The sequence below is a fragment of the Pedobacter sp. BAL39 genome (assembly GCF_000170795.1).
Taxonomy (GTDB): Bacteria; Bacteroidota; Bacteroidia; order Sphingobacteriales; family Sphingobacteriaceae; genus Pedobacter.
Window position 1 is genome coordinate 57,672 of the sequence record NZ_ABCM01000008.1, and the last position, 57,671, is coordinate 115,342.

Here is a 57,671-nt window from a genome sequence, read left to right on the forward strand (position 1 = left end):
TGTTTTCATCCACCAGGCCAACGGCAAAATGGACCACGCCATCATGAAGCGGGTTTTTAAACTCTATCAAATCGACAATGTTCCCGAAAAACTGGTACCCATGTCCATTGGATGGCTCGGCAATAGCTCTGTGGCAACCGTGCCCACACTGCTCGACTTAGTCAGAAAAAATCAGGTGGAAGGCTATAAAATCAGCGAAGGTGATTACGCGGTATTTGCTTCTGTGGGTGCAGGTATGCACATCAACGCCTTCATTTACCGTTTTTAGCCTATTTCAAGCGATTTAAGCCCGTTTTAGCTTGCGTCTCAATACTACTCTCATAATCGTGATTTTTCATCTGAATGGCGACATTGTAGGCCTGCCGTGCTTTGGCGACCAGCTTATTCTTCTCGTAAATCTTTCCCATCTGCAGGGCTGCATTGGCGGCATAAAAATATTTTAATGATTTACCTTCTGTTATGGCCATGCTGTAATTGGTCAGTGCGGTAGCGTCCTTTCCAAGTTCGTCATTGACACGCCCCAGCCGGTAATGATACTCCGTACGGTCCCGCCCGCCGTTATAGGTATTAGCGGTTCCTCCCAGCTCCTCAAGGGCGCGGTTATAGTAACCTCCGTCAAATAACAACCTCGCACTTAGCAGATGAACGTCAGGGGCCTGCTCTGCCGCCTCGTTCAAGGCCTGTTTGTCCTTTTCCTGATAAGTATAGCCCTGCGATTTAACTTTCGCCATAAACGTATTATAAGCCGACCTGTCGCCCTTTAACAGAGCGCACCAACCCAACCTCAGGTAAGCATCTTTAATGTAGTTTACTCCTTTATTCTGATCCAGAAAACGGTTAAAATAGGTAACTGCTGTATAATCAAGTTTGTTCAGCCTTGCGCTACCCATCAACAAATCCAGGTACGGAAAAGACTGGTAGGATGAACCGGAAGGTCGATTTGCCAGAATACGTATGGCCTCGTCATTGTGCCCGTTCTTAGCGCTGACCATCGCCTGCAGGTAACTCTTCAGCAAGCTGGTGTCTGCAATGCGCGCGGTATACTTCATCGTTTTCTGATAAGCAGCAGCGCTATGGGCGATGTCGTTCAGTACATAAGCGTAATAAAATACCACTTCTTCGTAAAAGGGTTCATAAGTGGATTTGGGAAGGCTTTCCGACAGGTTGTTCAGCATGGCCATTCCACTGTCCAGGCTTCCTTTAATCCCGAAAGTAGCCAGCGTACTTTTCAGCATCCCGTCGGGCAGGTTACCAAGAAAGGCATTGATTACTCCCAGCCCTTTTCCATTAAGCGGAAAAGCAGGAAACTTTTTCTTGTTGTCATTCAACAGACTGTTCGCCCGTTTGATCTCCCTGGCAGCTGTAAAATATTCACCGTACCGCCCGCGGATCAGAGCCCATTGCAGGTTGATTTCCGCCTGTGCATATAGATAATAAGGCGAGCCCTTGTCAGCACGCTCAATACGGCTCAACCTTCCCGATTTCCGGCCCTCCATCTCTTCGAAATCTGCTTTGCTATCTGTAGTCAGCAGATGAAAATAATCTACATAATTCTCCAGTAAAGGCACAATTGCATTGTTCGGATTGGCTTTCTTCTCATTTGCAATCAGTAGCCGCGCACTGTTCAGTTTCAGTTCAAAGATCTGCTGATAAGCCTTCAGACAATTGGCATTAAAATCAAAATTAGCAAAAAGAGATAAAGGACATAAGAGCAGAAAAAAAATAGAAAACTTAAAAACTGAAGGTACAGACATCTTTGATAAAGGTATTAATAAACCATAACGCGATCAGCCGGCAAATGTTTTGCTGAAAAAAAAGCCATAAAAAAAGGTCAGCATGAACTGACCTCTATATATGCATTTACCGGATATTAAGCCGGAACAACTTCCTGTGTTAAAGCCTCATCTACAAGGATTCTTCCGCAGTGCTCGCAAACAATAATTTTCTTGCGCTGACGAATGTCCAGCTGACGCTGAGGAGGAATCTGGTTGAAACAACCTGAGCAGGAATCACGATCAATCGTTACTACCGCAAGTCCGTTATTTGCATTTCCCCTCAACCTTTTGTAGGCTACCAAAAGACGGTCTTCGATTTGAGTTTCTGCTTTCTCTGCCTTCTTAGACAAAGATTGCTCGTCCTTCTCGGTCTCCGCTGTGATGGTTTGCAACTCCCCTTTCTTGATATCAAGGTCTTTTCTTCTTGATTCTAAATCGGCAAGTGCTTTTTCATATACTTCGTTTTTTGTAACGATGTCAAATCCAAATTCCCTGATTTTTTTCTCACTAACCTGGATATCGAGCGTCTGAATCTCCACCTCTTTCGTCAAGGCATCATATTCACGGTTATTTTTAACATCTTTTAACTGGGTCTCATATTTCTTGATCAGGTTCTGAGCTTCCTTGATCATATTTTTACGCGTTACAATGGCATCTTCAGTATCATCCAATTCGCCTTTGAATTTTTGTATACGTGTTTCCAGACCTGCAACCTCATCTTCAAGATCGGCTACCTCCATTGGCAACTCACCACGAATCTGGCGAATTTTGTCAATCTTAGTATGCAGGGTTTGTAATTCGTATAAAGCTTTTAGCTTTTGCTCTACAGTTTGTTCCATTAAATGAAATAATTTATGGGGTTTGTGTTATGCTCCGTTAAACGGATTGCAAAGTTAGGAAATTTTTCTTGAATAATATCTATCAACAAATCAGATGTAAATTGTTCACTTTCAAAGTGTCCGATATCAGCGATGACTATTTTTTCATCGGCATCAAAAAACTCGTGGTATTTGAAATCAGCGGTTACAAATGCATCTGCACCAGCGGCAATCGCCTCCTTCAATAAAAAGCTCCCTGAACCTCCACAAACAGCCACCCTTCTGATGGGCTTTGTCAAAAGTTTCGTATGCCTGATCACCACCGCGTCCATCCTGTCTTTTACCAGACGCAGGAAGTCACGCCCCTGCAGACCTTCTTCCAGCCATCCGATCATACCCGCACCAACCGTGTCGAGCTTATTCTCCAGGGGATAAATGTCGTAGGCAACTTCTTCATATGGGTGATTCTCCAGTAAAGCCAGCAACACCCTCCGTTCATCCTGTCCCTTGAAAATGGTCTCGATACGCTCCTCCTGCTCATGGTGTCTTAACCCGCTCTCTCCGACAAAAGGATGGGTCTCCTCATTGCCATTAAAGGTGCCGGTACCATTGGCGCTGAAACTGCACTCACTATAATTCCCAATATGCCCGGCTCCTGCCGAAAATAATGCATTTCTTACCTGCTCTGCCTGTGCAGCCGGACAAAAAGTCACCAGCTTCTTCAGCAATGACTTCTTCGGACTTAAAATCCTTGGGCTCTTCAATCCTAACCTCCTTGCAATCATCCCGTTCACCCCATGCTGAACATGGTCCAGGTTGGTATGGATGGCATACAACGCAATCTGATGCCGGATGGCCTTCAAAATTACCCGCTCTACATAATTCTTACCATTGATTTTTTTCAGTCCCTTAAAAACTATGGGGTGATGGGTGATGATCAGGTTGCATTGCTGGGCTATCGCCTCGTCAACGATCGCTTCTGTACAATCCAACGCCACCAGTGCAGCGTGGATCTCCTGTTCTGGCTGCCCGATCAGCAACCCTGAATTGTCATAATCTTCCTGATACTCAGGCGGGGCAAATGTTTCGAGATGTTTAATTAAAATGGATAACCTCATCTGGTAAAATTACAGTTTTTAACAAATGTTACTGCATTCCACCCATTTTTACCATCTGCAGACTCTCAAATACCATCCGTTGATTGTATTCAAAAGCAAGGGTCTTATGGTTTACCATATCGATAATGGTTCCGATGAAACACAAACCGGCAGTGAAAAAATACAAGATCCCCATTCCAATCTGGTTCAAAAGAAAACGTGGCAAACCCGGAACAAAAAAGGCGAGGATACAATACAAGATCATATCATCAGGATTTCTCCTTTTACTTCCGTAAATCATCAGAAATCCCCTCAGCTGTTGTTCACTAAATCCAGTAGTTGCACTCTGCAGGTACTGAAATTCCTGGGGTGTGATCCCAGGTAACGACATAAACGGTGAATCAAACATATCTTTCCTCCTTGTATTTTAAATTTCTCTTTTTATCAATAAACTGATCTGTCAATGCTAAGATGCGGTGTCCGATGATCATCAGTGCCGGAATGCCAAACCAATGCAACTCCAGGCTCTCCCGTATGTTGCCATGAAAAATCTGGGTGATAGACCTGCCGATCCCACATCCCGGGCACCAGCTGATCCCCATATTCGCCAGCGGACAAAGACTAAAATGATTCAGATGGTCGTGACCTACAGGTTCATCCATGGCCAGCAGCACCAACGCCGCAATCCAGAATATGAGCTCAAAGGGTAACTGACGCAGCGTTTTCATTTTTCCTTTTTTTCTTTTAGAGCGATTAGTACATACTTTGTTACATTTTTGCGCCCCATAAATCTTATATTTGTATAGTGAATATCCGCGACCTCATTAACAGATACAAAACTGACGAGCGCATTGCAGCATTGGCAAAAGCACTCAACTCAGGTAAAGGTAATAAACTTCAGCTAAAAGGTTTGGTCGGCGCAGCTGATGCCACCATTGCAGTAGCTACATATTTTCTGCTCCATAAGCCTCAACTTTTCATCCTTCCCGATAGGGAAGAGGCAGCCTATTTTCAGGCCGACCTGGAGAGCATCCTGGATAAAGAAATCCTCCTTTTTCCATCCTCGTTCCGTAAGGGTTTCGACTTCACCCAGGTGGATACGGCCAATGTGCTGGCAAGGGCAGAGGTGCTCAATGAACTGAACCACAATGCAGAATATGGTAAAATTGTGGTCACCTATCCGGAAGCGCTTTCTGAAAAGGTGATCAACAGGAGCATGCTGGAAAAAAATACGCTGGAAATCGCAGTAAACACCAAACTGGGCATCGACTTCATCAATGAATTTCTGATCGATTACGATTTTGAACGCACAGATTTTGTCTATGAACCCGGCCAGTTTTCCATAAGGGGAGGGATCGTTGATATCTTCTCTTTCTCACATGACCTTCCTTACCGCATTGAATTTTTTGGTGACATCGTAGAAAGTATCCGCACCTTTCAAATCGACAATCAGCTGTCTGTAGAAGAAGTGAAAACCCTGACCATTATCCCTAATGTGCAATCTAAATACCTCACAGAAAACAACATCAACCTGCTGGACTATATAGAAAAAGATACCCAGCTCTGGTTTAAGGATGTGGAATTTACCCTTGATGTCATCAAAGCCGGTTACAAAAAGGCAGCGGAACTATGGAAGGCACTTCCTGCAAAAGAAAAACAGGAAAACCAGGACTGGATAGATCCTAAATTCGGATTTACAGATGATAAATTGTTAGCGGATATGCTCCAGGATTTTCCACTCGTAGAGTTTGGCAAACAGTTTTTCTATAAAACGGAACATGTTTTTTCTTTTGATACCAAACCACAACCTTCTTTCAATAAAGACTTCAACCTGCTCATCCATAACCTTAAGGAAAATGAAAAGCAGGGCATCCATAATTTTATATTCAGCTCCTCCCCAAAGCAAACGGAACGCTTGTATGCCATCCTGGAAGACATCGACAAATCAGCAAAATTTACCCCGGTAAACATTCCGCTGAGGGAGGGCTTTATCGACCCACAGCAAAAACTCGCCTTTTATACGGACCACCAGATTTTTGACCGTTTCTATAAATACAAGCTGAAAAGGGGCTACCAACGCAGTCAGTCCATCACCCTCAAAGAACTCCGCGACCTTAAACCGGGAGACTTTGTCACTCATATTGACCATGGTATCGGCAAATATGCAGGACTCGAAAAGGTGGAAGTAAACGGCAAAACACAGGAAATGATCCGCCTCGTATATGCCGACAATGACCTGCTCTATGTCAACATCAACTCCCTCAACCGCATTGCCAAATACAGCGGCAAGGAGGGAACGGCACCAAAAATGAATAAACTGGGCACCGAGGCCTGGGATAAGCTCAAAAAAAACACTAAAAAAAAAGTTAAAGACATAGCCAGGGACCTGATCAAGCTTTATGCTCTTCGCAAAGCACAGGTAGGAACGGCTTTTGACCCGGATGGTTACCTCGAAACAGAGCTGGAAGCTTCCTTCATTTATGAGGATACTCCTGATCAGGAAAAAGCCACCAGTGATGTTAAAAAGGATATGGAGGCCCCACATCCTATGGATAGGCTCGTCTGTGGTGATGTAGGTTTCGGAAAAACTGAAATTGCCATCCGTGCTGCTTTCAAGGCCGTGGCCAATGGTAAACAAGCTGCTGTACTCGTGCCTACTACCATTCTTGCACTTCAGCATTTTAAAACGTTCTCCGGCCGTCTGAAGGATTTTCCATGCAATGTGGACTACATCAACCGCTTTAAAACAAATAAACAGATTAAAGATACACTGGCCCTCCTGGCCGAAGGTAAAGTAGACATCATCATCGGCACGCACCGCCTGCTGAGTAAAGATGTCAAATTCAAGGACCTCGGTATCATGATTATTGATGAAGAGCAGAAGTTCGGGGTGACTTCCAAAGAAAAACTTCGCGTACTTCGTGCCAATGTAGATACGCTAACGCTAACGGCAACACCAATTCCGAGAACGTTACACTTCTCACTGATGGGGGCAAGGGACCTCTCTATCATGAGTACCCCACCGCCAAACAGACAAGCCGTCAATACGGAACTTCATGTCTTCAATGATAAACTGATCCAGGAAGCGGTACAATATGAACTGGATAGGGGTGGCCAGGTGTTTTTTATCCATAACCGGGTGAATGACCTCCCTCAGCTTGGTGGACTGATCCAGACGCTGGTGCCTAAAGCCAGGATCGGAATTGCCCACGGACAGCTCGACGGCGATGCACTGGAAGATGTTATGCTCGACTTTATCAATGGTGAAAAGGATGTCCTCGTAGCCACAACCATAATTGAAGCTGGGCTGGACATTCCAAATGCAAATACCATTATCATCAATCATGCGCACATGTTCGGCCTGAGCGATCTGCACCAGATGCGCGGACGTGTCGGCCGTTCCAATAAAAAGGCGTTCTGTTACCTACTCAGTCCTCCGCTCTCTACGCTGACCTCCGAAGCCAGAAAGAGACTAAGTGCCATTGAAGAATTTTCAGACCTCGGCAGCGGTTTCAATATCGCCATGAGGGACCTCGATATCCGTGGCAGCGGAAACCTGCTTGGTGCTGAACAAAGCGGATTTATTGCTGAAATCGGATTCGAAATGTACCACAAAATCCTCGATGAAGCCATTCAGGAACTTAAAGATGATGAATTTAAAGAGCTCTTTAAAAATGAGCCCGCACGTCCGTTTGTGACCTTTACACAGGTGGATACTGACCTTGAACTCTTTATTCCGGACGACTATGTCACCAACATCACAGAACGTTACAACCTCTATACCTCCTTGTCCAAACTGGAAAATGAAACGGAATTGAAAGCCTTTGAAAAGGCACTCAAAGATCGTTTTGGCCCGGTTCCGGCACCGGTAAAAACCATGCTTAATGTCCTCCGACTGCAATGGGTGGCGAAAAAGCTCGGCTTTGAAAAACTGAACTTCAAAAAAGGGGTGCTCCGGGGTTATTTCATTGCCGACAAACAATCGGCGTTTTTTGATTCTACCACCTTCAACCAGATCCTGCATTTCGCACAGATGCATCCCCGGATCTGTAACCTTAAGGAAGTAAAAAACTCCCTGCGCATCGCTTTTGAAAACCTCAATAATGTCGATGAAGCAGTAGAAATGCTCGAAATGGTAGCCAAAAATTAAATGAATATATGAATCCTCAACTATTGAACGATCTGGTCACCATGCAGATGCCCTTTGGAAAATACAAGGGACGCATCATCTGCGACCTCCCGGAATCTTACCTGATCTGGTTCCATAAAGAAGGATTCCCACCCGGTAAACTTGGTGAAATGATTGCTACACTTTACGAAATCAAACTCAACGGCCTAGAGTACCTGTTGCAGCCCCTGAGAAAAAAATAACAGCAGCCAAAAGGCTAAGCAGGTAGTAAAACAAAAAGGATCAGTTTATTTAGAACTGATCCTTTTTATCTAAATAAGCACTTCTAACGCAAGATCAGGTATAAATAAGCATAGACAATAGGAGCAGAGAGGAAAAGTCCGTCAAAACGATCTAAAAAGCCTCCATGACCTGGAAGAATGCTTCCTGAGTCTTTCACATCGAGACTTCTCTTCAGCATGGATTCTACCAGATCGCCCATCGTGCCAAATGAAGCGATCAACACGGCCATACCGGCCCATACCACCGCATTCATTTCCTTAAAAAACAAGGACAGGATCACCGCAACAACCACACTGGTAAACATACCGCCAAGAAAACCTTCCCAGGACTTTTTTGGAGAATGACGCTCAAATAGCTTCGTTTTCCCTAATCTTGATCCAAAAAGATAAGCGCCAGTATCACTCGCCCACAACATCAGAAAGAAAGCCAGGGGTAAATGAAAGTTATACTCATTAAAATCAGCAAGGAAACCCAGCGAAAAGAAAAAGCAAAAGGGCACCGTAATGTACATAAAGCCCACGAATGTATAGGAGATATTGGCAAATGGCAGTTTATTCCGCTTATACAGCTCTCCGATAAATACAGAGAAAATCAATGGCACCAGCAACAACAGGAATTTAGTGTCAAACTGCAAAAAATGATAACCGGCAATGATGGAATAGATCACTGTGGCGGTGACCATTGCAATGTTACGGTGCGGGCGTATCCCAGCCGTTCTGATCATGGTCATGAACTCCATAAGCGCAGCCAAACTCAATATCAGGTAAAATACGGTGAAGACGTAGGCACCCAGAAACATGGATCCCAACATCACTATTGTAAAAAAAAAGGCAGTTATCGCTCTGGTTTTCATTATATTTTAATTGTTTTTTATCTTTTCATCCTCATTATTCATTGGAAAGCAATTATATCTTCTCCTCCCCGTGTTTTCTTCCTGACTCCGAATTTTTACAATGGCAGACTTTAGAAAACGAAATAACGTGAGCGTTAATATTGCGCTGATCAGATATCCATACCATGGGGTATCCATTGTTTTTTCTGTCATAGACATAGGCATTCCCTTCATCTGCATGTACCATACCACCGTAACCTGGTAGCCATTGTTCAGAAAATGCGCAAATATCGTGTACCACAGGCTACCCGTCCAGTAATAAAGATACCCAAATCCGGCACCGAGCAACATCCTGGGTAAAAAACCATAAAACTGCATATGTATAGCGCTGAAAATAATCGCACACAACCATATCGTTAAATGCGGATGGCCGGTTATTCTTAAAAATGTGCGTTGTAATGCCCCCCTGAAAAGCATCTCCTCGGCTATTGCAGGTAACAGGGCAATCATGCCCATGTTCAGCAGGTAATCCCAAAAAGTACTCATTTTGAGAAAAGCCATGGTGGCCTCCATCGCATTTTTCTCAGATTCTTTCATCCAGTTTTCCAGTTCTTTCAGAAAGGACGGCAACACCATCTCCTGGTTCAGGGAAGTAATCCACTCCATGGCAGGCATTGCACAAATACTGATAACCACCACTAAACCCAGAATTGCCGGATGTGGTTTGTTAAAACCATAAAAACGATTCATTCCCTTTCGCTCTGCAATTGCCAGCAAAACCGCCGGACATAAAAATAATCCCAGCTGCTGCGCAGTGACGGATACCCTTAGGATAAACATATTTTCAGCCCCGGAAAGGAGCTCCTGAAAATTCATCAGTCCCTCCAGTCCATACTTGATCCACAACAGCACCACGGTCAGCAATGAAAATACAACCATACCAAGCAAGGCATAGAAAATCAACATAAGTAACTGTAAATAAGGCTTATTTTCTGGTCTGTTAGACGAAATGAAATCCATTATTTTTAATATTTGTACCTTTGTACTTTGAATTTTGGCTTGAAGATAGAAAAATGTCTGTAAAGATAGGAAATATTGACCTGGGAGAGTTCCCACTACTGCTTGCACCGATGGAAGATGTGAGCGATCCCCCATTCCGTTTTGTATGTAAACAAAGCGGCGTAGACATGATGTATACCGAATTTATCTCTTCCGAGGGACTAATACGTGACGCCGCAAAAAGCAGGGCCAAACTTGATATATTCGAGTATGAACGCCCCATCGGCATCCAGATCTTCGGAAGTGAGATCGACCACATGCGCGAAGCAACAGAAATTGCCAGCATGGCTGGACCAGACCTTATGGACATCAATTACGGATGCCCGGTAAAACAGGTGGCTTGCCGCGGCGCAGGTTCTGCTTTACTTCAGGACATCGACAAAATGGTCGAAATGACAAAGGCAGTGGTCAACGCAACGCACCTTCCTGTAACCGTAAAAACCCGCCTAGGCTGGGACGACAACACCAAAAATGTCGAAGAAGTGGCTGAAAGATTACAGGACATTGGCATACAAGGGCTTACCATTCACGGCAGGACCCGTGCACAAATGTACAAAGGGGAGGCAGACTGGACATTAATTCGTGAAATAAAAAGAAATCCCAGAATCAAAATTCCTATATTTGGTAACGGTGACGTGGACAGCATTCAAAAAGCGGCTGACTGGCGACTGGAATATGAGGTCGATGGCATCATGATCGGCAGAGCTGCCATTGGTTACCCCTGGATCTTCAGGGAAATCAAACATTTCTTCAAAACCGGCCAGACACTCCCCGGACCAACAATTGAAGAACGTGTAGCGGTCTGCAGAACCCATCTTGAAAAATCAATCGCCTGGAAAGGCCCTAAAGTTGGTGTTTTTGAGATGAGAAGGCATTATTCCAACTACTTTAAAGGACTACCTGACTTTAAAAGCTACAGGATGTCCCTGGTAAAGGAAGATAATATTGAAACCATTTATAACATCCTGGACGAAGTGGCAGACAAATATCAGTACATTCAGCTTAATGGCGAAATGGCTTGATTTTTGAAAAAGACTTACTAAATTTTTAAAAAATGGTTACAGCGATCACACAAGGCATAAAAATCTCCGTAGAAACTGGTTATCAGGATCATAACTCCAACCCTGAAAACGACCATTTCATGTTTGCTTACCGCATTAATATTGAAAATTTGTCAGACTATTCCATCCAGCTCATGAGAAGGCAATGGTTTATTTTTGACTCCAATGGAACCCAGAAAGAAGTAGAAGGTGAAGGGGTAGTGGGTCTCCAGCCTGTCATCCAACCTGGTGAAAGTCATGCTTACATCTCCGGATGTCACCTCAACAGCGACATGGGCAGTATGAGCGGTACCTACCTGATGCAGCGACTTGCTGATGGGACTGAATTTACTGTTGACATTCCTGAATTCAACCTGATCGTTCCCTACAGGCTAAATTAATAAGCGAAACTTTATTTGTAAGATGCTAAATTACCTTCGTCCGAATAACATGGACGCATAGTAAAACAGGTTGGCAAGCGCACCCAAAGCAGCAACTACATAAGTCATTGCCGCCCACCACAATGCATCTTTTGCCTGTTCGTTTTCGTCTGCAGTATGCATAATTGAATTGTTGTTCTTCAACCATGCCAAGGCCCTGCGACTGGCGTCGAGCTCCACAGGAAGCGAAATGATGCTAAAAATGGTAATCAGTGCCAGGCCCAGTACACCAATAGTAAGCACTACAGAACTCCCGGTGAAACTGATCAGCAGAATCCCGATAATAAGCACCCATTGCAGTAAATTTGAAGATATACTTACTAACGGAACCATATTAGTCCGCAGTTCCAGCCAATGATATGACCTTGCTTGCTGTACGGCATGTCCACATTCATGTGCGGCAACTGCTGCTGCTGCAACACTTCTTCCATGATACACATCCGTACTCAAATTGACAGTTTTATCTTCCGGATTGTAATGGTCTGATAACTGCCCCTCAGTACTCATTACTGTTACATCGTAAATCCCATTGTCGTGCAGCATCTGCTCTGCAACTTCTCTTCCCGAATATCCCGAACTCAGCTGCATTTCGGCGTATTTTGAAAACTTTTTCCTAAACCGCCACTGCACAAACATACTGATTACCAGTACGGGGATAATGATCATTAAAAAAATTCCCATCGCCCATTTCTATGTTTCCGGAATGTGGAAAACAAAAAGCGTTCCCAAATCATACCCTTAAAATCCAAAAACAAAAATTTCAAAGGAAAAAAGCCTTCATCGTATCAAAAACACCTTTGATAATGAGTAATTTAATTTAGCATCATTTTAAAAATACAGATGGGCCGCAACTAAAAACAGGGCAATAACGGCATGTTGCTGTTGTAAAGTAGGGATATGGTTTGCAAGTTCATTTTTATTTTTAGACTTTTGATAAAAATATTAGCATGGAAATATCGGTAATGGCCTTATTGATCATAATTTTAGTAACATTAATCTATCTGTTGATCCGAAAACAACCTAACCAGCAGCAGCCGCTGCTCGAACTGAAAGAAGCGGAACATCAGAAATCACTGGCCTGGTTTAAAGAAGATAAACAACGCCTGGAAGATGAACTCAACGACCTGCGAAATAGTTTCATCCAGGAGCGTGGTAAAGTGATCAAAGCGGAAGAAATGCTCCATGCGCAACGTCAGCGCCAGGCAGAACAAGAACTTTATATTGCTGAACTTCAGCAGCGCTTTAAAGTAGAATTTGAAAACATCGCCAATAAAGTGCTCGAGGAAAAAACAGCTAAATTTACAGAACAGAACCGCAGTAATATGGATACCATCCTCCATCCACTGAAAGAAAATATCAGGGCCTTTGAAGAAAAAGTGGAAAAAGTCTACAAGGCAGAATCTGATGAACGTAACGTGCTTAAAGGGGTCATCACCCAGCTGATGACCCAAAGCAAGCAGATCCAGGAGGAAGCCAATAACCTCAGCCGGGCACTTAAAGGTGATACAAAAAAACAAGGCAACTGGGGTGAAGTGATCCTGGAACGGGTGCTCGAACGCTCGGGACTGGTGAAAGACCGGGAGTACCGCATACAAACCAGTCTGACCGCCTCAGGGGGTACTAGAATGCAGCCGGATGTCATCATCGACCTTCCAGATGATAAACACCTGATCGTTGATGCTAAGGTCTCTTTAGTGGCTTATGAGCGATTTGTCAACGCTGCAACAGATGAGGAAAGGGAAACCCATGTCAAACAACATCTTTTATCCATCAAAACGCACATCCAGGGATTGTCCGGAAAAAATTACCAGGAGCTTTACCAGATCAACTCCCCGGATTTTGTCCTGCTTTTTATCCCCATCGAATCTTCATTTGGTATTGCCGTGCAGCAGGATGCTGAACTTTTCAATTATGCCTGGGAAAGAAAAGTAGTTATGGTCAGCCCTTCCACTTTACTGGCTACCCTTAGAACCATCTCCAGCCTTTGGAAGCAGGAAAGACAAAACCGCAATGTGCTCGAAATTGCACGCCTCAGCGGCAGCATGTATGATAAGTTTGTAGGTTTCCTCCAGGATATGGAGAGTATCGGCAGAAACATTCGCCAAAGTCAGGATGCTTACGATAAAGCCCTGAACAAGCTTTCTACAGGTGCTGGAAACCTTTCCAGTACTTCCGAAAAAATCAAAAAATTAGGTGCCAAAGCGACAAAGCAAATTGACACCAGATTTTTAGATTCCGGCATTGAGGACGTTTAAACTACGACATTGAAAATGCCGGGTTATAACTTAAAAGCGGTCCAGCCCTGTGCCTTTAGCTCATGCACCACACTTGATTTAGACACCATTTTACAGCCTGAATTTTTATCGGTGATGTGGCCGATCACACTGATGTCCACGTCATTTTTCAATTTTGAATAATCCGATTGTTTGATGGTAAACAGCAGCTCATAATCTTCACCACCGTTTAATGCACATACAGTAGGATCCAGGCCCAGCTCCCTTGCAGTTTCATAAGTCATCGGGTCAATAGGAATCTTCTCTTCATACAGGGTACATCCTTTTTCCGATTGCTGACAAAGGTGCATAATCTCGGAAGCAAGGCCGTCAGATACATCAATCATCGAAGTAGGGAGGATGTCCATCTGTGCCAGTAAATCGACAATGTCTCTTCTTCCTTCTGGCTTCAGCTGGCGCTCAATGATATAATCTTTTCCTTCCAGATCCGGCTGGATATTCGGGTTTTCAAGGAAAATCTGCTTTTCTCTTTCCAGGATCTGCAGGCCCACATAAGCACCGCCCAGATCGCCGGAAACGCAAAGTAAATCACCCTCCTGAGCGCCGTTGCGGTACACGACATCTTTGTGTTCCGCATGTCCTATACTGGTCACACTGATCACCAGACCCTGTTTGCTGGATGAAGTATCTCCCCCAATCAGGTCAATATTAAACTTGTCGCAGGCCAGCGAAATCCCTTTATAAATTTCTTCAACTGCTTCCAGCGGAAATTTGCTCGACAAGCCCAACGAAACTGTAATCTGTGTCGCAATACCATTCATCGCGTAAATGTCGCTTAGATTTACTTGTACGGCCTTATAACCCAAATGCATCAGTGGTACATAAGCCAGATCAAAATGAATCCCCTCCAGCAATAAATCGGTAGAAACCAACACAGCTTTATCCTTGAAATCAAGTACTGCAGCATCATCACCTACCCCTTTTTTACTGCTCTCATGCCTGATCTTGAAATTCTCCGTCAGGTGTTTTATCAATCCAAATTCACCCAGTTCAGACAGGGTAGTGCGTTCTTTATTTTCAAACATAATTTTTCCTTTTTTACTAAATGGAGCATGCTGCTATCTGCCCCTACAATCCCATTTTCGCAGAAATTTCCAGCATTCTGGCAATCGGTTTGCGTGCCTCAATGATAATATCTTCTGGCACAGTAACTTCCGGATAACCATTTTTCAAACACAAATACAATTTCTCCAGTGTATTTCTTTTCATATACGGGCAATCGTTGCAGGCACAGTTGTTGTTGGGTGGTGCAGGAATAAAAGTCTTGTCAGGATTGGCCTTTTCCATTTGGTGGATGATGCCACTCTCTGTTGCCACAATAAACTCCTGGGCATCGTTTTCCATCGAATATTTCAATAATCCTGTGGTCGATCCGATATAATCGGCCATCTGCAGCACCGATTCCTCGCACTCCGGATGCGCAATAAATTTAGCTTTTGGATGGCGTTCCCTCAATTTGGTAATCTTCTCTCTGGAGAAAATTTCGTGTACCATGCAGGCACCATTCCACAAAACGAGGTCTCTTCCGGTCTTTTTAGCGACCCATGCCCCCAGGTTCTTGTCCGGGCCAAAGATAATTTTCTGCTCTTTAGGCAAGCTCTCCACAATCTGTACGGCATTGGTAGAAGTACATACAATGTCACTTAAAGCCTTTAGCTCTGCGGTACAGTTCACATAGGTAATGACCACATGATCGGGATATTTTTCTTTAAATTTCCTGAAAAGATGCGGCGGACAGCTGTCTGCCAGTGAACAGCCGGCTTTAAAATCAGGCAACAATACCTTTTTCTCCGGCGAAAGAATCTTCGCCGTCTCGGCCATGAAATGCACCCCTGCAAATACAATCACATCAGCCTCCGTTTTTGCAGCCTCCTGAGATAATCCCAAACTATCACCTATATAATCTGCAATATCTTGAATATCAGGATCTTGATAATAATGTGCAAGTATAATTGCATTTTTCTCTTTTTTTAATCTTTCGATTTCCTCGAAAAGATCAAGTGTAGGATCTATCTTTTCATCCACAAAACCTTTTCTGTTCAATTCTTCTAAGGTATCCATCTTGTCATTAAATATATTTTGTTCGTAAGAGTTTTCCAATGCTTATCCACATCTGTTAAACTCCCGGCTTAATCTCATTTTTTTTTGAGAACCTGGTGTAAAGGTACGCAGGTTTCCACACATCAATAAAATATAATTATTTAATATAAATAGACTTCTATTGTTTATTAGTGTGTTGATATTGTTTGTAAAAAACTTTTTTTAAGGCTAATATTTGAGTTATCCCAAAGTTACTAACAATTAAATGCATTTTTTTTTATTAATATCTGCTGATTTACAGCGTTCTATTTTTTTCTTTTAAAACTTATCAATAACAGAATGTGTATTCTTCATCTGTGTGTAAAAAGTTGATAACCCCGGGATCCGGGCTGAAAAATAAGGCAAAATATTAGAGCAAATTCTGTTTTTACCTTAGCTTTAAACATTCAAAAATATTTGTTCTATTTATATAGACAAGAAATTAACAATTATACCAACGTTGTTAACAAAGTAACGGAAATAGCTTAAATTCAATGAGAAAAGTAGATTTTTTAGTAATCGGATCGGGAATTGCCGGTCTGAGTTTTGCCCTAAAAGCAGCTCAGCATGGTAAGGTCCTGATTGTGACAAAATCCAATGAAGATGAATCAAATACCAAATACGCACAGGGTGGGGTTGCGGTTGTTGTGGATAAAGATGATTCCTTCGAAAAACACATCGAGGATACACTCGTCGCCGGAGATGGCCTGTGTGACAATAAGATAGTGGAAATTGTGGTGACTGAAGGGCCTCAGCGGATTCAGGAAATTATTGATTACGGGATTAATTTTGATAAAAATCAGACTGGTGTTTATGACCTTGCAAAAGAAGGAGGACACTCAGAACACCGTGTTTTACACTATAAAGACATCACAGGATACGAAATTGAAAGTGTCCTGCTTAAGCAGATTCATGAGAATGAAAACATCGAGATATTAACACATTACTTCTGCCTGGAGTTAATTACTCAGCATCACCTGGGACAACATGTGGATAAGAGTTCTGAAGATATCAACTGTTACGGTATATATGCCTTTAACACAGAACGTAATGATGTGGAAAAGATATTAGCGAGTGTGACTATCCTTGCTTCGGGTGGGGCGGGGCATGTGTATTCGAGCACTACAAATCCTGTGATTGCCACAGGTGATGGCATGGCAATGGTATACCGTGCAAAAGGTAAATTAAGGAATATGGAGTTCATCCAGTTCCATCCTACGGCCTTATACAATCCTGGTGAATATCCTGCATTTCTGATTTCTGAAGCTGTCCGTGGCTTCGGGGGTGTGCTCCGTAGAAAAAATGGAGAGGAATTTATGTATGAATATGATAAAAGAGGCTCTCTTGCACCCCGGGATATTGTCGCCAGAGCCATAGATTCCGAGATGAAAAAGTCGGGCGAAGACTTCGTTTATCTGGATATCAGACACCGTAAAAAAGCCGATATCCTGGCCCATTTTCCAAATATCTACGCGAAGTGCCTCTCTATAGGGATAGATATGACCAAGGACCTGATCCCGGTAACACCAGCTGCGCATTACATGTGTGGTGGTATCCTCGTGGATGAGTATGGAAGATCCTCTATTAAAAATCTCTATGCCTGTGGAGAATGTTCGTCTACAGGTTTGCATGGTGCCAACAGATTGGCTTCCAATTCCTTGCTGGAAGCTCCGGTGTTTGCGCACCGCATTTATGAGGATGCAGTTGCCAACTTCAGAAACAATCTGATCCCTGAGCATATTCCTGATTGGGATGCTAAAGGTGTAAGCCAAATTGATGAGGATATCCTGGTGACACACAACCTGCGCGAGACGCAGAAATTAATGAGCGATTACGTGGGAATTGTGCGGTCAGACTTTCGTTTGGATCGTGCCATGCGCCGTCTTTCTTTGCTGAATGGTGAGACGGAGGACTTTTATAAGGCCAGTAAGGTATCTGTACAGTTATGCGAACTCAGAAATATCATACAGGTAGCTTATGTGATCATTAAATCCGCAAAAGCCAGAAAGGAAAGCAGGGGACTTCATTTTACTACGGATTATCCTACTCATAGTCAGCAACTCACAGACACAATTTTTTAATTATGGCAGTAATACTTCCAGTAAAAGATAAACAGCCGGTATGGGCTGAAAACTGTTTTATAGCGCCAAATGCAACGATCGTAGGTGATGTAGTGATGGGTAAAAACTGCTCTGTATGGTTTAATGCGGTGATACGTGGGGATGTCAATTCCATCACGATTGGTAACGACAGCAACATACAGGATGGTGCGGTCATCCACGCTACGTATCTGAAAGCGGCTACGGTGATTGGTAACCGTGTATCGGTAGGCCACAATGCTATTGTTCATGGTTGCACCCTCAAAGATCATATTCTGATAGGCATGGGTGCTATTGTGATGGACAATGTGGTGGTCGAAGAATATACCATCATAGCTGCCGGATCGGTAGTATTGGAGAACACACATTGCGATGGTGGCTATATTTATGCCGGCACACCCGCAAAAAAAATAAAGGCCATTACTGAAGAACAACGGGCTTTATTGAATAAACTGCCTGACAACTACATCATGTATTCAGACTGGTTCAGGTAACGTTTGATGATTATTTTCATCCGAAGATCATTTATTCCTTAGGAATATCGATGATTTCATTTCTCTCCCAGAGAGCTCTGATAGAGAGCTCTTTGGGCTCATTCCATATTTTCTCTGGCTGAACTCCTGCAGCTACATTACCGGTATCCCATTTGCCATTCTTGTTGGTGTCGTAAGTGATCCTGACAAAGTATTTGCCTGCTTTGTAATTCGCAAAGGTAGCACTGGTATCATTGCGGATAACGAGTGTGTTCACTACGTTTTTATTGCCATCAATGACCTCCAGAATGTAGCTTTTATTGGCCTCTGGCGTCTTGATTTTCACTGCCAGCGTGCCATAATCATCCTTGCTTCCCAGCTGGAAATTCTTCGTAAATTCTTTGTTCTTCGTATCAAATATTGCGGTGAATGCGGCTGCTTCGAACTTAATGATGTAAGGCTTTTTTACTTTCCAGGGATACCTGATGTAATAAGATAGAAAGTCGGTGCTGTCTTTTGTCAACGTAAAATTCGTTCGTTTTACGGAGTCCTCGAGGAATGTAATCTTACTGATATCTGACTTTTCAACCGGGAAATTGAAGGTCAGTCTGAATGGTTTATTGGGGTTCAATGACTCTCCCTCAATGTTGTCAGTGGCCGTCAGCGTCCTGGTATAAGTTTCCTTTTTTCCTCTGGTAAAGGTCACAGCCTGAAGGGACTTACCCTCATTCACGATGGCTACTTTTGTAGAATCAAAGCTGAGATCCATCAGCCATACCTTTACAGAATCGTTGTTTTTAGTGAACTTGACCTTCTTTGTGGCATCCAGCGCAGGAAGGTCCTGAACCACAATTTCAGGCTTTTTAAGCTTCTGGTTGAAAGACATACTGATACTACCGTCGGCATTTAGTCGTTTGTCGAGTACCCTGAACTGACTGGCATCTTCCTTGAAAATCTTGAGGTGAATGCTATCTATATTTTTGTCAAGCAAAATAGAATCTTTCAGAAAGGCTATTTCATCTGTACTCTGCTGGTAGATTTTGTCGCCGCCTTTCTCCTTTAAACCATATATTTTGTAAACACCTTTCCTTAAGTTGTTCATACTGAAGTTTCCACTGCTGTCGGTAGTCGTGTATATCGATGGTTTTCCTTTTCCAAAAATAGTATCTCTTTCTATCGGAAGTATGAAAGCAACTGCATCGATTTCTGGTTCTCCTGTGATGGCATTTGTAATTTTACCGCGGATGCTCAGCGAGTCCAGTTTTGGACCCGTGGCAAATACATAAGTAAAATTCTTCACGGTATTGCTCTCATTGATATCGGCCAGTGCTTTACCAAAGTTCAGAGTATAGGTAGTATTTTTTTCCAGTGAATCGGGAAATGATATTTCAAGGATTTTCTTTTTTACTTTTAATACGGGCTGACTAGGCATTTCTGGTGATACTGAAAATTCCTTGAATTCATTTTGGATTTTTACGAACTCGTCAAATTCAATGTTCACTTTTTTGGCTACAAAATTTGTCGTCAGATTTTCGGGCGTCATCTTGAGTACCTTGGGCGGAGTAGTGTCTCTCGGACCTCCCTGGGGTTGCTGGATGCTCGCACAGCCAAAGAGGAGTGAAGCCGCCAACAGGAGTAGGTTAAAATTACTCGATTTCGATACAATGCTATTTTTAGCCATTTATAAGCCTTGTGTTTAAATTTATACTCTTTTTAATAGATATCATTAAAACTTTTTAAAAGTTGTTCAAATCGCATTTAAACAAGCCTTTTTAAAACTTCTGTTTTTAATTATAACTATCTGTTTATCAGTTTATTAATTTTATTTGACCAGTTTTTTGCCTTATTTGCTGATGTGGACCATTAATACGGAGATGTCTGAGGGAGAAACTCCCGAAATTCTGGAGGCCTGTCCTAAAGTCCGTGGTTTAATCTTCAAAAGTTTTTCCCTGGCTTCTTTTGATAAAGATACCAATTGCGAATAATCAAAATCAGGATTGATGTCTTTGTCTTCCATTTTTTGCATCTTATTTACAATTTCCTGTTCCTTCTCAAAATAGCTCTCATATTTGATTTTGATCTCTGCCTGCTCGATGGTCTCCTGATCAAACTGCTCGAGGTAATGATCAAATGGTTTGCTCATTGTTCGAAGGTCATTGATATTTACTTGCGGCCTTCCAAGAAGACTGACAATTTTTACATTTTGATTTAGAGCAGTTGTTCCCAGTTCTGCAAGTTTATCATTTGCTTCCGACATATCAATGCCTTGTTTTTTGCTGAAGGTTACAATTGCATCTGAATTACTTATTTTTTGTTTCACCAGATCCAGGCGTTCATCACTAATCAATCCAAGTTGATGGCCAATAGGGGAGAGCCTAATGTCAGCATTGTCCTGTCTCAATAGCAAACGGTGTTCTGCACGTGAAGTAAACATTCGATAAGGTTCTTCTGTACCTTTGGTAACCAGGTCGTCAATCAATACACCTATATAAGACTCTGATCTTTTCATAATGAGTTCATGCAGGTCATTTACCTTTTGATGAGCGTTAATTCCAGCTATAAAACCCTGACTAGCAGCCTCTTCGTATCCAGTGGTGCCATTTATTTGGCCTGCGAAGAAGAGATTATTGATTAATTTTGTTTCCAGCGTCAGACCGAGTTGGGTAGGTGGAAAATAATCATATTCTATGGCATAACCCGGTCTGAACATCTTGGCATTTTCAAATCCAGGGATTTGAGTGAGTGCTCTATACTGTACATCTTCTGGTAAAGATGTAGAGAAACCATTGACATAAATCTCACAGGTATTCCATCCTTCAGGCTCAACAAAGATTTGGTGACGCTCGCGTTCCGCAAAACGGTTGATTTTATCTTCTATGGAAGGGCAGTACCTGGGGCCTAAGCCTTTGATTCTACCTGTAAACATGGGTGATTTTTCGAAGCCTTCTTTCAAAGTCTCGTGCACATCTGCATTAGTATAGGTGATCCAGCAGCACCTTTGTTCTGTTGGTCTGGCTACATTGGTGTAAGAAAAACGTCCTGGATTTTCATCTCCCCATTGCTCTTCCATGAGTGAATAATTCAAAGATCTTCCGTCAACTCGAGGTGGGGTACCTGTTTTCATACGGCCCGCTTCGAAGCCAAGGGTAGTCAATTGTTCCGTAATTCCAGTTGCTGCGCGTTCCGCAGTACGGCCTCCTCCGAATTTTTTCTCTCCAATATGAATGAGTCCATTGAGGAAAGTACCGTTTGTGAGTACCACAGATTTGCCGCTAATTTCAATTCCGAGTGATGTTTTTACACCCGTTACAGTGTTGTTTTTTATGACTAAACTGCTTACCATATCCTGCCAAAAGTCTACATTTGGCGTCCGTTCAAGTGCCAGTCTCCACTCTTCTGCGAAGCGTTTTCTATCGTTCTGCGCACGCGGGCTCCACATGGCAGGACCTTTGGAAAGGTTGAGCATTCTGAACTGTAAGGTGGTCTTGTCGCTGATGATTCCGGAGTATCCACCCATGGCATCAATCTCCCTTACGATCTGTCCTTTTGCCACTCCACCCATGGCTGGGTTGCAACTCATTTGAGCAATGGTTTCCATGTTCATCGTGATGAGTAGTACCGAGGATCCCAGGTTTGCAGCAGCAGCGGCAGCCTCACATCCGGCATGTCCGGCACCAACAACTATGACATCATATTCTTTAAACATTGTGTTGTTTTTTAGGTATTCTTAATATATGTTCCACGTGAAACGACCTCTTTTCAACGCTGTGTAATGATCGCTGTTCCACGTGGAACGTTTGTGTAATTTTACAAAATAGTGTGTTAGAAACGCTTATTTGAAGTCGTTTATTTAACGTTTAAAAAGGTTTTCGGCGAAAACGATTGCTGTTTCTTTTACAAAAATAAAAAGAAATTGCAGATTTTATTACTTTAGTTATTTCCATTTCTTTAGTGATCTACCGTATTCTGAGTCTGGACAGTTTATTTGAATAATGGTTTGTTTTGAAAGATAGGAGCTATCTATATCTTCAGAAGGACAGCTTTTTTAACTGTGAACATAACTGCTTTTGTCTTTTATTGCGCCACTTTTTTGTTAAAAAACTCTTTTCATTTAATTGATGTATCCTATGTCAAACCGTTGAACTCTCTTATATTGTGTCGTGATGGATTCATTTATGATTTTTCGAAATTTTGTAGTTTCGATGTGCCAAATACTGAATGAATGTTCCTCTCGTTTATAAATCTTTTAGAAGGAACTTTTCCAATTTTATTATTTCCATTGATGGTTATGTATGTCCCGGAGCAACCATTTGTAGTCATCAATGCGTTCTCATTTTCTAGCTATTTCCATCACCACCGATTGGCGATATAATGTGTTTTTTCGGGTTGTAGCCAAACTGGAATTTCTAATCATTGCCGAACTATTGTTCAAACCTACTTTTATCTTGTCCGGCCCAGTTCAGTGTCTTCATATTTCATTTGAAATGAGGCCTCAAATTTTAAATAACCAGAATCTCTCAGATTCTGGTTAAAACGTGTTTTAAATAATTTGTCCAGGAAACAACGATCAAAACTATCCTTGTTTTTCAGATAGCTCCAGCCAGCGTTCTGTTACCTGTTCAAGGTCTGCATTTAAATCTTCAATTTTTTTAGAGACCTCCTGGATTTTCATGTAATCGGTACTGTTTACTACGAGTAGGGCAGAGGTAAGTTCTGCAACTTCTGTCTCAAGTTCAGCAATTCTGGTTTCTGAATCTTCGAGTTCTTTCTGTTCTTTGAAACTCAGCTTTTTTGCGACAGTATTTGTTTTATCCGCAGGCATTTCTTTTGATTTGCTGGTTTTCTCTTTAGGCGTCTCCAGACTGATCCTGTATTCTGAGTAATTTCCATTGTAAATCGCAACCTCACCATTACCTTCCATGATGAAAAGCTGCTCACTCATTTTATCCAGCAGGTAGCGGTCGTGGGAAACAAGGATCAATACACCCGGGAAGTTTTCCAAAAATTCTTCCAGTACATTCAGCGTGTCAATATCCAGGTCATTGGTAGGCTCATCCAGGATCAGGAAATTTGGGTTCTGCATCAGGACCTTCATCAGGTGCAGGCGTTTCTTTTCGCCGCCACTGAGTTTCTCCACCATACCATGTTGTTTTTTCGGAGGAAAGAGGAACAAGGTCAGCAGCTGTGAGGCAGAGATGGTTGAACCATCTGCCATCTTGATGTATTCAGCATCTGATTTTACAATGTCAATCACGCGCTCCTTTTCATTGAAGGCAAGACCTCCCTGTTTGTAGTATCCGTAAACGGTAGTGTCTCCTTTAGCTACAATACCTCCTTCAGGAATAAGGTTGCCCGTCATGATGTTCAGCAGGGTAGACTTTCCAGTACCATTTTTTCCGGCCAGTCCGATGCGGTCTGCACGTTTGAAAGTGTATGAGAAATCATTGATGATCTGCTTTTCATCAAAAGATTGGGAAATATGGTCCAGTTCAAGGATCTTTCCTCCCTGTCTTGACATTTTTACGTTTAATGTAACAATTTGATTGTCAGATCGTTGTTTGGTTTTATTCTCCAAATCATAGAACGCATCTATGCGCGACTGGGATTTTGTAGTCCTGGCTGCTGGCATTCTCCTCATCCATTCCAGCTCTTTCTTCAGCAGGTTCTTATTTTTCTGAAAGGTACTTTCATCTGCAGCTTCACGTTCTGATTTCTTCTCCAGGAAGTAAGCATAGTTGCCATTGTAGTTGAATATTTTCCCACGGTCAAGTTCTACGATCGTATTACATACATTGTCCAGGAAATACCTGTCGTGTGTAACTAATAATATAGTTTTATTACCAGTGGTCAGCAGCTTTTCCAGCCACTCGATGGTATCAATATCTAAATGGTTGGTAGGCTCATCAAGAACATAAATCTCAGGATCCTCTATAAGCAATTTAGCGAGGGCCAGACGCTTCTTCTGTCCTCCAGATAGGGTTGATATCTTCTGCTGCAAATGAGTGATCCCCATGCGGCTTAAAATCGTTTTTATCTCATGCTCGTATTCCCAGGCATTGTGCTCACTCAGTTCTTCGTAAAGACGGTTCAGTTTTTTTTCATCAGGATTGGGGTCTTCAATCAGCTCCTCATATTCCTTGATGAGCTGCTGCTGTTTGTTTTCCAGCGAAAAGATAAAGTCACTGATGGAATAACCATCCGGAAAGGAGGGCTCCTGGTCCAGAAATCCGATTTTTACAGATTTATTTTTTACGATTTTTCCTTCCAGAGGCGAAAAACGTTCCGCAAGAAGTTTCAGTAGGGTGCTTTTACCGGCTCCATTAATACCTACCAACGCAACGCGCTGCCCGGTCTGTATTCCCAGGGTAAGGTTTTTAAATAGCCATTCATTGTGATAAGCATGGCCTAAGTTTTCGGCTGCAATTAGTGTGCTCAAAGTTTGTGTTTAACGATTTTTTAGATAAGAAATTACCACAAAAGTAAGTAATAATTCTTGGTAATATCGTCAATGATGTTGAACATGAGCCTTTTCCGCAGGCCCTTATCGCTGTTGCTCCTGTTCCTGGAGCTGTCTGCCCTTCGGTTTGACGCCGAATTTGGTTCCGGTAAGGATGATTACGGCAACAAAACAGAGGGTAAGGGACATAAAGTAGTTTCGGGTGCTGGAAGTGGTTAATTTCATGAGGTATGTACGGGTTTTAAGATAGCATACTCATAAGACGGTTGAAATACCAAAACGTTTCAGGTAACCTATCTTTTCTTTCACAGCGGCAGCAAAGCTTCTTTACCGTTCAGGGAGTGCTTTTCAGAAATTCAAAGCATGCGGTTCTACAGCGAAAGCAGGGCCAGGTACTGGTCCTCCTTCTGAGTCATCAGCGTCTTTGCTGCTTTTCCTTTGTCCTTGTAACCGAGGAGGTGCAGTGTACCGTGGATCATTACCCTGCAGAGTTCCTGCTGCGTGGTATGCCCGAAATTCTTCGCGTTTTCCTGTATCCGTTCAATGCTGATAAAAATATCCCCGGCAATCATTTTAAGCGCTTCTGAGTGATCAAAAGTAATCACATCAGTATAAGTATCATGATTGAGGTATTCCTGGTTTATACGCAGTAAATATTCGTCTGAGCACAAAATGAAGTTCAACTCCTGTAGTTCATGGCCCTCATTGCTGATGGTGGCTTTGATCCAGTCTTTGATGATGGTCTTTTTTTTCAGGGTATAAGTGGTTTCTTCCGTAAAGAAATGAATCGCAGGTTTGCTCATGAAAGTCAGTTATCGGGGCGAATTTAGCAATTTAAAATAGGTCGAGATTTTATTTTTATAATAAAGGTTCATTCCCGGAGGCAGCTTCCGGAGCCATTCTGTCTCTGTTTCCTGTTGTTTTTTAAACTTTTCCAGCATCTTGGGGTAGGATGGCGGAAACTCCCGGCCTGCTTTACTTTCCCTTTTTGAACTCTCGTCCTGCTCCCGCTGTGCATTATCCGCCTCGAGCAATTTGGTCGCCAGTTGCCGCTGCCGGTTCATGGTTTCCTGCTCCAGACGTTTGTTGACCAGGTCAGTTTCCGTGGCTTTCATATCCTTGATCATCTGGTTGAGGTTGCCAAGGCTTCCCTTGCCATCCTTGTTTTCCTCCCTGTTGAGCTGTTGCAGGGCTTCCCGGATCATCTGCTGCTGTTGTGCCATTTTCGCAAATTCCTGCGACATTTGTCCCTTCGGCACCTGGCCTTTATTGCCGTTTTTCTGTAGCTGGTCCTTTGCTTTCTGCATGTTTTCATTCAGCTGCTGCTGCATTTGCTGCAGCTGTTTCATGCTTTGTTTTTTCTTTCCTTTGCCACCGCTGCTGTTTTTCATCATGTTCTGCAGCTGGTCAAGTGCTTCATTCAGCATCAGCGACAAGTTATTGATGGAGGTCATGGTAAACTGCTGGTTCCTGCCTGCCGCAGGGGTATTCCTTTCTCCCAGATTTTCAAGGCTTTTGTCCATGTTGAAGTTGATCTTTTCCATTTCTTCATTCACGGCCTGTTCAATCTGTGGAACCCTCCTGCTTAAGGAAAGTAAGCTGTCGGCAATGGTTTTCATGTTGTCTTTGATGTTCCGCTGTTCCTGTACATTTGCCGTGTACTGAGGGTCAGTGCTGCTCAGACGTTTTAAGTTCAGCATCACCTTTTCCTGTTCAAAAGAGGTCTTCAGCAGGTTTTCAAGCAGCTGACGCAACTCCTGGACATTCAGGTTGTTCTCCATCTGCTCAGATTGCTGCTGCATCTCTTCCATTTTCTTTGCCATCTGCTCCAGCTGACCGGCTGCTTTTTTCTGGTGCTCAGCGGCTTTCTGCAGGTTGTTCTTTTCCAGGCTTTCCTCGCTTTGTTCCTGTTGTGATTTGATGTCTGCGCTTTCTTTTTCAGGCATGCTGAAATCATTAGGATGCTCCAGCTGCTCATTTTTTTCTTTCAGCTGCTGCAGTTCCTTGCGGATCTGCTCAAACTCGGCCGCATTTTCCCGCTGTTGTTTCTTCAATTCTTCTTTGGGCGCATTCCTGTCTGCGGTTTTCTGTTCAGCAGCGGTACTCTTTTTGCTCAATGCCTCCTGTTTTTTGGCAAGCTCCTTCAGCTGGTCAATGTTCTGCTGTAAATTCTGTTCATATTCCAGTTGTTTGTAGAGCTCCAGGATGCGGTCCAATTCCTTCTTGAGCGACTTATTATCGACCTGCATCTTAGAAAGCTCATCATGGGTCTGCTCTTTGTTGTTCTGGTCCATCATCTGTTGCAGCTTTTCCAGCAAGGCTTTCGTTTTGTCGTCCAGCACATGATTAAACAACTCATCAATCTGGCGTTGTTTCTCCTTAAGCTCCTCTGTCAGTGTATTGTTTTCCGCTTTATCCGAGGTCTGCTGCTGGTTGAGCTGCTGAATTTCCTTTACCGCTGCTTCCAGTTGTTTCCGTTTGTCCAGGAGCTGTTCCACCTGTTTTTTATCGTCAAAGGTCAGCTGCTTCTTGTCGAGCAGCGTTTCACCTAGTTTTTTGCTTTCTTTTTCTACGGTTCCGGCTAGTTTAATGGCTTTAGCCATCTGCTGCTTAAGTGTCTGGCTGCCTTCGTCAAGTTTTTTGGCCACCTCACGGATGCTGGGTACCTCATGGTATTTAATGGCCGATCGGGTTGCTTTAGCACCATTCACACCGTCATTATCCAGCACTTCAAAGTAATATTCCAGCGACTGTCCCGGTAATGCATCCACATTGGCAATGTTCCAGAAATAGAAAAAAGACTGCTCCAGCTGCGTTTTTTTTACCGGGATGGACTGACTTACCCGGCGCAGGACTTTTCCGTTCTCAGAGACCGTAAAATGAAATTTCAGTCCGCTGAAACCATGGTCATCACTGATGTTTCCTGAAAAATACAGCGCTTTGCTGCTCAGCGAATCCGCGCGTTCAGCGACATTGATAACGGGATGTTCATCGGCAATTACCCCAATCTGGTGTAGTAGCGAGTCTTTGCTGGTGATGAAGCTGTTGCCTGGTACCACCAGATAGGAGGTTGATTTCAGCAGACGTCTGCTAAAGGAGAACAGGTTGTCCCTGGCCTGGAGGTTAAATGTCTCCTTACCCAGCGTAAAGGTCATCTTTTCGCTATTTTGGGTTTTCAGCGACCAGTTGACGGTAGTGCCCTCCGGGATCAGCAGATCTCCGGAATTTTGGATGTGTTCCTCTTTTTTGTTCAGGTAGGCGGGATACTGCAGCCGCACCGCAATGCCCGTCACCGAGGGGCGTGGTTTTACGGAGATCAGGTAGGCAGGGGAGCTGAACCCCCCTGCAGAAAATTGGATCTCCTTGTTCTTCTGAAGGTTTTTGAAGGTATAATGAAAAGTGCTGATGTTTTCCTTTTCCAGTTTGTAGGTATTTAAGCCGTCAGAGACATATACTTCCTGAGGTAGCTCATTGCCTGTCAGGCGGATGGTCAAACGAAGGTCTTCTCCTTGTGAAACCAGTAACTTCTGCTGCTGCAGCTCGAAACGAAATGGTGCTTTAGGAAGCACCTGCTGGTCATAACGCACAAAGCTGCTCGTACCCTCGCGAAGGATGGCTGGTGCAATGATGGCGATGAGCAGGATCACGGTGAAGGGGGCAATCAGGTATTTGATGTATTTTTTATTGTCCTCCAGCCGGATGGCATTGCTGAAAGGTACTGGTTTCAGCTCCGTGATTTTCTGGTCTATTCCCGCAAGGATCAGCAGGTTGTTGTCCGGATGCTGGTCGGCAAGCGCCTTCAGCTGGAGTGTATTCAGTAACTTATCTTTTACATGAAAAAAATGATTGCCGATCAGTGCAGATGCCTGCTCGATGCTGAGGGTCTTGTTGAGCCTGAAGTAAGAGAGTGCCGGCAGTACCATCTGCCACAGGATGAGGATCAGGGCGAAGATGACGTAGGAGAAAAAGACAACAGTCTTGAATACGGTACCCGGTTGGGTGTAATAGATCCCTACAAACAGGGTGAGGTACAGGGCCAGCAGCAGTGCAGCAGTATAGATGCTGCCGCGCAGCAGTTTGTTGAGGTAAAACTTCTGCGTGAACTCATTGATTTTTGATAGTAAAAGGTCGTAATTACTGCCCATGAAAGATTGATCGTCTGGTATACGTTAACGTCATTTTCAATAAATATACATGATGAGGCGAAGAATTTACAACAGGGGGGAAATAAAAAAGCATCGCGGATGTCCGCGATGCTGTACAATTATGTTTTTAATAATCTAGATTACTTTAACATTAATCGCATTCAACCCTTTTTTACCGCTTTCAACATCGTATTCAACTTTGTCGTTTTCACGAATTTCATCGATAAGGCCTGTTGAATGTACAAAGATTTCACTATCTCCGTTAGCTGGAATGATGAATCCGAAACCTTTAGTTACATTAAAAAATTTTACTGTTCCTTCTTGCATTGTATTATTTATTAATAAATTAAGTGGGCAATATACATATTTTATTTATAAAAGCCAAACACATCATTTTTTGACAAATTTAAATCTTAATAAATCTATTTATTGCCCTTTACGCCTGAAATAAGCAGGTTTATTTCTGAAGCATGGGGGATCCCAAGGGTGCTTCCTGGGGTAATTTTTAGCAGATTCTGCAGGTAAACATTGATGATCGCCTCAAGGGTCTTTTTCCTTGCGGCGATATTTTCGGGCTGCACATTGCCATAACTTCCCAGGATCAGTTTTCCGTCCGCATCGGCAAATACAGAAAATTCATAGCCGAAGTTGTCGTAAGCACGTGTAATCCAGATCCGGTACCTTGGATACAGGTAATCGTAGGCTTCCGTTTTTCCGTTCAGCTTGTCTACGGAACTGAGTTTCTCCACGCGGATCATATTGCTTAAAGCGGCAAACTTTACCGGTTGGCGTGCTGCAAGGAGGCTGTCCCTGTTCGTCGGATTCCTGTTGGCCTTTGCAGCCAACTGCCGGATGTAGGCCGTATCGGCTGCAGTAGGTTTCTGCAGCTGCGCAGCGGTAGTTTTCAATACCTTTCTGATGTAATCATCGGAATAATAAGTGATGTTTACATCCGACCGGATGTCTTTTGAAATTTCCTTTTTGACTAGATTGAGGCGCTGCATCTGCAGGCTGTCTTTGCTGATGGTCTTGATACGGAACCACTCTTTGGCAAAATTGTACACATCACCATGATCGTAATGCAGGTGAAAACCCTGCATTTTAAGTTTCTGGGGGCTCCAGGCAAGAATGGAATCATTGGAATGAAACTGGATGACCCAGGTAGGCTCCTGCTGAAAGCCCATCTCATTGAACGACAACCCGGAGCTGAAACGACGCTTGACCTCAAAGTATTTGATGCCCCTGACAGAGTCAAAAGATAATTTTCTTGTGCTTGTTCTTCTCTCTTCTTTGTTTTTATCTTCCGCACCACAGCCCGTCAGGAGCATGGCGATGCCAAAAAATAATAAAATCTTGTTTCTGATCATAGATGCTTTCCCCGCAAATGCTGAAAAAATAGGATTTAACCTCTCCAAATTTTGTAATTGGCTGCAAATTAATGCAAAGGTATGAGAATAGACAAAGACTTATATCCTTTGTTTGAGTTTTAACAACATCGTTAGCCGCTGCCCTGACCGGATGACGGTCACCAGCAGCAGTTTTCTGTGCCCGTTCCGGAAGATTTCATTCAGCTCCGTAAGGCTATACCTGGAGACGGAACTGAAGTCGATGGAAACGATCTCATCATCTTTGAGCAGCATGGCTTCATCCGCAGGAGAATCGGGCTCAATTCTTCCGATGATGAAATGGTTCAGGTCGGGGCCCTCCGCGGTAATCTCCATACCGGCCATATCATGCTGAAAGGGGCGCCGGAAAGTATGGTTTTTCTTCAGATAAACGGCGCTGTCGCCGTAATCATAAGTGGTGTTGAACCTGCTGAGCACGTCGGCGCCCAGATTGCCACTTCTGTCTCGGATGAGTATTTTGTTCACCACATCATGAAAATCAGGGAAGGAGCTCAGTACGTTATTCAGCGTATAATTCCCAATCTGAAGACTTGCCGCACGGCCCATACGACCGTCAATGACGCCGCTGAGGCCTACACCCAGGTTGGCGGCGATGGTCTTTTCAGGAGCGGGGAAGGGTTCGTCGCCAAGTTTTTCCAGGGATATCGCATGGCTGGCGCCATTGTCTATCAGCACTGAGATGGGTAGTGCCGGTTGGCCATCGAAACGGATGCTCACCTTCGCATAAGGCTTGTCGCCAATAATGTTCAGCGGGATACGCGTACCCTTTATTTTCCTCCGGTAGAGGGGATCATAAAAGATGATCCGTCTGGAGGTGTAGCGGATCTCCACGATGAAACTCTTAAAAAAATGATAGCCCATCAGTCCGTGTATGTGTGTTCCCAGGTAGGAGGAGAGGTTAAAGAGGTCCTCTTTCAATATGGCCGTGGGAATCTGCGGATACTCGGCATCGCCCACAGTGGCTGTGAGCTGATTGGACACAAAAGCTTCTACCGGTTCTCCTTTTCCAAGTCCGGCAATCTTGATGCTGCGCAGGTTTTTAAGCTGCAGGCTGTCAATCAGGCTTGGGTCTGTGATGATCATCGGCCCGACGCCGGTATCCAGGATGAATCGGAAAGGGCCTTTTCCGTCGATGTAAACGGGGATGACAATGAGGTTTTTCAGCATGCTGAAAGCAATGCGCTGAACCATTCTGTGGTCTTTGAAGCGGAACTGCTGTCCATAGAGCGGCCTTATCCCCATCGTGATGCCCAGAAAGATCATCAGGAATTTGAGAACCGGCATTTTAATCCTGCTCGTCAGCCCATTCATTAAACTAATTTAATAAATTAGCAGGTAGTATGCATCAAGGGCCCAACAAAATAAAATCTTCGCTGAGCAGCTTCGGAAAAACCACATTGGCGGTATTGTTCTGTGCACAGCTCCTTTCTGGTTGTTCGGCCGACCGGCGTCTGGCTTCCACATTGAAAAAGACCTTTAAAAGATCGCCGGTACTCCGGCAATATCAGGCGGGTTTCGCCTTATATGACCCTGAAAATGACCGGATGATTTTCGAAAAGGACGCCGAAAAATACTTCATCCCGGCTTCCAATACCAAGCTGTTTACGTTTTATGCAGGCCTTAAGATCCTTCCTGAGCGGGTTCCTGCACTGCGGTATGTGGTCAGGAATGACTCCCTGATTTTCTGGGGTACTGGTGATCCCTCTTTTCTGCAGAGCAGGCTTAAAGGAAAAAAAGCTTTTGACTTCCTCAAACAAAGCCAGCTGCAGCTTTTTTACGCACCCGGCAGGTATACCGGTCAGGTGTATGGGAAAGGCTGGGCCTGGGACGATTATAACGATTATTATCAGGCAGAAATCAACGATTTCCCTATCCAGGACAACCTGGTTAGCCTGAGCGAAAAATCAAGTCTCCTGCAGGTCAGTCCCGGGTTTTTCAGGGATTGCCTGTTTAAAGATGCCGATACTGCAGGCCCTTTCAGGGTGGTCAGGGATTTCAATACCAACGCATTTCACTACCATGACCGGCCTGTACCGCAGGGGTACCATGAACAGGTGCCCTATAAGCTTAGTCTGGCAACGACCCTCAGCCTGCTGGCCGATACACTTGGCAGGGGAGTATCTCTCCTGGAGCTGAAGATGCCCGCGGATGCGCAGACCATTGAGGATGTACCCCGGGACAGCCTGCTCAGGGAAATGATGCTACCCAGTGATAACTTTATCGCCGAACAGCTGATCCTACTGTATGCCAACCAGACAGGTATAGAGATGAATACCGATACCACCATCAACTACATTCTCAAGACTTACCTCAGCGACCTTCCCGACCGGCCATCATGGGTGGATGGCTCCGGTTTGTCCAGGATGAACCTGTTCACGCCCAGGGACATCACCTTTCTGCTGAACAAGATTTATAAAACAGTAAATAACCCCGAGCGCCTGTACGCCATGCTTCCGGCAGGAGGCAAAACCGGAACGCTCAAAAATGCATACCCGGCCACGGAAAAGCCCTTTGTTTTTGGAAAAACGGGGAGTTTCTCCAATAACCACAATCAAAGTGGTTATGTGTTAACAAAAAAAGGAAAAACCTATCTGTTTTCTTTCATGAACAACAGCTATACGCTGCCTACAGCCGCCGTCAGGCAGGAAATGGTGCGCATCATCACTGAGATCCATGAGAAATTTTAAAGGCGCTCAAAGGGGATGTCCATTAGGTTGTAATTGCGCCAGGTATTGAAATCAAAATGCCACCATTCGTTGGTCAATACGGTGAAGCCATGCGCCTGCATGACTCTGATGAGCAGGTCGCGGTTGGTAGCGATAGCGGCTGGTAGCGGGCTGTAAGTGGGCGAAGCCTTTGCCGAAAAACTATCGTAGGGGGTAGGCATGGACAGCTCCCTTCCTGTTTTGAGGTTGATGATGGTCAGGTCGATGGCACAGCCGCGGTTGTGTCTCGATCCCTTTTTTGGATTGGCTACAAAATTCTTATTTTTTGCCTTCAGGTAAAGGGTTTTTGTCGCGCTGTACGGTCGGTAGGCATCATATATTTTAAGTCCGTAACCTTTCTTTTTTAACTCCTGCTGAACTTTCTTCAGCTGCATCGCTACCGGTTTCCGCGCAAAGGCACGGGCCTGTTTATAAACAGCCAGTTTCATGAAGTTATTGGTGGTCGCATACCTGATGTCCAGAACAAGTGAAGGAATCTCCTTTTTCAGGTCCACCAAACGAAGGTCGGGCTGTTTTTTCAGCGACCGAAGGTACTCCTGCTCGTTGCTGACGACCTTCAGCACTGCCGGAGCGGCGGAAGGTTTCGTCTCCTTTTTCAGTGCCTCCTGTGCAAAGATCAGGGGAAACTGAAAAAGGAACCACAAGAGCATCAGTGATCTTTTCATTATTTTACTGGTTGGATACCATCAGCAATTCGATGTCCTTGTGGGGTAGATTGTACATGGCTGCAATGTCCTTATTGGTGAGGTGTCCCTGGTAGATGTAAAGCGCCTCCCTGATGCCGGGTTTGTTCCATACCATGTTCATCAGTCCGCCCATTTCGCCGATGTCCAGCAGAATTGGTGCGAAAATATTGGTCAGGGCATATGAAGCAGTCCTTGGAACCCTGGAGGCTATATTTGGAACGCAGTAATGGATCACGTCATATTTTCTGAAAACAGGGTTGGTGTGGTTGGTGACCTGCGAGGTTTCAAAACAGCCTCCCTGGTCGATGCTGACATCAATAAGGACTGAATGTGGTTTCATCCTGCTGACGGTTTCTTCCATCACCACACAGGGGCTCCGGCCGTGCGTAGCGCGAATGGCACCGATCACCACATCACAGGTGGTGATGGCCTTCGCCAAAACGATCGGCTGCATCACCGAAGTGAAGACCCGGCTTCCTAAATTGTTTTGAAGCCTTCTGAGACGATATATGGAGCTGTCGAACACTTTTACTTCTGCACCCAGAGATAATGCCGTACGCGCGGCGTATTCTCCGACCGTTCCGGCACCAAGGATGACAATTTCCGTGGGAGGGACACCGGTGAAGCCGCCCAGCATCAAGCCCTTCCCACCGGTCGCATTGCTCAGGTATTCTGCGGCGATAAAAATTGAGGTGGCCCCCACAATTTCACTCATCGCCCGCACCACACTCAAGATGCCACCTTCGTCACGCAGGTTTTCAAAACACAAGGCATTGATTTTTTTATGGAGCAGGGCTTTCAGGTAGTCTTCCTTCAGGCTGCCCATCTGCAGTGCGGAAATCAATGTTTGCCCTTTATGCATCATGGCGATTTCGTCGAATGTCGGCGGCGCAATTTTCACGAGCACATCCGCATCGAAAATATCCTTCTTATGAAAAGAAATGATGGCCCCCTGTTCGCTATAGTCGTTATCGGAAAAGTTCGCCCCCACGCCGGCACCACTTTCTATGACCACCTTATGTCCATTGTTCACCAGCAGCGCCACAGACAGCGGTGTCAGTGCAATTCTGTTTTCCTGGAAGGAGATCTCTTTGGGGATGCCGATATACAGACTGTTATTTTTCTGATTCGTTTCTGACATTGTCTCTTTAGGCTGTATCAGTCCTTTCTGAGCAATGGAGGCCATACCATGTAATACTGTAGCCATTTTAGTTGTTAAAATTTGGTTCTGAAATTACGGAAAATAGCTGAATATAAGTCATTTTAACTTTAAATTTTAGAGAATGTCAAGGTTCTCCGGGTTTCACCAACTACGGCGATTTCTATCTTGATATACTGGTCAGGAAGCAGTTCTGCTACTTTCTCCGGCCATTCAATCAGGCAGTAATCACCGGAATAAAAATACTCTTCATAACCGATGTCATAAGCTTCCTGCAGGTTTTTAATCCGGTAGAAATCGAAATGGTAAACCACCGTGCCTGAGGCATCATATTCATTGACAATGGAGAAGGTAGGGCTGGAGACAACTTCGGTGACACCCAGCGCCCGGCCAAGGGATTTGATAAAGGTGGTTTTCCCGGCACCCATTTCCCCCTCAAAAATGAATATACGTGTTGTTCCGGCAAAGTTAATCAGTTCTTTAGCGGCCTCATCCAATGCGGCAGGGCTGCTGACTTCAATTTTCATCTGGTTATAATTATTTTTATCGGCAATGAAACATTCAGAAGCCCCTGATGGTTTCATCAGTTCTTCTGCTTTTACAAATTTATACAATCAGTCCGGCAAGCGCATCGGTGTTGCGTAAAATTATCCGTTTTTCTTACGTAAAGTGTCTATGCTGAACCTGTTGTAGCTGATCAATGCCAATAATACCGCAAAAAAAGCACTGTGGATGAGTTGTGAGGGAACCGCTTCCCAGTTTTCGATTATGCCAGTACCAAAAAGGAGCATCAGCATGACAACTCCGCCAAGTACCAGTCCAAAACGGGTAAATAAGCCAAGGACTAAGAGGATACCCACAAGAAACTCGAGAAATGGAAGGGCATAACTGAAAGGCCTCACGATAACCTCGGGTAACATAGAGGATTGGAATTGACCGGTCATCCAGGCGCTGAATTTGTCGATCTTAGGGAGACGCACGAGCCCATGCGTGAACATGGAAATCCCAATGGATGCCCTGGCGATCAGGTAAGCAAGTTCATTGTTGTTCATCCTCTAAATTTAGGAATTTAATCTTAAATCTATTTTTGAAAATAATGATTCTCATCATTGTTTGTAGGTTAAATGGCTACAAATCGCGGACGAACTGCGTAAATTGCATCCGGTACGCTTTACCTTTTTGCATCCTGAATGTATACCTGTTATCTTGTACAAAAATTAGCGGATCGTTGTCTTCTTATACGTCTCTTAAGCGTCCCTTAAGCATCCCCTAAGCGTCCAGTCATTGCTTTTGACGCTTAAGGAATGCTTAAGTATGGTTTAAACCGGGCCAGGTAAGCAAAGGATAGATGGCGATTAGAATTGTTCACCATTAAATTCAATAAAGTATGGCAATATTAAAAAATGGAATTCTGGGGGGATCCTCGGGAAAAGTAGGTCCGATTGTGACCTATGTCTCAAAGGGAAAGCATATCATGCGCTCTTACAGAAAAAAAAGAAAGAAAAGTTCTGTCGGGGAGCTGGCATCCAGGGAGGCGACGAGATTGATTACGCCTGTATTACTGAGCGTTAAGCGCTTCATCAAGGTTGGCTTTCAATTGGAGGCCGCTCTTAAGAACACAAATTATTACAACGAGGCTTACCGGTATAACCGTAAGGCCATTGTTGCAGGAAGTTACCCGGATCAGTATCTGGATCTCAGTAACCTGCAGGTCACAGCAGGGGAAAAGCCAATTGCAAAGGATGTTCATGCAAGCTTAAATGGGGAATATCTGGAATTTCGCTGGAACATGGATGCGGAAAAAACAGAAACAAAAGATATCGACCAATTGATTTTGGTAGCGTATTGTGACACTCCCAGGGTGGTGATTGGAGTGGTCGGCGGACAGCTCCGTAAGCAAGGTTTTGGAAGACTGGAGGTCGTCCGGTTTCAGCGGACAACCTGCGTATTTCATACTTTCATGGCTTTCATCTCTGAAGACCGCAATTCAGTTTCGAATACGATGTATGCAGGCCAGGTGATCGTAGCACCTGATAATGGATGATCCTGGCCTGCATAAAAGTTTATTTTGAACTGTAGGTCACCACGGGGATGATCATTTCCTCCAGAGAGATGCCCCCGTGCTGAAAGGTCTCATTGTAGTAGTTGACGAACTGGTTGTAGTTGTTCTGGTACACAAAATAACGGTCTTCCTTGGCAAAGATATAGTTGGAACTGATGTTGATCTTCGGCAGTTGTGCCTCATGCGGATTTTTGATCAGGAATACCTCCTTCGCGTTGTAATTCAGGTTACGGCCCTGTTTGTAGCGCAGGTTGGTGTTGGTGTTCCTGTCGCCGATCACCTTGCTCGGGTGTTTTACACGGATGGTACCATGGTCGGTAGTGATGATCAGCCGGACCTTCTTCTGGGAGATTTTCTTCAGGAGATCCATCAGCGGAGAGTGCTCAAACCACGAAAGGGTAAGTGAACGGTAAGCCGCATCATCGTTGGCCAGCTCACGGATCATCTGCATGTCTGTCCTGGCGTGCGACAGCATGTCTACAAAGTTGTATACAATGGCATTGAAGTCGTTTTTCAGCAGGTTATGGATCTGGTCGTTCAGGGCCTTGCCATCATCAATGGTAAGGATCTTATTGTAGCTGAACTTACAGTCTTTACGCAGGCTGCGCTTGATCTGGTCGGCCAGAAAAGCACCTTCATGCAGGTTTTTACCGCCTTCGTCGTCGTCATTCTGCCATAAGCCAGGAAAGCGGTTTTCCATCTCCAGCGGCATAAGACCGGCAAAAATAGAGTTCCGCGCATACTGCGTGGCCGTCGGCAGGATGCTGGAATAGGTATCCTCCTCGTCCAGCCTGAAATATTCAGAGATCAGCGGGTTGATGATGCGCCATTGGTCGTACCGAAGGTTATCAATAAGGATAAAAAATACTGGCGTATTGTCGTTGATCAGTGGAAAAGCCTTTTTCTTCAGCAGCTCGTTTGAAAGCAGCGGCGCTTTTTCCTTTCCATTTACCCATCCCAGGTAATTGTCTTCAATGAACTTTGAAAACTGCATGTTCGCTTCCGATTTCTGCATGGTCAGAATCTCGTGCATCTGCGGATCATCGAGTTTTTCCAGCTCCAGCTCCCAGAAAACGAGTTTTTTATAGACTTCCACCCATTCTTCATAACTGAGCTTGTCGTTGAGTGTCATGCCCAGGCGCCTGAAATCCTGCTGGTAGGCCATGGATGTTTTCTCGCTCACCAGCCGTTTGTTGTCGATGATCTTTTTTATGGTCAGCAGCACCTGTTTTGGGTTCACCGGTTTGATGAGGTAATCGTCAATCTTGGAACCAATGGCATCCTCCATCAGGTTTTCTTCTTCGCTCTTGGTGATCAGGACCACGGGAACATCATTCCTGATGTTCTTGATGGCGCTCAGTGTCTCCAGACCGCTCATTCCCGGCATGTTTTCATCCAGAAATACGAGGTCGAAATGTTCCTTCTCGAAAGCTTCCAGCGCGTCATTGCCATTCGTGTAAGTAGTTACATGATAGCCTTTTTCGTTTAACAGTAATATATGTGGTTTTAATAAGTTGATCTCATCGTCGGCCCATAGAATCTTGGTTTCCTGCATTCTTATGTTGTATAATATAAATTTAAATGATGTAAAAGGATTTTAGCTTTCCTAGTATCGATAAAAATAGCAATTTTTGTACCGTATAAATTATTTTTAAGGATTGAACAAAAAGAAAATCATAAATGATCCGGTCTACGGATTCATTAATATACCCTCTGAACTGATCTTTGACCTGATTTCCCATCCCTATTTTCAGCGGCTGAGGTACATCAAACAGCTCGGAATGACCCACCTTGTCTACCCCGGCGCGCTGCATACCAGGTTTCACCATGCCCTTGGTGCCATGCACCTGATGAGCCTTGCCATAGAAGTGCTGAAGGGTAAAGGCCACGAAATCAATAAGGACGAAGAAGAAGCTGCCACGATTGCCATCCTGCTGCACGACATTGGCCATGGCCCTTTTTCACATGCACTGGAACATACCCTCGTCAATGGCATCCGCCATGAAGACATCTCCATGATGATCATGGAGAAGCTGAACCAGGAATTTGACGGGAAGCTGACCCAGGCGATCAACATCTTTAAGGGCAGTTACCATAAAAACTTTCTCGCGCAGCTGGTGTCCAGTCAGCTGGACCTTGACCGCATGGACTACCTGAACCGCGACAGCTTTTTTACGGGTGTGAGTGAGGGGGTCATCAGCTCCGACAGGATCATCAAGATGTTCAACGTGTTGGACGATCAGCTGGTGATTGAGGAAAAAGGGATTTACTCGATTGAAAAATTTTTAATTGCCAGAAGGCTCATGTACTGGCAGGTATACTTGCATAAAACCGTGGTATCCGGAGAACAGTTGCTGGTGAAGATCCTCAACCGCGCGAAGGAGCTTTCTGCCCATGGCGTACAGCTGTTTGCGACACCTGCACTGCAGCATTTCCTGCAACATGAGGTGACCGAGCAGGCCTTTTTCAGCTGTGATGACCACTTGCAGCAGTTTGTGAAGCTGGATGATCAGGATATCTTTACCGCGGTAAAGGTATGGCGCGACCATCCCGACCGGGTGCTGTCGCTCTTGTGTACCATGTTTGCCAGCAGGAACCTTTACAAGGTGGAAATTGGAAGTGAACGCCCCGACGCGGCCCGTGTACAGCGGATCCTCGAAAATACAGGTGATGTGCTCGAGCTGGATGAACACGAACGCGGATATTTCGTCTTTACGGATGTGATCAGGAACAGGGCCTACGAAAGCGGCTCCGGAAACATCAATGTGCTGATGAAAAATAATACCATTGTCGACATCGCCAGTGCTTCAGATTTATCCAATCTGGCCTCACTGGATAAAACCGTCACCAAATACATACTGTGCTATCCCAGAATAATTTAGCATTTTTTAACAAAATATTTAAGTTTTTATCTCGTTTTTAGATTCTAACTATTTTAGTAGGCGGCAAATAACCTGAGGCGTTATTTGTTCATATCAATTTAACATTTAACTTTGTAAAATGCAATTTACTGCCAAGCAGATAAGCGAATTTATAAATGGCACCATAGTAGGCGATGAAAACGCCAAAGTAACAGAACTTTCCAAAATAGAAAATGGTACTGTTGGGTCTTTATGTTTTTTGTCTAATCCCAAATATGAAAACTACTTATATTCTACTCAGGCGTCAGTAGTGATCGTTGGCAGTGAATTTATTCCTGCACAACCGGTTGCCAGTACCCTGATTAAGGTAGATGATCCCTATAGTGCCTTTTCTGTTCTTCTGGAGAAGTACAATGAGTTCATGAACCAGATGAATGTACAGTCGGGTATAGAGCAACCCAGCTTTATCCATCCCAGCGCCAAAATTGGTAAAAATGTATATATCGGTGCCTTCAGTTACATCTCTGAAGGTGTGGAAATTGGTGATGACACCAAAATCCAGACCCAGGTTTTTATCGGAACGGATACCAAGATCGGCAGCAACTGCCAGTTTTTTCCTGGCGTGAAGATCTATAACCGCTGTGTGCTTGGCAATAATGTCGTGATCCATGCCAACACGGTGATCGGTAGTGATGGCTTCGGTTTCGCTCCACAGGCAGACCGCAGTTATTCGAAGATTGCACAGATCGGCAATGTGGTGATTGAAGACGATGTCGAAATCGGGGCGAATACGTCCATTGACAGGGCAACAATGGGCTCCACCGTAATTGGAAAAGGGGTGAAGCTGGACAACCTGATCCAGATTGCACATAACGTAGAGGTAGGCGCACATACGGTTGTAGCCGCACAATCGGGCATTTCCGGAAGTACCAAGCTTGGAGAGATGTCTGTTGTTGGTGGTCAGGTGGGCATCGCCGGACACCTCAGCCTCGCCAAAGGCACCCAGATCGGTGCACAGGCGGGCATCAATTTCAGCATTACTGATGAAAATAAACAATGGCACGGCAGTCCTGCTCAGCCACTGAGAGACTGGATGCGTGCATCCGTAATCTTCAAACAGCTGCCAAGTGTGGAGAAACGCATTGCCTCCCTGGAGCGTACGATATCAGAACTTAAAGCAATAATTGAACAAAACAGTACAATAACAAAATAATGAACGTTAAGCAGAAAACTATCAAAGGCGAAGTTTCGGTAACAGGTGTGGGCCTTCATACCGGAGCCAACGTAACCTTAACCTTTTGTCCGGCACCGGAAAACCATGGATTTAAGTTTCAACGCATCGATCTGCCTGGTAGCCCGATTGTGGAGGCTGATTGTGATAATGTGACTGATACCGCCAGGGGAACAACCATCTCCCAGAACGGAGCCAGCGTAAGTACGGTAGAGCATGTACTGGCTTCTCTCGTTGGAATGGACCTTGATAACGTGCTGATGAAACTGGATGGCCCTGAAATCCCGATTATGGATGGCAGTGCTGTGTTATTTGTTGAGGCACTGGAAAGTGTAGGCTTCCAGATTCAGGAAGTAGACCGTGAATATTTCCAGATCCCCCATAACATCACTTATGCAGAACCTGACCGTAAAGTGGAGATCGTTGCGATGCCGCTGGACGACTACAGGTTTACCTGCATGATCGATTATAACTCGCCTGTACTGGGCAGTCAGCATGCCGGAATATCCAGCATCGCAGAGTTTAAAAAAGAAATTGCCAGCTGTAGGACCTTCTGCTTCCTTCATGAGCTGGAATACCAGTTGCAGAACAACCTGATCAAGGGTGGCGACTTAAATAATGCCATCGTGATCGTGGACAAGGAAGTGACTAAGGAAGAGCTGGACCACCTGGCAAAGATCTTTAACCGCTCGGTTATGGAGGTTGCTCCGCAGGGCATCCTGAACAATATGGAGCTGCGCCACCAGAATGAGCCTGCACGCCATAAACTGCTGGATATGATCGGTGACCTGGCCCTTGTTGGGGTGCACCTGAAAGGTCATATCATGGCTGCCCGTCCTGGTCATGCCGCCAATGTTGCATTTGCTAAAAAAATCAAAGCCGCCATCAAAAAGGAAAAAAATAAAAAAGTACAGCATGTATACGATCCATCGGTAAAACCACTCTACGACGTGGTGCAGATCATGGACATCCTGCCGCACAGACAGCCGTTCCTGTTTATCGATAAGATCCTGGAACTGTCAAAAACGCACGTTGTTGGTGTAAAAAATGTCACCATGAACGAAGAAATCTTCAAAGGTCACTTCCCTGGTGCCCCGGTATTCCCGGGAGTAATCCAGATTGAAGCGATGGCCCAGACAGGTGGTATACTGGTGTTGAGCACGGTGCCTGACCCGCGTAACTACCTGACGCTGTTCTTGAAGATCGACAATGTGCGCTTCAGGGCGCAGGTTTCTCCGGGTGACACAATTGTGTTCCGTTGCGACCTGATGGAGCCTATCAGACGTGGCATCGCACAGATGAAAGGTGTGGGTATGGTAGGTGGAAAAGTAGTTGTCGAAGCAGAAATGATGGCACAGATTGTAAAAGTAAAAGACAGCGAAACGGCATGATACAACCTCTAGCGTATATACATCCGCAGGCGAAAATCGCCGATAATGTAGTTATAGAACCCTTTGCAGTCATACATAAAGATGTAGTGATCGGGGAAGGTACCTGGGTGGGCTCCAACGTGGTGATCATGGATGGTGCCCGCATTGGCAAAAACTGCCGGATTTTTCCGGGCTCAGTGATTTCCGGTGTTCCTCAGGACCTGAAGTTCGCCGGAGAGGTGACGACTGCCGAAATTGGCGACAATACCACGATCAGGGAGTGTGTAACGATCAACCGTGGTACAAAAGATAAATGGAAAACCGTGATCGGCAGCAACTGCCTGATCCAGGCTTATTCCCACATCGCACACGATTGCGAAGTGGGTGATTACTGTATTTTCTCCAACAGCACGACCCTTGCCGGGCACATTACCATCGGTAACTATGTGGTGCTTGCGGGTTTGGTGGCCATCCACCAGTTTGTGAAGGTGGGTTCTCATGCCTTTGTAACCGGTGGTTCATTGGTGCGTAAAGACGTTCCTCCTTATGTAAAAGCTGCACGTGAGCCGCTTTCTTATGCAGGGATCAACTCCGTTGGCCTGAGAAGAAGGGGTTTCTCTTCTGAGAAGATCAATGAAATCCAGGAGATCTACAGGGTGCTTTTTGTGAAACATAACAACGTGACCAAGGCCTTGGACATGATTGAAGCTGATTTTGCACCTACAGAAATCCGTGATGAGATTGTCGATTTTATCCGCAACTCCGCAAGAGGCGTGATGAAAGGCTTCGGATCGGGTAGCTAATCTGCTGATGAATGAACATTCGCTTAGACAAGGCTGGCCGTCGCTTTAACCAGGAGTGGATTTTTCGTAATGTCAGTTACGAGTTCAACCCTTCGGGCCGTTATGCGATCCTGGGGCCCAATGGCTCCGGAAAATCCACCTTACTGAGCGTCATCCTGGGCAGCTTGTCCCCTTCGGAAGGAGGGTTGCACTATGAATATAAAGGTAGATCTGTTCCTGTGGAGCAGATCTATCAATACCTGAGCTTCGCCGCGCCCTACCTGGACCTGCTCGAAGAATTTACCCTCCAGGAAACTATCCGTTTCCATTTTCAATTTAAAGACCGTTACCGCAAGATGACCGAGGCTGCCGTGCTCGACCTGCTTGGCTTGTCGAAGTCGCAGGACAAGGCTTTAAAATACTTCTCTTCGGGAATGAAACAACGTACTAAGTTGGCCCTGGCCTTCTGTTCGGACACTCCATTACTGTTGCTTGATGAGCCTACATCCAACCTGGATCAGCAGGGCGTGGCCTGGTACCTGGATCTGATCGGACGTTTTACAGAGGAAAAAATGGTCATTATCGGGTCTAATCAGGAAATTGAGTATTCATTTTGTGACAAAGTAATCCAGGTGACCGATTATAAATGACCAAATATTTTTTTAGAAAAACCGCGTTTAAATACATCTAAACGAAGAAATAAACAAATCGAAATAAATTTTTAAATTACTATTGTAGAATTCATAAATAGTCTATACCTTTGCGGCACGAAAAAAGGCCGAATTGTTACAGGCACAATTTCAGAACAAATGGCAAAAGCATCAGAAGTAAAAAATGGAAATATCCTTCGTTTTAACGGAGAGTTGATTCAGGTAGAAGAGTTCCTTCACCGTACTCCTGGAAATTTAAGAGCCTTTTATCAGGCCAGAATGCGGAATGTGAAAACCGGGAAACTGGTAGAGTACAGGTTCCGTACTGATGAAGAGGTTACAATTTGTCGTGTAGAAACCAGTGATTATCAATATCTGTATGAAGATGGCGAGTTCCTGGTGGTCATGGACAATAACTCTTACGAACAGTTTAACATTCCAAAAACTTTGTTTGGAGAGAGTGTTAAGTTTTTGAAAGAGGGAATGAATGTGGTCATCGCATTTGAAAGTGAAGAGCCGATCATGGCGCAGACACCTTCTCATGTAGAGTTAGAGATCACTTATACAGAGCCCGCTGTGAAAGGCGATACCTCTACAAATGCATTGAAATACGCTACTGTGGAAACAGGAGTAGAAATAAAAGTCCCGATGTTCATCAACCAGGGCGATAGAGTGAAGGTTGATACACGTACTGGTGACTATATAGAAAGAGCAAAATAAGAATTTTCATAGTTTAGTTTTAGGTTTAGGTTGATTGTGGCTTCGGAGTGGTTCCCGAAGCCATCTTTTTTTATACGATTTTGTGGAAAGCAACTACTTAAACGCCAGGAGCAGGACTTTTTCCTGTCCTGCATCATTTTGACTGGCGGCGGTAATTTTACCTTTATTGATTCCTGTCATGAAGATGGCCTGACTTTTTGGCGCCGAAATGGTATTGTGAGAGAAATGTGTAATTTGCACCTTATATTTTGGAGCAATGCCCTGCCTGTGGTTGAAAAAATCCGAAATGGTCCACGGGGGTCAATGCGAAAATTAGCTATAATGAAGAAATCGGAGATAAGAAAAGAAATTATGGTTCGCCGTACTGCCTTGTCCAAGGCTGAGATGGTTGAAATCAATGCATCATTGCTGCGTCAGTTCAGCATTCTTGACTTCACAGAGATCAACTCCATCCATATTTTCCTGCCCATCGTTGAAAAGAATGAGCCCGATACCTTTTTGATGATTGACTGGCTGAAAGCGCATCAGCCCCAAATTAAAATTATTGTACCTAAAGCTGATTTTGATACAGCATTGATGACCAACCATCATTATGAGGGAAAAGAAGACCTCCAGGAGAACCTGTATAAAATCCTCGAACCCCAGAAGGGGGCGCTTCATACAGGGGATGTCGATATGGTAATTATTCCCTTGCTGGCCTTCGACATGTCCGGAAACCGGGTGGGATATGGAAAAGGTTTTTACGACCGGTTTCTCCAACCGATGGGCACGAGAAAAATCGGGCTTTCTCTTTTTTCGGAGCTTACAGTAATTGATGATGTAAATGTGCATGATGTGAAACTGGACGAATGCCTGACTCCCGAAAAACGGTATGTTTTTCCGGTCGTTTTTAAGTAGTATGAACGCTTAAAAATGTTTTTCCAACACAAAGTGTGTTGAAGGAAATTGAGTTCGACAGAAGACCTCTATTGCGTTTTTGAAGTTTCAGAAATCCCGCTCAGCGAGATTATGTGATAACGTGGGTCAATTTTTCAATTATTGACCCACGTTTTTTTACGTGGACATAAAACGGATAAATTGGCCCAGGTATAATGGGGATGTGCAATAAAACGCTATTGATATTTTCCGTTCAGCACGGTGGCAGCAATCTGCGACTGGCCGAAGCTGTAAGGAAGATAAGCCAATGAGCTCATCGGCCTGGTGAGGATCAGGTTTGCCCGCTTTCCGACGGTGATGCTGCCGGTCTCGTTGCTCAGTTCCATTGCTGCTGCACCGTTCAACGTGCAGGCATTGATCACCTCTTCAGGCATCATTTTCAGTTTGATGCAGCCCAGTGAAGCCACGAAGTTCATGTTTCCGGAAGGTGTTGATCCCGGGTTGTAATCGCTGGCAAGTGCCAGGGGCACATCGGCATTCATCAGCGCCCTCGCATTGGCATATGGAATGCCGAGGTAAAAGGAACAGGAAGGTAGCAGCGTTGCTATGGTGCTGCTGTTTGCAAGTGCCTGTATGGCATCGTTGTCGGTTAGCTCCAGGTGGTCTACAGAAACGGCATGGTGTTTAATTCCCATTTGTACCGCGCCGGATATGGAGAGCTGGTTGGCATGTATCTTCGGCAGCAAACCATAATTTCCGGCAGCATCCAACAGCCTGTTGGTGTCATCCAGAGAGAAAAACCCATGTTCACAGAAGACATCCATATAATCGGCGAGGCCTTCACCGGCAACCCTTGGCAGCATTTGGTCGATGATCATCCGGATGTATCCCTCGTGGTCCTCTTTGTATTGCTGTGGATAGGCATGCGCGGCCAGAAAGGAAGCCCGGATCGGGATGGGAAAGGTCTCCTTCAGCTTTCTGATGACACGCAACATTTTTATTTCTGCATCGGTGCTCAGTCCGTAGCCGCTCTTGATCTCCAGCGCTCCGGTACCCTGCGTAATCATGTCACGCAGGCGACTGGCTGCAGACTCGAAAAGTAGTTCTTCAGGAGCATGCTGCAGTTTTGCAGCGGAATTGAGGATGCCCCCGCCGGCAGCGGCAATCTCTTCATAACTTTTTCCTGCAATTTTCATGGCAAATTCCTCTTCCCTGGGGGCTGCAAATACGATGTGGCTATGGGAATCACACCAGGAGGGCAGCACGAAACCACCGCCTGCAGAACGTGTCTCCAGATCGCTGGGCAGAGATGTTGGCAATGCATCCATCGTTCCGAAGTTGCTGATCACTCCATCTTCACAAAGGATCCAGGCATTGTGGATCTGGTCTAGCCTGGCCATGTCCTTTCCCGGAAGGACGGTCTGACCTGCCGGCTGTAAACCGGCAAGGGTATGTATGTCTGTAATCAGCAGTGCAGCCATGGGTTTTATGGGTTGAGTTCCAGTAGTACCGGGCAATGATCCGAGTGGACTGCATCGGCCAGGATGGTTACATTTTTTAAGCGGTCCAGCATTGGTACCGTCGCCAGGTGGTAATCGATACGCCAGCCCAGGTTCTTCGACCTCGAGCCTGCACGGAAACTCCACCAGGTGTAATGGTGCGGATCCTTATTGAAATGCCGGAAGGTGTCAATGAACCCGTTGTTGAGGAAAAGCTCCATCCATTCTCTTTCTTCAGGCAGGAAACCGGAAGAGTTGGCATTTGATTTAGGGTTATGGATGTCTATGGCGGTATGACAGATGTTGTAGTCCCCGGAGATGATCAGGTTAGGGATTTCCTTTCTCAATTGTTCGGTATAGGTGTCGAAAAAGCGCATGAATTCATACTTTTTCGTTTGGCGCTCATCACCACTTGATCCGGAGGGCATGTATAAGCTCATGAGGGAGAAAGTGTCGAAATCGGCCCTTAAGATGCGTCCTTCTTTATCAATCCATTCCTCGCCACAGCCATATTCCACATGATTTGGTTTGATCCTGGTCAGGATGGCGACGCCACTGTAGCCTTTTTTCTCTGCGGGAAACCAATAGTGGTGATAGCCGAGTTGTTCGATCAGTACGAGTAGTTCTGGGATCTGTGAGGGCAGTGCCTTGACTTCCTGCAGGCACACCATATCGGCATCCATGGCCTGTAGCCAGCCAAGGAAGTTTTTTGTGGATGCGGAGCGGATGCCATTTACATTGTAGGATATGATTTTCATTTTTATTGTGACTTAAAGTTATGGAAGTCAGCCTTAGCTGGGGCTGGTTTATAAATTGTTGGTTTGAGTTGGGTCTTACATTCTGAATTTTTCCAGCTGGTGGTTGCGCATGGCCTTTTCCAGCTTGCGGGCCTTACTGCGTTTGAGTACGGTAATGGTCATGCTGACGTCCTGCAGGGGCCGGTCCTGTTTACCGGTGTTTACTGCAGCTATGCGGTCGATCATTTCTTCGCCCAGCACAATTTCACCAAAGGCCGTATAGTTCCGGTCGAGGTGGGGTGTGCCACCAATACTTTTGTATACTTCACGCTGATGGGCCGGGATTTTGAATTTCAGCCGTTTTGTTTCCACATCGTCGAGCTGCTGATCGCTGAATTTTTTGCCCTGAACAAGGTAAAACTGGCATCCGCTGGATGCCTTTTTGGGGTTGTCGTCCCTTGCAGCGGCAAGTACCCCACGTTTATGAAAGATGCTGTCGCGGAACTCTGCCGGCACGGTATACCCCACGTCGCCATCACCAAGAGAAGCTTCGGCCTTCGCATTTTTAGAGTCCGGATCACCACCCTGGATCATGAAATCCCTGATCACCCTATGGAACAAGGTGCCATTGTAAAAGCCTGATTTCGTGAGCTTCAGAAAGTTGTCGCGGTGCAGGGGTGTTTCATTATAGAGCTGTATGATACAAGAACCCTTGGTGGTGGTGATCCTGACATACTGATGCGCCGGTCGAGCAGAAAAAGCAGTAGAAAAGCACATGCAGAGGATTAAGGTCCAGAATTTCTTCATTATGAGGAGTCAGTTTAAAGGGTAAAGTTAAAATATTTCAAATCGTTTTCTTATCATAGGTCAATAACGTGGCTATTTATTCCGCTTATCTTTGTGACATCATTAAAGAAAAGAATTATGAAAAAGGTATTTTTATTCCTGGTTGCCATATCAATCAGCGCTGCGACCTTCGCACAAACAAAATGGACGGTAGATCCGATGCATTCTTTCGTGAATTTCTCTGTAAAGCACATGGGAATCTCATTTGTAGATGGTGCCTTCACTAAATTTGATGGTGCTGTTGAAGCCTCTAAAGTAGACCTTACCGATGCAAAAATCAACTTTACTGTTGACGTAAACAGCATTGATACCCGCGTTGAGCCACGTAATAACCACTTGAAATCTGATGATTTCTTCAATGCAGCACAATTTCCAACAATGACTTTTGTAAGTTCTTCTTTCAAAAAACTATCCGGAAACAAATATGAGCTGGCTGGAAAGCTGACCATCCGTGACGTAACTAAAGATGTGAAGTTTGCCGTGGTATATGGTGGTACCGCTAAAGATCAGCAAGGAAACCTTAAAGCAGGTTTCGGTGCAACGACTACCATCAACCGTTTGGACTACAACATCAAATATGATCCTACAGGAATGGGCGTAGCTAAAGATGTCACCATCTCCCTGAACCTTGAATTTGCACAGGCAAAATAAATCCTGCTGACTTGCCGGAGCAGCTTTCGGCAGCTATAAAAATATACGAGGGCATTTGAACGCCACTGACCCCCGCATCAGTAACTGTTCAAATGCCCTTCTGCTTTTGTAAAAACCTGTAAAAAGGGACTTTGCAGGCAGCATGACGACTTTATGGCAGTGCGCTGGGCCGTTAACCTTTAAACTCAATGTGTTTCGAAAAGGTGATGCATTGGGAAAAGCATAATTTGTTCTGAAAGATAATGCGTTCCGAAAAAACAATAACGTGTTCCGGTAAGCATAAATTATTCGGAAAAAAGGAACAAATCCAGTTGCAGGAGATGCCTGGTAAGAATGATGATCAAAAGAAAATAAAAACAAAGTAATGTCGACCTTATCCCAATTTAAAACGTTCAGCAGTAACTTACCAGAAATGGACTACCTGATGCCGGTGCTGTTTGTGGGTCATGGCTCACCAATGAATGGTATTGAAGACAATGAGTTTAGTGCTCAATGGGCGTCCATGGCGAGGGACATTCCCCAACCCACAGCGGTGATTGTTGTTTCTGCGCATTGGTTTACCAGCGGCACACACCTGACAGCCATGGATTTCCCAAAGACCATCCACGATTTTGGAGGCTTTCCCCAAGCGCTGTTCAATGTCGAATACCCTGCACCAGGCAGCCCACTGGTTGCTGAGGAGGCAGCGGCACTGATCCACAGTACTACAGTAGGGATGGATCACGACTGGGGCCTGGACCATGGCGCCTGGACAGTCATCAGGCATATGTACCCTCAGGCGAATGTACCTGTATTGCAGCTCAGCATTGATTACAACAAAAGTCCGGAAGAACACTACCGCATTGCTGCCGAGCTGTATCAGCTCCGAAAAAAAGGAGTGCTGATTATGGGGAGTGGAAATATGGTCCATAACCTGCGGATGCTGAACTGGGAAATGATGAATGGTGGTGGGTACGACTGGGCCCTGGAGGTAAACACACGTTTTAAAGAGCTGATCATGAACAATGACCACCAGCCATTGATCTCCTATCAACAGCTGGGGCGCGCCGCCATGCTGGCCATCCCGACACCAGAACATTACCTTCCGCTCATCTATACGCTGGGTTTAAAAAATGATCAGGAGAAGGTGTCGTTATTCAACGACAAGGCTATCGGAGGGTCGCTCACGATGACTTCCCTGAGGATCGGCGACTGAAAATTGCATTTCTGACGCAGCATTGATTTTCTAAGTGTATATTTATGTTTTGTGGCGGCTGATGTGCTGCCCATGAGACATTGCCATCGCGAAAATTTATGATGCCTGATACTAAAAATACCTGCTTTAAGACAGCATTTCTAATCCTTGTCCTGACCCTGCTGGTCACACCGGGCATCCACGCACAGAAAAACCAGAAAACAGGGGTGGTGGTGCTGGGCAATGGCAACGCTGCAATTGCCGCGGCCTTCCAGTCGGCCTTCTCTGGTGTAGAAACCACTATTTTACTGGAAGCAGAGGAGTTTCATATAGATGGTGCCACAGTGGGGACATTTTTCCGGCAACCGGGAAAGCGCATGGCTGCGGGGCTGGAGTTGGAATTCCTGAAACGCATGCGTAAGGCTAAAGGAATGAAAGACAGTGCAGAAGTGTATGTTGACCAGAGCAGCGCAAATGCAGTGATCAAAGCTTGGGCAGACAGTACCAAAAAGCTGCGTATCATTCCGCGGACACGTTGTACCAGAATTAAGACCAGCGGCTCCGGCTGGGCGCTGGAGCTGGAGGATGACGGCCGTATTAAAGCTGCCGTGCTGATTGATGCAGGGCCTTCCGATCGTGTAAATGCAACTCTTGGTCTGGGAAAAACAGCTCTTTTGTGGTCTGATATCGACTATAAAGACCTCAGGTATCGCACGAGCATTGCTGGCGTTCTGAATGAAAGCACAAAAACAGCGGCTTACCTTTCACTTTATAAGTTTTTTAATCCTGCTCAGAATAACTTTATCTCCCTGAATGGAGAGCAGCACGTCTTTTCTTCAGGTCAGGCCGCGGGAGCAACAGGGGCCTATGCAGTCTTCTATCATACCAAAACCTCTTTATCAAACCTTAAAGCCATACAGGCGGAATTGATCAAATATCGCCTGCCGCTGATGCCTTTTGATGATATTAATCCGCAGGATACCAATTGGAAAGCCATTCAGTTTTTGGGCTTATCTGGGTTTCTGAAGGCCGGAGGGCAGGGGAACGCATTTTCCTTTCTCCCAACGCAACCCGTACAAACGGAGGAGGTAAGGGATGTCATCAAGTCTTATTATTATAAAGCCCAGCTATGGTTCGACGATTATCAACCTGCGGAGATGACCATTGCATCTACACTGGATCTGGTGAGTAAGGTGGGAAATAAAGCGCTGGAAAATACGCGTAAGGAAGTAGAGAAAAAATGGAAATCCAGGTATGCATTTACAAGTGCCTTCGACGAGAAACATGTGGTCAGCAGGATCGAGTTTGCCGTAATTCTCTACGATTATCTGAACCCTTTTGACGTCAATGTTAGTCCTGAAGGCAAGGTAATAAGATAACTTAAAGAGGCAGAATAACCTATAGATACAAGATAATCCGGGGGTGTAAGATAGCTTAGCGGTGCAAGATGATTTCGCGGTGCTGAGTGACTAAACGGGAAAGAGAATTTAATGCATCCCAAACGGACAGTGGTTTTAAGCGCAATAAACAGAAGTTAATAGCAAACAAGGTTTAACCAGTGGTCACCATTTTACAATAACAAGCCAGTTTTAACAATAGCAAACCAAAGTTAATAGTAATAAGAAGTCTTCTAGTAGTAAAAAACACGTATGAAAAAAATATACTTACTCAACATATTCTGGAGCCTTGTGTATGCGCCAGCTGTCGTCTCTGGACAAACAAATACAGGCCTTACGGTGGAAAAAATCATGAGTGATCAGAAGTGGATTGGAGTAGCTCCCACGAATTTAACCTGGTCTTCGGACAGCAGGTCCTTATTCTTTGACTGGAATCCGGAGCGAAAGGTGAAGAACGAAATTTTTGAAATCGGTATTGGGGGCAGCTCCTTTAAACCGCGTAAGACCGAGGAAGAGAGCCGCGACAAGGCTGTTGGTCTTGATTTTGGCGATGTGGGCAAAGGTGGTATCCGTCTTGGGGAGAAAGACGGTGACCTCTATCTTATGGAGGTTAAAACCGGGAAGATTCAACAGCTGACCCATACCCTGGAAAGGGAGAGCAAACCTGTGCTGTTGTTAAATGGTGATATTGCTTTTCAGCGTGGGCAGGATCTTTTCTGCCTGAACAGGAAAACAGGAATTCTCACACAGCTCAGCAATTTTGTAAAGGGAAAAAAGCCCGACAAGGCTGAGCCGGAAGGGGAGGGTAATGCACAAAAAAGCTGGCTGAAAGCCGATCAGACGGCATTGTTCGACGTCATTAGGGAGCGGAATGCAGAGGGGGAGGAGCTGAAACGTTCCAACGCGGCCCGGCAAAAGCCGACTGAAAAAGAGCCGCGGCCCATTTACCTCGGTAATGGCTTCCTGTCGACCGTTGTGGTCAGTCCTGACGGAAGGTTTATCAACTACAAACTGGTGATCTCTCCCAAGGAGCTTCAGGGGACAGTTGTGCCCAACTATGTGACATCCTCGGGTTTTACAGAGGAAATTGAGGCCCGAACGAAGGTGGGTGATGCCCTGCCCGAGTACCAGAGTTTCATTTTTGACCGCGTACGGGATACAGTTTATGTCATTAATACCAGCACCATTCCCGGGATCAGGCAGCTTCCGGACTATGTAAAGGACTATCCGAAACAGCTTGAAGAGCGTACGAAAAAGAACGAAGACCGCAAGGTCAACATTTCCGGGGTCAAATGGAATGCCTCTGGCAGCCTTGCTGTGGTCCTGGTGGAAGCACAGGACAACAAGGACCTGTGGATCCTGAAGCTGGATGCGCTGACAGGTGCGCTAAGCCTGGTTGACCGCCAGCGTGATGAGGCCTGGATCGGCGGGCCTGGTATTGGTCTATGGAATGTTGACTGGCTGGATGATAACCGCATTTATTTCCAAAGCGAGGCATCAGGATACAGCCACCTTTACCTTGCAGACCTGCGCAGTGGCAAGAAGAAACAGCTGACCTCCGGGAAATGGGAAGTGCAGCAGCTGCAGCTGTCGAAAGATAAACGGACATTCTATTTTATAGCCAACAAGGAACATCCTGGGATTACCCACTTCTACAAGATTGGCGTTGAGGGTGGAGCGCCCTTGCGGTTGACCAACATGAGGGGGGGCAATGAGGTGCTGCTCAGTCCGGACGAACAATGGCTGGCCGTCCGCTATTCCTATATGGACAAACCCTGGGAGCTGTATGTGCAGCGCAATAAAGCAGGAGCAAAGGCAGTACAGGTGACGCAGTCGACCAGCGCTGAGTTTAACGCCTACAAGTGGCGGCAGCCGGAGCTCGTATTGTTTAGGAACCGTTATGGTGCTGATGTCTATGCGAGAGTATACCCTGCGGCAAACCCTCACCCCAACCATCCTGCAGTCGTATTCGTACATGGCGCCGGTTATCTTCAGAATGTGCACTACTGGTGGAGCCAGTATTCGCGGGAGTACATGTTCAATAACCTGCTTGCTGACAATGGGTATACGGTGATTGATATTGATTACACCGCAAGCTCCGGTTACGGCAGGGACCATCGTACGGGGATCTACCGGCATATGGGCGGAAAAGACCTGAGCGATCAGGTAGACGGCGTAAAAATGCTGGTAGAGCGTTATCAGGTGAACCCTAAACATGTGGGTCTGTATGGTGGTTCTTATGGCGGATTCATCACACTGATGGCCTTGTTCAATGAACCCGATGTGTTTGCCAGCGGTGCTGCGCTGCGGTCGGTGACCGATTGGGCGCATTATAACCATGGGTATACGTCCAATATCCTCAATGAACCCTACAACGATGAGCTGTCGTACAAGCGCAGTTCACCAATTTATTTCGCCTCGGGCTTAAAAGGTGACCTGCTGATGTGTCATGGAATGGTAGATGTAAATGTACATTTTCAGGACATCGTGAGGTTGTCCCAGCGCCTGATTGAGCTTGGGAAGAACAAGTGGGAGCTGGCGGTCTATCCGGTAGAAGACCATGGCTTTGTGGAGCCGAGTAGCTGGACCGATGAGTATAAGCGCATTTTTAAATTGTTTGAAACCACATTGAAACGGTAACCGAAAAATATCAGCAGGCAAACTGCACCAAAATCTGCTGATACATAAAGTTACGACGCTATAAGGCTTGCGTCGCTACAACATGGCCTTCCTAAATCAAAGAAAAAAAGCGATTTAGGTGAATAATAAGGTGATGGGTGGCATGGAGAAGTTCCACAATAAAGAATAGATGCAATCTAATTTAAGAAGGGCAATTATAGATTTTGTTTATATGGTTATTGGTAATAAGTATCTGGAATGTCTGGAGATTCGTTGCAATTGAGCAGATATAGGTTTACCTTTGTGCAACGAAAAAAAAAATTATGATAAACATAGGACAACAATTTCCATCATTCTCGAAAACCGCAGTAGTTAGCATTGAAAAGGGTAAAGAATTCGAAACCCTTACATCTGACTCATTAATCAACGAAAACAATCAATGGACTTGCATGTTCTGGTGGCCAAAAGATTTTACTTTTGTTTGCCCTACAGAAATCGCTGAATTCAACGCCAACTATGGTGAATTCCGTGATCGCGATACTACTTTGATCGGTGCTTCTACAGATTCAGAAAACGTTCACCTGGCTTGGAGACACAACCATGATGACCTTCGTGGTTTGAAATTCCCAATGCTTGCTGATACTTCTAAATCTCTTGCTGAGGCATTGGACATCCTGGAGCCTAATGAGAAAATCGCGTTCCGTGCTACGTTCATCATCGATCCTCAGGGTATTGTTCGTTGGGTAAGTGTAAACGACCTTAGCGTTGGCCGTAATGTGAAAGAAGTTTTGAGAGTACTTGATGCTTTACAAACTGACGAGCTTTGCCCTTGCAACTGGGAAAAAGGTCAGGAAACATTAACCGTATAATTTTACTGTTTTAAATAAAGAATCCCTGTAAAATGCATTTTTGCAGGGATTTCTTTTACCCTAAATATTCGATATCATGACTGAAGTTACAGAAACCATACAGGAATTACTGGCCGTTGTAGGCCTGGATACAGATTATAGAAACGAGAGCCTTGGCCTTTTGGAAAAGGGCAGTTCAAGATACGTGCGTGATCTGAAGTTAAACTTTAGCAGCACCTTTACCTCTTCGCACATGACGGAGAAGGAATGTGCGCTGCTGGCACTGAGCATCGCCGTAAACAACAACAATAAAGTGCTGATTGATTTCTTCGAGAAGCTGGCACTGAGCAAAGAAGCTACTGTTGAGGAAATCGGTGAAGCCGCAGCATGTGCTTCATTGCTGGCTCTGAACAACGTATTTTACCGTTTCCGTCATTTTACGGGAAAAGAGAAATATACGCAGATCCCTGCACGTGTACGCATGCAGATTATGAGTAGCCCGGTAACAGGGAAAGAGTTTTTCGAGTTAATGAGTATTGCTGTATCAGCCGTTAACGGATGTGAAATGTGTGTAAATGCACATGAGAAGTCAATTCTTGGCCTTGGTGCAACAGAAGAGCGCATCTTCGATGCGGTACGTATTGCGTCCATCGTCACGTCAGCGGGAAAAGTGATTTATTAGTCCTTGTGCAGAATTTGTCTTCCGGAGCTGGTATTTAGCATTTGTTGCTTTGTCTGGCGCGGGAGGAAAAAAAAGAAACATACGATTCGCGGCTGAAAAGCTTGCGCTGAAGGGCGCAAACGTTTCTATGCCGCTCACAGTATGTTTCTTTTTTTTTGCAGGGAGCTCAGTAAAGCGTCTTATGGTAACCGGGGTGTCGGAATATGATCCCTGCAGGGGGCGATTACATCATAGAGAGGGACAGGGGTGGACGACGTGCAATTCGGGATGTTTGACCGCACTTGAGGTTTTATTTATTGCCGACGCCATAGTTAATACTTGTCCCCGCATTCTTTTTTGTGGTCTCACCATCTAAGGGGGTCATTACTCTACTGCCTTTGTATTGTCGCCCAACTTTGGCAGAAAATTAAGTTGTGGTTTCCTGTTCTTATTACGTTGTGTGATTCCTTATTTTATTGTGAGTCGTTATTTTATGTGGTCGGATTGATATTGTATGTCGTCGGCTTGATCAACCTGACCTTATCGCTGTTTGTTCTATTTCTGTTGATCCAGTTTTGTCTTTACAAGTTTGCTGAGCTGACTTTCCGCGGTCAGACCTTCGATTTTCAAGAGGTAGTCCTTTAATATGGTTTTGATCTCCGCTGAGGGTTGTGTTTGGAGTCTGGGCAGGACATTGTTGTTGATGCGCAGCAGGAGATCGCCGAGGATGTTGTCGCGTTCTTTAGCGTCGGCATGCTCAGCTCTCAGCAATTGCCGGTCAAAAGCCATTTTAATCGCTTCTAAGACTTTCTCTGTTTCTTTATGTGTAATGGTGTAGGAAATTTCCAGATCTTCAATTGTGAGCAGTTTATCAGCTTCGGGCATCATGGTAGATTCCCTGATAAAGGAAATGATGTTATCGATATCCGTTCGGTCGAGGGCATCCGGTTCATTTTCGAGTGAGCTCCCGATGGCCATGGCGAGTGCTTCCTCAACGTTTTCCCTGCCATGTTTTTTTGCGAGGGCAGCCTTCTGCGCGTTGAGGAATCTGAATTGTGCCGACCTGACACTGGAAACGTTGTTCAGCAGCAATACCTGTTGCAGGGAGTCCTGCAGTATTTCGTTGGGATCAGCTTTAGCAAACCAGGTATCAAAGGCCTTCTGTCCTTTGCCGGAACGATCACCCTGAGCTTTGAGGCTTTCCAGGTAGCTGCCAACAAAACCCGGATCATATTTATGCAGCTCATAGTCCTCAGCCAGGGAGGTCATGTCAGCCGTATTTCCGGATGTTTTCATTATGCTCTGGAGCTGATCAAGGAAACGTTCGGGGCTGGTACTGGCACCCGTAATCCGGTAGTAGGGCCTACCATCATCCCTGATGGCAATGTAGCTCGGGTAGGTCTGCACCTGGTATCTGCCGGCGAGGTCACGGCCATCATCTTTCAAGCCATTGACCCGGGCAACAATAAAATTCTGCGAAAGCTGCTGCTGTACCTGTGGCCGAAGAAGTATCTTTTTTTTCATGAACTCACATCCGGTACATCCGTCAAAATAGAATTCTATCAATACATTTTTACGGGTCTTTCTGGCTTCCTGAATGGAAGTCTCCAGCACCTGTGTATAAGTTGGTCTCGAAGCTGTCATCTCGACCCGTTGCGATCCTGACTGTGCGTGAGCTGTTGTCAGCGACG

At 45.0% G+C, this 57,671-nt stretch carries 52 protein-coding genes (2 of these 52 cut by a window edge); 24 read left to right on the plus strand and 28 right to left on the minus strand.

Going from position 1 to position 57,671, the window contains the following annotated elements:
• Window positions 1-268, plus strand: partial view of a 3-oxoacyl-ACP synthase III family protein gene (locus PBAL39_RS11940; RefSeq protein ID WP_008241683.1) — the final stretch only. The gene continues 815 nt to the left of window position 1, outside the view; 268 of the gene's 1,083 nt are visible here — the last part of the coding sequence; its start codon lies off the left edge, out of view; it ends in the stop codon at window positions 266-268.
• 1 nt (window position 269) lies between these two features.
• Here the strand turns inward: PBAL39_RS11940 and PBAL39_RS11945 are convergent, their stop codons facing one another.
• The 5 genes from PBAL39_RS11945 to PBAL39_RS11965 form a co-directional block, all read right to left on the minus strand.
• Complete coding sequence (locus PBAL39_RS11945) at window positions 270-1,754, minus strand: tol-pal system YbgF family protein (protein WP_008241685.1); 1,485 nt, start codon at window positions 1,752-1,754, stop codon at window positions 270-272.
• A 116-nt stretch (window positions 1,755-1,870) separates the two neighbouring features.
• On the minus strand, window positions 1,871-2,614 hold the full coding sequence (locus PBAL39_RS11950; protein WP_008241687.1) for a zinc ribbon domain-containing protein: 744 nt from the start codon (window positions 2,612-2,614) through the stop codon (window positions 1,871-1,873).
• The gene (locus PBAL39_RS11955) at window positions 2,614-3,711 is read right to left on the minus strand and encodes a Nif3-like dinuclear metal center hexameric protein (RefSeq protein WP_008241689.1); all 1,098 of its coding nucleotides are present in this window, start codon (window positions 3,709-3,711) and stop codon (window positions 2,614-2,616) included. The genes PBAL39_RS11950 and PBAL39_RS11955 overlap by 1 nt, the downstream gene beginning before the upstream one ends.
• A gap of 28 nt (window positions 3,712-3,739) precedes the next feature.
• On the minus strand, window positions 3,740-4,081 hold the full coding sequence (locus PBAL39_RS11960; protein ID WP_232282944.1) for a TM2 domain-containing protein: 342 nt from the start codon (window positions 4,079-4,081) through the stop codon (window positions 3,740-3,742).
• A gap of 10 nt (window positions 4,082-4,091) precedes the next feature.
• Window positions 4,092-4,418, minus strand: a complete 327-nt coding sequence (locus PBAL39_RS11965; protein ID WP_008241692.1) for a DUF2752 domain-containing protein — start codon at window positions 4,416-4,418, stop codon at window positions 4,092-4,094.
• A 77-nt stretch (window positions 4,419-4,495) separates the two neighbouring features.
• On the opposite strand from PBAL39_RS11965, the gene mfd reads away from it, so the two are divergent.
• Window positions 4,496-7,840: a transcription-repair coupling factor gene (mfd, locus tag PBAL39_RS11970; protein ID WP_008241694.1), complete on the plus strand. Its 3,345-nt coding sequence runs from the start codon at window positions 4,496-4,498 to the stop codon at window positions 7,838-7,840.
• Between the two features lie 8 nt (window positions 7,841-7,848).
• Entirely contained in the window at window positions 7,849-8,061 is a 213-nt protein-coding gene (locus PBAL39_RS11975) for a DUF3820 family protein (RefSeq protein ID WP_008241696.1), read from the plus strand.
• A gap of 83 nt (window positions 8,062-8,144) precedes the next feature.
• Here the strand turns inward: PBAL39_RS11975 and PBAL39_RS11980 are convergent, their stop codons facing one another.
• Together PBAL39_RS11980 and PBAL39_RS11985 are read right to left on the minus strand one after the other, a co-directional pair.
• Window positions 8,145-8,954 (minus strand): phosphatidate cytidylyltransferase, encoded by an 810-nt coding sequence (locus PBAL39_RS11980; protein WP_008241699.1) that lies wholly within the window; start codon window positions 8,952-8,954, stop codon window positions 8,145-8,147.
• A 6-nt stretch (window positions 8,955-8,960) separates the two neighbouring features.
• Entirely contained in the window at window positions 8,961-9,899 is a 939-nt protein-coding gene (locus PBAL39_RS11985; protein WP_232282945.1) for a CPBP family intramembrane glutamic endopeptidase, read from the minus strand.
• Window positions 9,900-10,006: 107 nt separating this feature from the next.
• On the opposite strand from PBAL39_RS11985, the gene dusB reads away from it, so the two are divergent.
• Together dusB and apaG are read left to right on the plus strand one after the other, a co-directional pair.
• Window positions 10,007-11,014, plus strand: coding sequence for a tRNA dihydrouridine synthase DusB (dusB, locus tag PBAL39_RS11990; RefSeq protein WP_008241723.1), 1,008 nt, complete (start codon window positions 10,007-10,009; stop codon window positions 11,012-11,014).
• Window positions 11,015-11,046: 32 nt separating this feature from the next.
• Window positions 11,047-11,433 (plus strand): Co2+/Mg2+ efflux protein ApaG, encoded by a 387-nt coding sequence (gene apaG, locus PBAL39_RS11995; protein ID WP_008241742.1) that lies wholly within the window; start codon window positions 11,047-11,049, stop codon window positions 11,431-11,433.
• Window positions 11,434-11,463: 30 nt separating this feature from the next.
• Here the strand turns inward: apaG and PBAL39_RS12000 are convergent, their stop codons facing one another.
• Window positions 11,464-12,153 (minus strand): zinc metallopeptidase, encoded by a 690-nt coding sequence (locus tag PBAL39_RS12000; RefSeq protein ID WP_008241743.1) that lies wholly within the window; start codon window positions 12,151-12,153, stop codon window positions 11,464-11,466.
• 266 nt (window positions 12,154-12,419) lie between these two features.
• On the opposite strand from PBAL39_RS12000, the gene PBAL39_RS12005 reads away from it, so the two are divergent.
• The gene (locus PBAL39_RS12005) at window positions 12,420-13,727 is read left to right on the plus strand and encodes a DNA recombination protein RmuC (protein ID WP_008241744.1); all 1,308 of its coding nucleotides are present in this window, start codon (window positions 12,420-12,422) and stop codon (window positions 13,725-13,727) included.
• Between the two features lie 23 nt (window positions 13,728-13,750).
• Here the strand turns inward: PBAL39_RS12005 and thiL are convergent, their stop codons facing one another.
• Both thiL and nadA read right to left on the minus strand, forming a co-directional pair.
• Complete coding sequence (thiL, locus tag PBAL39_RS12010) at window positions 13,751-14,791, minus strand: thiamine-phosphate kinase (RefSeq protein ID WP_008241745.1); 1,041 nt, start codon at window positions 14,789-14,791, stop codon at window positions 13,751-13,753.
• A gap of 43 nt (window positions 14,792-14,834) precedes the next feature.
• A complete protein-coding gene (gene nadA / locus PBAL39_RS12015) occupies window positions 14,835-15,827 on the minus strand; it encodes a quinolinate synthase NadA (RefSeq protein WP_039866537.1) in 993 nt (330 codons plus the stop codon).
• 512 nt (window positions 15,828-16,339) lie between these two features.
• Here nadA and nadB point away from each other — a divergent pair.
• Together nadB and PBAL39_RS12025 are read left to right on the plus strand one after the other, a co-directional pair.
• On the plus strand, window positions 16,340-17,926 hold the full coding sequence (gene nadB / locus PBAL39_RS12020) for an L-aspartate oxidase (RefSeq protein WP_008241749.1): 1,587 nt from the start codon (window positions 16,340-16,342) through the stop codon (window positions 17,924-17,926).
• Between the two features lie 2 nt (window positions 17,927-17,928).
• A complete protein-coding gene (locus PBAL39_RS12025) occupies window positions 17,929-18,438 on the plus strand; it encodes a gamma carbonic anhydrase family protein (protein ID WP_008241751.1) in 510 nt (169 codons plus the stop codon).
• Between the two features lie 31 nt (window positions 18,439-18,469).
• Here the strand turns inward: PBAL39_RS12025 and PBAL39_RS12030 are convergent, their stop codons facing one another.
• The 3 genes from PBAL39_RS12030 to PBAL39_RS12040 form a co-directional block, all read right to left on the minus strand.
• Window positions 18,470-20,098 (minus strand): Ig-like domain-containing protein, encoded by a 1,629-nt coding sequence (locus PBAL39_RS12030; RefSeq protein WP_008241752.1) that lies wholly within the window; start codon window positions 20,096-20,098, stop codon window positions 18,470-18,472.
• Between the two features lie 162 nt (window positions 20,099-20,260).
• Window positions 20,261-22,123: a tRNA uridine-5-carboxymethylaminomethyl(34) synthesis enzyme MnmG gene (mnmG, locus tag PBAL39_RS12035; protein ID WP_008241754.1), complete on the minus strand. Its 1,863-nt coding sequence runs from the start codon at window positions 22,121-22,123 to the stop codon at window positions 20,261-20,263.
• Window positions 22,124-22,990: 867 nt separating this feature from the next.
• Window positions 22,991-24,853, minus strand: coding sequence for an ABC-F family ATP-binding cassette domain-containing protein (locus tag PBAL39_RS12040; RefSeq protein ID WP_008241755.1), 1,863 nt, complete (start codon window positions 24,851-24,853; stop codon window positions 22,991-22,993).
• 84 nt (window positions 24,854-24,937) lie between these two features.
• Between PBAL39_RS12040 and PBAL39_RS25350 the strand changes: the two genes are divergently transcribed.
• Window positions 24,938-25,093, plus strand: coding sequence for a hypothetical protein (locus tag PBAL39_RS25350; RefSeq protein ID WP_157274007.1), 156 nt, complete (start codon window positions 24,938-24,940; stop codon window positions 25,091-25,093).
• Between the two features lie 152 nt (window positions 25,094-25,245).
• On the opposite strand, the gene ybeY is transcribed toward PBAL39_RS25350, so the two are convergent.
• From ybeY to PBAL39_RS12065, 5 genes are all read right to left on the minus strand, one after another.
• A complete protein-coding gene (gene ybeY / locus PBAL39_RS12045) occupies window positions 25,246-25,677 on the minus strand; it encodes an rRNA maturation RNase YbeY (RefSeq protein ID WP_008241759.1) in 432 nt (143 codons plus the stop codon).
• Window positions 25,678-25,686: 9 nt separating this feature from the next.
• Window positions 25,687-29,019 (minus strand): DUF4175 family protein, encoded by a 3,333-nt coding sequence (locus PBAL39_RS12050; RefSeq protein WP_008241761.1) that lies wholly within the window; start codon window positions 29,017-29,019, stop codon window positions 25,687-25,689.
• A gap of 135 nt (window positions 29,020-29,154) precedes the next feature.
• Window positions 29,155-29,346: a cold-shock protein gene (locus PBAL39_RS12055; protein ID WP_008241764.1), complete on the minus strand. Its 192-nt coding sequence runs from the start codon at window positions 29,344-29,346 to the stop codon at window positions 29,155-29,157.
• Between the two features lie 95 nt (window positions 29,347-29,441).
• Window positions 29,442-30,386: a hypothetical protein gene (locus tag PBAL39_RS12060; protein ID WP_008241766.1), complete on the minus strand. Its 945-nt coding sequence runs from the start codon at window positions 30,384-30,386 to the stop codon at window positions 29,442-29,444.
• A 99-nt stretch (window positions 30,387-30,485) separates the two neighbouring features.
• Window positions 30,486-31,736, minus strand: a complete 1,251-nt coding sequence (locus tag PBAL39_RS12065; RefSeq protein ID WP_008241767.1) for an aspartyl protease family protein — start codon at window positions 31,734-31,736, stop codon at window positions 30,486-30,488.
• Window positions 31,737-31,765: 29 nt separating this feature from the next.
• Here PBAL39_RS12065 and PBAL39_RS12070 point away from each other — a divergent pair, with 29 nt between their 5' ends.
• Window positions 31,766-33,112 (plus strand): D-alanyl-D-alanine carboxypeptidase/D-alanyl-D-alanine-endopeptidase, encoded by a 1,347-nt coding sequence (locus PBAL39_RS12070; RefSeq protein WP_008241769.1) that lies wholly within the window; start codon window positions 31,766-31,768, stop codon window positions 33,110-33,112.
• Here PBAL39_RS12070 and PBAL39_RS12075 read toward each other — a convergent pair.
• The 4 genes from PBAL39_RS12075 to PBAL39_RS12090 form a co-directional block, all read right to left on the minus strand.
• Entirely contained in the window at window positions 33,109-33,816 is a 708-nt protein-coding gene (locus PBAL39_RS12075; protein ID WP_008241771.1) for a M15 family metallopeptidase, read from the minus strand. The genes PBAL39_RS12070 and PBAL39_RS12075 overlap by 4 nt on opposite strands.
• Window positions 33,817-33,820: 4 nt before the next feature.
• On the minus strand, window positions 33,821-35,044 hold the full coding sequence (locus PBAL39_RS12080; protein ID WP_008241772.1) for an alanine dehydrogenase: 1,224 nt from the start codon (window positions 35,042-35,044) through the stop codon (window positions 33,821-33,823).
• 62 nt (window positions 35,045-35,106) lie between these two features.
• Window positions 35,107-35,580: a tRNA (adenosine(37)-N6)-threonylcarbamoyltransferase complex ATPase subunit type 1 TsaE gene (gene tsaE, locus PBAL39_RS12085; protein WP_232282946.1), complete on the minus strand. Its 474-nt coding sequence runs from the start codon at window positions 35,578-35,580 to the stop codon at window positions 35,107-35,109.
• Between the two features lie 63 nt (window positions 35,581-35,643).
• A complete protein-coding gene (locus PBAL39_RS12090; RefSeq protein ID WP_008241776.1) occupies window positions 35,644-36,048 on the minus strand; it encodes a DoxX family membrane protein in 405 nt (134 codons plus the stop codon).
• 335 nt (window positions 36,049-36,383) lie between these two features.
• Between PBAL39_RS12090 and PBAL39_RS12095 the strand changes: the two genes are divergently transcribed.
• On the plus strand, window positions 36,384-37,040 hold the full coding sequence (locus PBAL39_RS12095; RefSeq protein WP_008241778.1) for a DUF6266 family protein: 657 nt from the start codon (window positions 36,384-36,386) through the stop codon (window positions 37,038-37,040).
• Between the two features lie 19 nt (window positions 37,041-37,059).
• Here PBAL39_RS12095 and PBAL39_RS12100 read toward each other — a convergent pair whose 3' ends face one another.
• On the minus strand, window positions 37,060-38,613 hold the full coding sequence (locus tag PBAL39_RS12100) for a bifunctional response regulator/alkaline phosphatase family protein (protein ID WP_008241780.1): 1,554 nt from the start codon (window positions 38,611-38,613) through the stop codon (window positions 37,060-37,062).
• Window positions 38,614-38,716: 103 nt separating this feature from the next.
• Here PBAL39_RS12100 and PBAL39_RS12105 point away from each other — a divergent pair, with 103 nt between their 5' ends.
• From PBAL39_RS12105 to efp, 6 genes are all read left to right on the plus strand, one after another.
• Window positions 38,717-39,940, plus strand: a complete 1,224-nt coding sequence (locus PBAL39_RS12105; protein WP_008241782.1) for an HD domain-containing protein — start codon at window positions 38,717-38,719, stop codon at window positions 39,938-39,940.
• Between the two features lie 118 nt (window positions 39,941-40,058).
• Window positions 40,059-41,132: a UDP-3-O-(3-hydroxymyristoyl)glucosamine N-acyltransferase gene (gene lpxD, locus PBAL39_RS12110; RefSeq protein WP_008241784.1), complete on the plus strand. Its 1,074-nt coding sequence runs from the start codon at window positions 40,059-40,061 to the stop codon at window positions 41,130-41,132.
• Window positions 41,132-42,541 carry a bifunctional UDP-3-O-[3-hydroxymyristoyl] N-acetylglucosamine deacetylase/3-hydroxyacyl-ACP dehydratase gene (locus PBAL39_RS12115; protein WP_008241786.1) on the plus strand — a complete coding sequence of 470 codons (1,410 nt, stop codon included), beginning with the start codon at window positions 41,132-41,134 and terminating at the stop codon, window positions 42,539-42,541. Before lpxD ends, PBAL39_RS12115 begins: the two co-directional genes overlap by 1 nt.
• The gene (gene lpxA / locus PBAL39_RS12120; protein ID WP_008241788.1) at window positions 42,538-43,323 is read left to right on the plus strand and encodes an acyl-ACP--UDP-N-acetylglucosamine O-acyltransferase; all 786 of its coding nucleotides are present in this window, start codon (window positions 42,538-42,540) and stop codon (window positions 43,321-43,323) included. Before PBAL39_RS12115 ends, lpxA begins: the two co-directional genes overlap by 4 nt.
• A gap of 11 nt (window positions 43,324-43,334) precedes the next feature.
• On the plus strand, window positions 43,335-43,952 hold the full coding sequence (locus PBAL39_RS12125) for an ATP-binding cassette domain-containing protein (protein WP_008241790.1): 618 nt from the start codon (window positions 43,335-43,337) through the stop codon (window positions 43,950-43,952).
• 159 nt (window positions 43,953-44,111) lie between these two features.
• Window positions 44,112-44,672, plus strand: a complete 561-nt coding sequence (gene efp, locus PBAL39_RS12130; RefSeq protein ID WP_008241791.1) for an elongation factor P — start codon at window positions 44,112-44,114, stop codon at window positions 44,670-44,672.
• Between the two features lie 93 nt (window positions 44,673-44,765).
• Here the strand turns inward: efp and PBAL39_RS25355 are convergent, their stop codons facing one another.
• Window positions 44,766-44,912, minus strand: a complete 147-nt coding sequence (locus PBAL39_RS25355; RefSeq protein WP_008241792.1) for a hypothetical protein — start codon at window positions 44,910-44,912, stop codon at window positions 44,766-44,768.
• 81 nt (window positions 44,913-44,993) lie between these two features.
• Here PBAL39_RS25355 and PBAL39_RS12135 point away from each other — a divergent pair, with 81 nt between their 5' ends.
• On the plus strand, window positions 44,994-45,569 hold the full coding sequence (locus PBAL39_RS12135; RefSeq protein ID WP_008241793.1) for a 5-formyltetrahydrofolate cyclo-ligase: 576 nt from the start codon (window positions 44,994-44,996) through the stop codon (window positions 45,567-45,569).
• Between the two features lie 215 nt (window positions 45,570-45,784).
• On the opposite strand, the gene hutI is transcribed toward PBAL39_RS12135, so the two are convergent.
• From hutI to PBAL39_RS12150, 3 genes are all read right to left on the minus strand, one after another.
• Complete coding sequence (gene hutI / locus PBAL39_RS12140; protein WP_008241794.1) at window positions 45,785-47,029, minus strand: imidazolonepropionase; 1,245 nt, start codon at window positions 47,027-47,029, stop codon at window positions 45,785-45,787.
• Between the two features lie 5 nt (window positions 47,030-47,034).
• Window positions 47,035-47,805 (minus strand): exodeoxyribonuclease III, encoded by a 771-nt coding sequence (locus PBAL39_RS12145; protein ID WP_008241795.1) that lies wholly within the window; start codon window positions 47,803-47,805, stop codon window positions 47,035-47,037.
• A 75-nt stretch (window positions 47,806-47,880) separates the two neighbouring features.
• A complete protein-coding gene (locus PBAL39_RS12150; RefSeq protein ID WP_008241796.1) occupies window positions 47,881-48,591 on the minus strand; it encodes a peptidylprolyl isomerase in 711 nt (236 codons plus the stop codon).
• Window positions 48,592-48,708: 117 nt separating this feature from the next.
• Between PBAL39_RS12150 and PBAL39_RS12155 the strand changes: the two genes are divergently transcribed.
• The 6 genes from PBAL39_RS12155 to PBAL39_RS12180 all read left to right on the plus strand — a co-directional run bounded on the left by PBAL39_RS12155 (window position 48,709) and on the right by PBAL39_RS12180 (window position 56,001).
• On the plus strand, window positions 48,709-49,281 hold the full coding sequence (locus PBAL39_RS12155) for a YceI family protein (RefSeq protein ID WP_008241805.1): 573 nt from the start codon (window positions 48,709-48,711) through the stop codon (window positions 49,279-49,281).
• Between the two features lie 364 nt (window positions 49,282-49,645).
• Window positions 49,646-50,476 (plus strand): 4,5-DOPA dioxygenase extradiol, encoded by an 831-nt coding sequence (gene ygiD / locus PBAL39_RS12160; protein WP_008241808.1) that lies wholly within the window; start codon window positions 49,646-49,648, stop codon window positions 50,474-50,476.
• Window positions 50,477-50,574: 98 nt separating this feature from the next.
• Entirely contained in the window at window positions 50,575-51,834 is a 1,260-nt protein-coding gene (locus tag PBAL39_RS12165) for an FAD-dependent oxidoreductase (RefSeq protein ID WP_008241809.1), read from the plus strand.
• 270 nt (window positions 51,835-52,104) lie between these two features.
• Window positions 52,105-54,492, plus strand: a complete 2,388-nt coding sequence (locus PBAL39_RS12170; protein ID WP_008241810.1) for a prolyl oligopeptidase family serine peptidase — start codon at window positions 52,105-52,107, stop codon at window positions 54,490-54,492.
• A 302-nt stretch (window positions 54,493-54,794) separates the two neighbouring features.
• Window positions 54,795-55,340 (plus strand): peroxiredoxin, encoded by a 546-nt coding sequence (locus tag PBAL39_RS12175; RefSeq protein ID WP_008241811.1) that lies wholly within the window; start codon window positions 54,795-54,797, stop codon window positions 55,338-55,340.
• A 76-nt stretch (window positions 55,341-55,416) separates the two neighbouring features.
• The gene (locus tag PBAL39_RS12180) at window positions 55,417-56,001 is read left to right on the plus strand and encodes a carboxymuconolactone decarboxylase family protein (protein ID WP_008241812.1); all 585 of its coding nucleotides are present in this window, start codon (window positions 55,417-55,419) and stop codon (window positions 55,999-56,001) included.
• 534 nt (window positions 56,002-56,535) lie between these two features.
• On the opposite strand, the gene PBAL39_RS12185 is transcribed toward PBAL39_RS12180, so the two are convergent.
• Window positions 56,536-57,671: the 3' portion of a thioredoxin family protein gene (locus PBAL39_RS12185; RefSeq protein ID WP_008241814.1), read on the minus strand. 58 nt of this gene lie beyond the right edge of the window; the window shows 1,136 of its 1,194 coding nt (coding positions 59-1,194); its start codon lies beyond the right edge, outside the window; its stop codon occupies window positions 56,536-56,538.

Excerpts from the sequence above, each read along its gene's own strand:
- PBAL39_RS11945 (WP_008241685.1), bottom strand. The coding sequence starts at position 1,754 with ATGTCTGTACCTTCAGTTTTTAAGTTTTCTATTTTTTTTCTGCTCTTA.
- PBAL39_RS11950 (WP_008241687.1), bottom strand. The coding sequence starts at position 2,614 with ATGGAACAAACTGTAGAGCAAAAGCTAAAAGCTTTATACGAATTACAA.
- PBAL39_RS11955 (WP_008241689.1), bottom strand. The coding sequence starts at position 3,711 with ATGAGGTTATCCATTTTAATTAAACATCTCGAAACATTTGCCCCGCCT.
- PBAL39_RS11960 (WP_232282944.1), bottom strand. The coding sequence starts at position 4,081 with ATGTCGTTACCTGGGATCACACCCCAGGAATTTCAGTACCTGCAGAGT.
- PBAL39_RS11965 (WP_008241692.1), bottom strand. The coding sequence starts at position 4,418 with ATGAAAACGCTGCGTCAGTTACCCTTTGAGCTCATATTCTGGATTGCG.
- PBAL39_RS11975 (WP_008241696.1), top strand. The coding sequence starts at position 7,849 with ATGAATCCTCAACTATTGAACGATCTGGTCACCATGCAGATGCCCTTT.
- PBAL39_RS11980 (WP_008241699.1), bottom strand. The coding sequence starts at position 8,954 with ATGAAAACCAGAGCGATAACTGCCTTTTTTTTTACAATAGTGATGTTG.
- PBAL39_RS11985 (WP_232282945.1), bottom strand. The coding sequence starts at position 9,899 with ATGTTGATTTTCTATGCCTTGCTTGGTATGGTTGTATTTTCATTGCTG.
- dusB (WP_008241723.1), top strand. The coding sequence starts at position 10,007 with ATGTCTGTAAAGATAGGAAATATTGACCTGGGAGAGTTCCCACTACTG.
- apaG (WP_008241742.1), top strand. The coding sequence starts at position 11,047 with ATGGTTACAGCGATCACACAAGGCATAAAAATCTCCGTAGAAACTGGT.
- PBAL39_RS12000 (WP_008241743.1), bottom strand. The coding sequence starts at position 12,153 with ATGGGAATTTTTTTAATGATCATTATCCCCGTACTGGTAATCAGTATG.
- PBAL39_RS12005 (WP_008241744.1), top strand. The coding sequence starts at position 12,420 with ATGGAAATATCGGTAATGGCCTTATTGATCATAATTTTAGTAACATTA.
- thiL (WP_008241745.1), bottom strand. The coding sequence starts at position 14,791 with ATGTTTGAAAATAAAGAACGCACTACCCTGTCTGAACTGGGTGAATTT.
- nadA (WP_039866537.1), bottom strand. The coding sequence starts at position 15,827 with ATGGATACCTTAGAAGAATTGAACAGAAAAGGTTTTGTGGATGAAAAG.
- nadB (WP_008241749.1), top strand. The coding sequence starts at position 16,340 with ATGAGAAAAGTAGATTTTTTAGTAATCGGATCGGGAATTGCCGGTCTG.
- PBAL39_RS12025 (WP_008241751.1), top strand. The coding sequence starts at position 17,929 with ATGGCAGTAATACTTCCAGTAAAAGATAAACAGCCGGTATGGGCTGAA.
- PBAL39_RS12030 (WP_008241752.1), bottom strand. The coding sequence starts at position 20,098 with ATGGCTAAAAATAGCATTGTATCGAAATCGAGTAATTTTAACCTACTC.
- mnmG (WP_008241754.1), bottom strand. The coding sequence starts at position 22,123 with ATGTTTAAAGAATATGATGTCATAGTTGTTGGTGCCGGACATGCCGGA.
- PBAL39_RS25350 (WP_157274007.1), top strand. The coding sequence starts at position 24,938 with ATGAGCCTTTTCCGCAGGCCCTTATCGCTGTTGCTCCTGTTCCTGGAG.
- ybeY (WP_008241759.1), bottom strand. The coding sequence starts at position 25,677 with ATGAGCAAACCTGCGATTCATTTCTTTACGGAAGAAACCACTTATACC.
- PBAL39_RS12050 (WP_008241761.1), bottom strand. The coding sequence starts at position 29,019 with ATGGGCAGTAATTACGACCTTTTACTATCAAAAATCAATGAGTTCACG.
- PBAL39_RS12055 (WP_008241764.1), bottom strand. The coding sequence starts at position 29,346 with ATGCAAGAAGGAACAGTAAAATTTTTTAATGTAACTAAAGGTTTCGGA.
- PBAL39_RS12060 (WP_008241766.1), bottom strand. The coding sequence starts at position 30,386 with ATGATCAGAAACAAGATTTTATTATTTTTTGGCATCGCCATGCTCCTG.
- PBAL39_RS12065 (WP_008241767.1), bottom strand. The coding sequence starts at position 31,736 with ATGAATGGGCTGACGAGCAGGATTAAAATGCCGGTTCTCAAATTCCTG.
- PBAL39_RS12070 (WP_008241769.1), top strand. The coding sequence starts at position 31,766 with ATGCATCAAGGGCCCAACAAAATAAAATCTTCGCTGAGCAGCTTCGGA.
- PBAL39_RS12075 (WP_008241771.1), bottom strand. The coding sequence starts at position 33,816 with ATGAAAAGATCACTGATGCTCTTGTGGTTCCTTTTTCAGTTTCCCCTG.
- PBAL39_RS12080 (WP_008241772.1), bottom strand. The coding sequence starts at position 35,044 with ATGGCTACAGTATTACATGGTATGGCCTCCATTGCTCAGAAAGGACTG.
- tsaE (WP_232282946.1), bottom strand. The coding sequence starts at position 35,580 with ATGAAACCATCAGGGGCTTCTGAATGTTTCATTGCCGATAAAAATAAT.
- PBAL39_RS12090 (WP_008241776.1), bottom strand. The coding sequence starts at position 36,048 with ATGAACAACAATGAACTTGCTTACCTGATCGCCAGGGCATCCATTGGG.
- PBAL39_RS12095 (WP_008241778.1), top strand. The coding sequence starts at position 36,384 with ATGGCAATATTAAAAAATGGAATTCTGGGGGGATCCTCGGGAAAAGTA.
- PBAL39_RS12100 (WP_008241780.1), bottom strand. The coding sequence starts at position 38,613 with ATGCAGGAAACCAAGATTCTATGGGCCGACGATGAGATCAACTTATTA.
- lpxD (WP_008241784.1), top strand. The coding sequence starts at position 40,059 with ATGCAATTTACTGCCAAGCAGATAAGCGAATTTATAAATGGCACCATA.
- PBAL39_RS12115 (WP_008241786.1), top strand. The coding sequence starts at position 41,132 with ATGAACGTTAAGCAGAAAACTATCAAAGGCGAAGTTTCGGTAACAGGT.
- lpxA (WP_008241788.1), top strand. The coding sequence starts at position 42,538 with ATGATACAACCTCTAGCGTATATACATCCGCAGGCGAAAATCGCCGAT.
- PBAL39_RS12125 (WP_008241790.1), top strand. The coding sequence starts at position 43,335 with ATGAACATTCGCTTAGACAAGGCTGGCCGTCGCTTTAACCAGGAGTGG.
- efp (WP_008241791.1), top strand. The coding sequence starts at position 44,112 with ATGGCAAAAGCATCAGAAGTAAAAAATGGAAATATCCTTCGTTTTAAC.
- PBAL39_RS12135 (WP_008241793.1), top strand. The coding sequence starts at position 44,994 with ATGAAGAAATCGGAGATAAGAAAAGAAATTATGGTTCGCCGTACTGCC.
- hutI (WP_008241794.1), bottom strand. The coding sequence starts at position 47,029 with ATGGCTGCACTGCTGATTACAGACATACATACCCTTGCCGGTTTACAG.
- PBAL39_RS12145 (WP_008241795.1), bottom strand. The coding sequence starts at position 47,805 with ATGAAAATCATATCCTACAATGTAAATGGCATCCGCTCCGCATCCACA.
- PBAL39_RS12150 (WP_008241796.1), bottom strand. The coding sequence starts at position 48,591 with ATGAAGAAATTCTGGACCTTAATCCTCTGCATGTGCTTTTCTACTGCT.
- PBAL39_RS12155 (WP_008241805.1), top strand. The coding sequence starts at position 48,709 with ATGAAAAAGGTATTTTTATTCCTGGTTGCCATATCAATCAGCGCTGCG.
- ygiD (WP_008241808.1), top strand. The coding sequence starts at position 49,646 with ATGTCGACCTTATCCCAATTTAAAACGTTCAGCAGTAACTTACCAGAA.
- PBAL39_RS12165 (WP_008241809.1), top strand. The coding sequence starts at position 50,575 with ATGATGCCTGATACTAAAAATACCTGCTTTAAGACAGCATTTCTAATC.
- PBAL39_RS12170 (WP_008241810.1), top strand. The coding sequence starts at position 52,105 with ATGAAAAAAATATACTTACTCAACATATTCTGGAGCCTTGTGTATGCG.
- PBAL39_RS12175 (WP_008241811.1), top strand. The coding sequence starts at position 54,795 with ATGATAAACATAGGACAACAATTTCCATCATTCTCGAAAACCGCAGTA.
- PBAL39_RS12180 (WP_008241812.1), top strand. The coding sequence starts at position 55,417 with ATGACTGAAGTTACAGAAACCATACAGGAATTACTGGCCGTTGTAGGC.